This window comes from Streptomyces sp. NPDC048604, assembly GCF_043199435.1.
Classification (GTDB): Bacteria; Actinomycetota; Actinomycetes; order Streptomycetales; family Streptomycetaceae; genus Streptomyces.
This window is the reverse complement of sequence record NZ_JBICVX010000009.1, coordinates 278,477-321,604: the sequence shown is the minus strand read 5'-3', so window position 1 is coordinate 321,604 and position 43,128 is coordinate 278,477. Positions and strand designations below refer to the sequence as shown.

At 72.8% G+C, this 43,128-nt stretch carries 40 protein-coding genes and 7 tRNA genes (1 of these 47 running past the window's edge); 14 read left to right on the top strand and 33 right to left on the bottom strand.

Annotated elements, in window-relative coordinates:
- Positions 1 to 143: 143 nt before the first annotated feature.
- The 7 genes from ACGFMM_RS20910 to pgsA form a co-directional block, all read right to left on the bottom strand.
- Entirely contained in the window at positions 144 to 896 is a 753-nt protein-coding gene (locus tag ACGFMM_RS20910; RefSeq protein WP_393647854.1) for a YebC/PmpR family DNA-binding transcriptional regulator, read from the bottom strand.
- A gap of 62 nt (positions 897 to 958) precedes the next feature.
- A complete protein-coding gene (pdxT, locus tag ACGFMM_RS20905) occupies positions 959 to 1,549 on the bottom strand; it encodes a pyridoxal 5'-phosphate synthase glutaminase subunit PdxT (RefSeq protein ID WP_393647853.1) in 591 nt (196 codons plus the stop codon).
- 6 nt (positions 1,550 to 1,555) lie between these two features.
- On the bottom strand, positions 1,556 to 2,470 hold the full coding sequence (pdxS, locus tag ACGFMM_RS20900) for a pyridoxal 5'-phosphate synthase lyase subunit PdxS (protein WP_393647852.1): 915 nt from the start codon (positions 2,468 to 2,470) through the stop codon (positions 1,556 to 1,558).
- Positions 2,471 to 2,590: 120 nt separating this feature from the next.
- A complete protein-coding gene (locus ACGFMM_RS20895) occupies positions 2,591 to 3,133 on the bottom strand; it encodes a hypothetical protein (RefSeq protein ID WP_393647851.1) in 543 nt (180 codons plus the stop codon).
- A gap of 74 nt (positions 3,134 to 3,207) precedes the next feature.
- On the bottom strand, positions 3,208 to 4,368 hold the full coding sequence (locus tag ACGFMM_RS20890) for a glycosyltransferase family 4 protein (protein WP_393647850.1): 1,161 nt from the start codon (positions 4,366 to 4,368) through the stop codon (positions 3,208 to 3,210).
- Positions 4,365 to 5,282 (bottom strand): phosphatidylinositol mannoside acyltransferase, encoded by a 918-nt coding sequence (locus ACGFMM_RS20885; RefSeq protein WP_393647849.1) that lies wholly within the window; start codon positions 5,280 to 5,282, stop codon positions 4,365 to 4,367. Before ACGFMM_RS20885 ends, ACGFMM_RS20890 begins: the two co-directional genes overlap by 4 nt.
- A complete protein-coding gene (gene pgsA / locus ACGFMM_RS20880) occupies positions 5,279 to 5,941 on the bottom strand; it encodes a phosphatidylinositol phosphate synthase (RefSeq protein WP_393647848.1) in 663 nt (220 codons plus the stop codon). The genes ACGFMM_RS20885 and pgsA overlap by 4 nt, the downstream gene beginning before the upstream one ends.
- 324 nt (positions 5,942 to 6,265) lie before the next feature.
- Between pgsA and ACGFMM_RS20875 the strand changes: the two genes are divergently transcribed.
- Entirely contained in the window at positions 6,266 to 8,473 is a 2,208-nt protein-coding gene (locus tag ACGFMM_RS20875) for an elongation factor G-like protein EF-G2 (RefSeq protein ID WP_393647847.1), read from the top strand.
- A gap of 193 nt (positions 8,474 to 8,666) precedes the next feature.
- Positions 8,667 to 10,310 (top strand): hypothetical protein, encoded by a 1,644-nt coding sequence (locus ACGFMM_RS20870; protein ID WP_393647846.1) that lies wholly within the window; start codon positions 8,667 to 8,669, stop codon positions 10,308 to 10,310.
- 78 nt (positions 10,311 to 10,388) lie between these two features.
- Here the strand turns inward: ACGFMM_RS20870 and ACGFMM_RS20865 are convergent, their stop codons facing one another.
- Positions 10,389 to 10,949, bottom strand: coding sequence for an HIT family protein (locus ACGFMM_RS20865; RefSeq protein WP_393647845.1), 561 nt, complete (start codon positions 10,947 to 10,949; stop codon positions 10,389 to 10,391).
- Between the two features lie 67 nt (positions 10,950 to 11,016).
- On the opposite strand from ACGFMM_RS20865, the gene ACGFMM_RS20860 reads away from it, so the two are divergent.
- A complete protein-coding gene (locus ACGFMM_RS20860; RefSeq protein WP_393647844.1) occupies positions 11,017 to 11,691 on the top strand; it encodes a potassium channel family protein in 675 nt (224 codons plus the stop codon).
- A 22-nt stretch (positions 11,692 to 11,713) separates the two neighbouring features.
- On the opposite strand, the gene thrS is transcribed toward ACGFMM_RS20860, so the two are convergent.
- The 3 genes from thrS to ACGFMM_RS20845 form a co-directional block, all read right to left on the bottom strand.
- The gene (thrS, locus tag ACGFMM_RS20855) at positions 11,714 to 13,690 is read right to left on the bottom strand and encodes a threonine--tRNA ligase (protein WP_393647843.1); all 1,977 of its coding nucleotides are present in this window, start codon (positions 13,688 to 13,690) and stop codon (positions 11,714 to 11,716) included.
- A gap of 142 nt (positions 13,691 to 13,832) precedes the next feature.
- The gene (locus ACGFMM_RS20850; protein ID WP_393647842.1) at positions 13,833 to 15,059 is read right to left on the bottom strand and encodes a hypothetical protein; all 1,227 of its coding nucleotides are present in this window, start codon (positions 15,057 to 15,059) and stop codon (positions 13,833 to 13,835) included.
- Positions 15,059 to 15,667, bottom strand: coding sequence for a DUF4365 domain-containing protein (locus ACGFMM_RS20845; RefSeq protein WP_393647841.1), 609 nt, complete (start codon positions 15,665 to 15,667; stop codon positions 15,059 to 15,061). The genes ACGFMM_RS20850 and ACGFMM_RS20845 overlap by 1 nt, the downstream gene beginning before the upstream one ends.
- Positions 15,668 to 15,801: 134 nt before the next feature.
- Between ACGFMM_RS20845 and ACGFMM_RS20840 the strand changes: the two genes are divergently transcribed.
- The gene (locus tag ACGFMM_RS20840) at positions 15,802 to 16,527 is read left to right on the top strand and encodes a 3'-5' exonuclease (RefSeq protein ID WP_393647840.1); all 726 of its coding nucleotides are present in this window, start codon (positions 15,802 to 15,804) and stop codon (positions 16,525 to 16,527) included.
- A gap of 64 nt (positions 16,528 to 16,591) precedes the next feature.
- Here ACGFMM_RS20840 and ACGFMM_RS20835 read toward each other — a convergent pair.
- Positions 16,592 to 16,663, bottom strand: a tRNA-Val gene (locus tag ACGFMM_RS20835).
- A 63-nt stretch (positions 16,664 to 16,726) separates the two neighbouring features.
- Positions 16,727 to 17,173, bottom strand: a complete 447-nt coding sequence (locus tag ACGFMM_RS20830; RefSeq protein WP_393647839.1) for an SRPBCC family protein — start codon at positions 17,171 to 17,173, stop codon at positions 16,727 to 16,729.
- 84 nt (positions 17,174 to 17,257) lie between these two features.
- Here ACGFMM_RS20830 and ACGFMM_RS20825 point away from each other — a divergent pair, with 84 nt between their 5' ends.
- Complete coding sequence (locus tag ACGFMM_RS20825; protein WP_393647838.1) at positions 17,258 to 19,852, top strand: SCO7613 C-terminal domain-containing membrane protein; 2,595 nt, start codon at positions 17,258 to 17,260, stop codon at positions 19,850 to 19,852.
- A gap of 103 nt (positions 19,853 to 19,955) precedes the next feature.
- Here the strand turns inward: ACGFMM_RS20825 and ACGFMM_RS20820 are convergent.
- Both ACGFMM_RS20820 and ACGFMM_RS20815 read right to left on the bottom strand, forming a co-directional pair.
- Positions 19,956 to 20,030, bottom strand: a tRNA-Val gene (locus ACGFMM_RS20820).
- 51 nt (positions 20,031 to 20,081) lie between these two features.
- Positions 20,082 to 20,594: a TIGR02611 family protein gene (locus ACGFMM_RS20815; RefSeq protein WP_393647837.1), complete on the bottom strand. Its 513-nt coding sequence runs from the start codon at positions 20,592 to 20,594 to the stop codon at positions 20,082 to 20,084.
- 189 nt (positions 20,595 to 20,783) lie between these two features.
- Here ACGFMM_RS20815 and ACGFMM_RS20810 point away from each other — a divergent pair, with 189 nt between their 5' ends.
- The gene (locus tag ACGFMM_RS20810; protein ID WP_015032345.1) at positions 20,784 to 21,197 is read left to right on the top strand and encodes an SsgA family sporulation/cell division regulator; all 414 of its coding nucleotides are present in this window, start codon (positions 20,784 to 20,786) and stop codon (positions 21,195 to 21,197) included.
- 260 nt (positions 21,198 to 21,457) lie between these two features.
- A complete protein-coding gene (locus ACGFMM_RS20805; protein WP_393647836.1) occupies positions 21,458 to 22,015 on the top strand; it encodes a CGNR zinc finger domain-containing protein in 558 nt (185 codons plus the stop codon).
- A 6-nt stretch (positions 22,016 to 22,021) separates the two neighbouring features.
- Here ACGFMM_RS20805 and ACGFMM_RS20800 read toward each other — a convergent pair whose 3' ends face one another.
- Complete coding sequence (locus ACGFMM_RS20800) at positions 22,022 to 22,174, bottom strand: hypothetical protein (RefSeq protein WP_393647835.1); 153 nt, start codon at positions 22,172 to 22,174, stop codon at positions 22,022 to 22,024.
- A 121-nt stretch (positions 22,175 to 22,295) separates the two neighbouring features.
- On the bottom strand, positions 22,296 to 22,721 hold the full coding sequence (locus ACGFMM_RS20795; protein ID WP_393647834.1) for a hypothetical protein: 426 nt from the start codon (positions 22,719 to 22,721) through the stop codon (positions 22,296 to 22,298).
- Between the two features lie 172 nt (positions 22,722 to 22,893).
- Between ACGFMM_RS20795 and ACGFMM_RS20790 the strand changes: the two genes are divergently transcribed.
- Positions 22,894 to 23,415, top strand: a complete 522-nt coding sequence (locus tag ACGFMM_RS20790; RefSeq protein ID WP_393647833.1) for a DsbA family protein — start codon at positions 22,894 to 22,896, stop codon at positions 23,413 to 23,415.
- A gap of 28 nt (positions 23,416 to 23,443) precedes the next feature.
- On the opposite strand, the gene ACGFMM_RS20785 is transcribed toward ACGFMM_RS20790, so the two are convergent.
- The 3 genes from ACGFMM_RS20785 to ACGFMM_RS20775 are packed head-to-tail and all read right to left on the bottom strand — an operon-like array spanning position 23,444 to position 26,233.
- Positions 23,444 to 24,283, bottom strand: coding sequence for a GNAT family N-acetyltransferase (locus ACGFMM_RS20785; protein ID WP_393647832.1), 840 nt, complete (start codon positions 24,281 to 24,283; stop codon positions 23,444 to 23,446).
- A 55-nt stretch (positions 24,284 to 24,338) separates the two neighbouring features.
- On the bottom strand, positions 24,339 to 25,166 hold the full coding sequence (locus tag ACGFMM_RS20780) for an aminotransferase class IV (protein WP_393647876.1): 828 nt from the start codon (positions 25,164 to 25,166) through the stop codon (positions 24,339 to 24,341).
- A 5-nt stretch (positions 25,167 to 25,171) separates the two neighbouring features.
- Positions 25,172 to 26,233, bottom strand: coding sequence for a chorismate-binding protein (locus ACGFMM_RS20775; RefSeq protein ID WP_393647831.1), 1,062 nt, complete (start codon positions 26,231 to 26,233; stop codon positions 25,172 to 25,174).
- Between the two features lie 199 nt (positions 26,234 to 26,432).
- Between ACGFMM_RS20775 and ACGFMM_RS20770 the strand changes: the two genes are divergently transcribed.
- From ACGFMM_RS20770 to ACGFMM_RS20750, 5 genes are all read left to right on the top strand, one after another.
- Positions 26,433 to 26,505, top strand: a tRNA-Gly gene (locus tag ACGFMM_RS20770).
- A 38-nt stretch (positions 26,506 to 26,543) separates the two neighbouring features.
- Positions 26,544 to 26,617: transfer RNA gene (locus ACGFMM_RS20765), tRNA-Cys, on the top strand.
- Between the two features lies 1 nt (position 26,618).
- Positions 26,619 to 26,690, top strand: a tRNA-Val gene (locus ACGFMM_RS20760).
- 19 nt (positions 26,691 to 26,709) lie between these two features.
- Positions 26,710 to 26,781, top strand: a tRNA-Val gene (locus tag ACGFMM_RS20755).
- Between the two features lie 48 nt (positions 26,782 to 26,829).
- Positions 26,830 to 26,904 (top strand) — tRNA-Val (locus tag ACGFMM_RS20750).
- Between the two features lie 71 nt (positions 26,905 to 26,975).
- On the opposite strand, the gene ACGFMM_RS20745 is transcribed toward ACGFMM_RS20750, so the two are convergent.
- From ACGFMM_RS20745 to ACGFMM_RS20730, 4 genes are all read right to left on the bottom strand, one after another.
- Positions 26,976 to 27,248 (bottom strand): zf-TFIIB domain-containing protein, encoded by a 273-nt coding sequence (locus ACGFMM_RS20745; protein ID WP_393647830.1) that lies wholly within the window; start codon positions 27,246 to 27,248, stop codon positions 26,976 to 26,978.
- Positions 27,249 to 27,288: 40 nt separating this feature from the next.
- On the bottom strand, positions 27,289 to 28,272 hold the full coding sequence (locus tag ACGFMM_RS20740) for a phosphotransferase family protein (protein ID WP_393647829.1): 984 nt from the start codon (positions 28,270 to 28,272) through the stop codon (positions 27,289 to 27,291).
- A 151-nt stretch (positions 28,273 to 28,423) separates the two neighbouring features.
- Positions 28,424 to 28,591, bottom strand: a complete 168-nt coding sequence (locus tag ACGFMM_RS20735; RefSeq protein WP_393647828.1) for a hypothetical protein — start codon at positions 28,589 to 28,591, stop codon at positions 28,424 to 28,426.
- A gap of 278 nt (positions 28,592 to 28,869) precedes the next feature.
- A complete protein-coding gene (locus ACGFMM_RS20730) occupies positions 28,870 to 29,124 on the bottom strand; it encodes a hypothetical protein (protein ID WP_393647827.1) in 255 nt (84 codons plus the stop codon).
- A 199-nt stretch (positions 29,125 to 29,323) separates the two neighbouring features.
- Between ACGFMM_RS20730 and ACGFMM_RS20725 the strand changes: the two genes are divergently transcribed.
- Positions 29,324 to 30,505 (top strand): serine/threonine-protein kinase, encoded by a 1,182-nt coding sequence (locus ACGFMM_RS20725; RefSeq protein WP_393647826.1) that lies wholly within the window; start codon positions 29,324 to 29,326, stop codon positions 30,503 to 30,505.
- Positions 30,506 to 30,573: 68 nt separating this feature from the next.
- Here ACGFMM_RS20725 and ACGFMM_RS20720 read toward each other — a convergent pair whose 3' ends face one another.
- From ACGFMM_RS20720 to ACGFMM_RS20680, 9 genes are all read right to left on the bottom strand, one after another.
- Entirely contained in the window at positions 30,574 to 31,458 is an 885-nt protein-coding gene (locus tag ACGFMM_RS20720; RefSeq protein WP_393647825.1) for a geranyl diphosphate 2-C-methyltransferase, read from the bottom strand.
- Positions 31,459 to 31,475: 17 nt separating this feature from the next.
- Positions 31,476 to 32,726, bottom strand: a complete 1,251-nt coding sequence (locus tag ACGFMM_RS20715) for a family 2 encapsulin nanocompartment cargo protein terpene cyclase (protein ID WP_393647824.1) — start codon at positions 32,724 to 32,726, stop codon at positions 31,476 to 31,478.
- A 155-nt stretch (positions 32,727 to 32,881) separates the two neighbouring features.
- Positions 32,882 to 34,297: a family 2B encapsulin nanocompartment shell protein gene (locus ACGFMM_RS20710; RefSeq protein WP_393647823.1), complete on the bottom strand. Its 1,416-nt coding sequence runs from the start codon at positions 34,295 to 34,297 to the stop codon at positions 32,882 to 32,884.
- A gap of 408 nt (positions 34,298 to 34,705) precedes the next feature.
- Positions 34,706 to 35,524 (bottom strand): TrmH family RNA methyltransferase, encoded by an 819-nt coding sequence (locus tag ACGFMM_RS20705; RefSeq protein WP_393647822.1) that lies wholly within the window; start codon positions 35,522 to 35,524, stop codon positions 34,706 to 34,708.
- A 133-nt stretch (positions 35,525 to 35,657) separates the two neighbouring features.
- Entirely contained in the window at positions 35,658 to 36,890 is a 1,233-nt protein-coding gene (gene cobA, locus ACGFMM_RS20700) for a uroporphyrinogen-III C-methyltransferase (protein ID WP_393647821.1), read from the bottom strand.
- Between the two features lie 256 nt (positions 36,891 to 37,146).
- Positions 37,147 to 40,308, bottom strand: a complete 3,162-nt coding sequence (gene cobT, locus ACGFMM_RS20695; protein WP_393647820.1) for a nicotinate-nucleotide--dimethylbenzimidazole phosphoribosyltransferase — start codon at positions 40,306 to 40,308, stop codon at positions 37,147 to 37,149.
- 304 nt (positions 40,309 to 40,612) lie between these two features.
- Positions 40,613 to 41,872, bottom strand: coding sequence for a precorrin-6y C5,15-methyltransferase (decarboxylating) subunit CbiE (cbiE, locus tag ACGFMM_RS20690; protein ID WP_393647819.1), 1,260 nt, complete (start codon positions 41,870 to 41,872; stop codon positions 40,613 to 40,615).
- Between the two features lie 101 nt (positions 41,873 to 41,973).
- Positions 41,974 to 42,660 (bottom strand): GNAT family N-acetyltransferase, encoded by a 687-nt coding sequence (locus ACGFMM_RS20685; RefSeq protein ID WP_393647818.1) that lies wholly within the window; start codon positions 42,658 to 42,660, stop codon positions 41,974 to 41,976.
- A gap of 133 nt (positions 42,661 to 42,793) precedes the next feature.
- Positions 42,794 to 43,128: the 3' end of a MetQ/NlpA family ABC transporter substrate-binding protein gene (locus ACGFMM_RS20680; protein ID WP_393647817.1), read on the bottom strand. It continues 520 nt past the right edge of the window; 335 of the gene's 855 nt are visible here — the last part of the coding sequence; the start codon falls outside the window, past its right edge; it ends in the stop codon at positions 42,794 to 42,796.

The following is a 43,128-nucleotide window of genomic DNA, read 5'->3' as shown; positions in this document are numbered from 1 at the left end:
CCGGGCCCCCCCCGGGCCCCCCCCCAGTCCCCCCCCCACGCCCCCCCCCCGCACATCTTTTTGGGCTGGCTAGCGCCTGCCACTCACAACGCAGCGGCCCGAGGGGGTGTGTCCCGTCGGCCCGCTGCGTGAAGAAGCCGCGATCAGGCGTCGACCTTGGCCATGACCTCGTCGCTGACGTCGAAGTTGGCGAAGACGTTCTGCACGTCGTCGCTGTCCTCGAGCGCGTCGATCAGCTTGAACATCTTGCGCGCGCCCTCTTCGTCGAGCTCGACCTGCATGGTCGGGACGAAGCTGGAGTCGGCCGAGTCGTAGTCGATGCCGGCCTCCTGGAGCGCGGTGCGGACCGCGACCAGGTCGGTGGCCTCGCTGATGATCTCGAAGCTCTCACCGAGGTCGTTGACCTCCTCGGCGCCCGCCTCGAGGACCGCGCCGAGGACGTCGTCCTCGGACAGCTCGCCCTTGGGCAGCACGACGACGCCCTTGCGGTTGAACAGGTACGAGACCGAGCCCGGGTCGGCCATCGAGCCGCCGTTGCGGGTCATGGCGACGCGCACGTCGGAGGCGGCGCGGTTGCGGTTGTCGGTGAGGCACTCGATGAGCACCGCGACACCGTTCGGGCCGTAGCCCTCGTACATGATCGTCGCGTAGTCGACGCCGCCGGCCTCGAGGCCGCCGCCGCGCTTGACCGCGGAGTCGATGTTCTTGTTGGGAACCGAGCTCTTCTTGGCCTTCTGGATGGCGTCGAAGAGGGTCGGGTTGCCCTCGGGGTCGGCGCCGCCCGTGCGGGCCGCGACCTCGATGTTCTTGATCAGCTTCGCGAAGAGCTTGCCGCGCTTGGCGTCGATCACGGCCTTCTTGTGCTTCGTCGTAGCCCATTTAGAGTGGCCGGACATCTGCCTGTCTCCTTCGCGTAACCAATTTCTGAACGAACCCCAGAGATCTTACCGGGGTCGCCTCACCGCCCCGTGCGCACCATGTCCACGAAGAGCCCGTGGATCCGGTGGTCGCCGGTGAGCTCGGGGTGGAACGAGGTCGCGAGGACCTTGCCCTGCCGCACCGCGACGATGTGGCCCTCGTGCTCGGCGAGCACCTCGACCGTACCGCCGACGGACTCGACCCAGGGGGCGCGGATGAAGACACCCTCGACGGGGGTGTCTATTCCGGCCACGGTGACGCCGGCCTCGAAGGACTCGTTCTGCCGGCCGAAGGCGTTGCGGCGCACGATCATGTCGATGCCGCCGAAGGTCTCCTGGCCCGAGCGCGGGTCGAGGATCTTGTCGGCGAGCATGATCAGGCCGGCGCAGGTGCCGTACACGGGCAGGCCCGCGGCGATCCGCTCGCGCAGCGGCTCCATGAGGCCGAAGAGCACGGCCAGCTTGGAGATGGTGGTGGACTCGCCACCCGGGATGACCAGGCCGTCGACCTCGGCGAGCTCCTCGGGGCGCCGGACCGGCCTGGCCACGGCGTCAGCCGCGGCCAGGGCGATCAGGTGCTCCCGGACGTCGCCCTGGAGGGCCAGGACACCGATCACGGGGGTGCTGCTCATCGGTGCTTACCAGCCCCGGTTCGCGTAGCGCTCGGCCTCGGGCAGGGTGTCGCAGTTGATGCCGACCATGGCCTCGCCCAGGTTGCGGGAGGCGTCCGCGATGATCTTCGGGTCGTCGTAGAAGGTGGTGGCCTTCACGATGGCGGCGGCGCGCTTGGCCGGGTCGCCGGACTTGAAGATGCCCGAGCCGACGAAGACGCCCTCGGCGCCGAGCTGGCGCATCAGCGCGGCGTCGGCCGGGGTGGCGACGCCACCGGCGGAGAACAGCACGACCGGCAGCTTGCCGAGCTCGGAGACCTCCTTGACGAGCTCGTACGGGGCACGCAGCTCCTTGGCGGCGGCGTACAGCTCGTTGTTGTCGAAGCCGCGCAGCTTGGCGATCTCGTTCTTGATCTGGCGCAGGTGGCGGACGGCCTCGACGACGTTGCCGGTGCCGGCCTCGCCCTTGGAGCGGATCATGGCCGCGCCCTCGGCGATACGGCGCAGGGCCTCGCCCAGGTTGGTGGCGCCGCAGACGAAGGGGGTGGTGAAGGCCCACTTGTCGGAGTGGTTGATCTCGTCGGCCGGGGTGAGGACCTCGGACTCGTCGATGTAGTCGACGCCGAGCGACTGCAGGACCTGGGCCTCGACGAAGTGGCCGATGCGGGACTTGGCCATGACCGGGATCGAGACCGCGTCGATGATCTCCTCGATCATGTTCGGGTCCGACATGCGGGCCACGCCGCCGTCCTTGCGGATGTCCGCGGGGACCCGCTCCAGGGCCATGACGGCCACGGCGCCGGCGTCCTCGGCGATCTTCGCCTGCTCGGCGTTGACGACGTCCATGATCACGCCGCCCTTGAGCTGCTCGGCCATGCCGCGCTTGACGCGGGCGGTGCCGGTCTCGGGGGACTGCGGGGTGCTGGAAGGCGTGGTGGACACGGGTACCTCACTCATGACAACGGGGTTGACGAGAGTAGGAAACCGGCCACCAGGGGGCCACATCAAGGGCCAATGTGGACCCCGTGGCTCGTTTTCGCGAATTCCGAAGGCTGAGACGGGTCAGGCCGGGCGATCCGCAAGCGCGATGGGCGGTTCGTCGTCCATTTCGAAGGCCAGCGGAAACGGAGCGTGGCCTGCGAGCCGGAACCAGCGGACCTTGCGGTGCCGGCGCAGGGCACGGGCGGCGCGGACCGCGTCGTTGTGGAACCGGCGGGCCATCGGGACCCGGCGGACGGCCTGCGCCAGTTCCTCGGCGGCGGCCTCGCCGCCGGGCGCCTCGCGGACCACCTCGACCTGGCCCGCCTCGCCGAAGACCGCCCGCAGCGCCTGGCTGAGCTCACTCTCCGCGACCTCGCGCTGGTCCTCGTCGGCCTGACGGGCGGCGTGCGCGGCCTCGTACAGCACGATCGACGCCGCCGGATCCAGCACCCCGGAGGTGGCCAGCTCCTGCGCCACCGAGGCGCGGCGCAGCAACTGCGCGTCGAGCGCGGCCCGCGCGGCGTCGATCCGCGCGTGCAGCCGGTCGAGCCGCCCGGCGGTCCAGCTGAGGTACAGGCCGATGGCGACGAGCCCGACAAGAATCCAGATCAACGTTGCGGTCACGGCGGGCAAGGCTACCGGCCCGCCCGGCCCGCCCCGCGCCGCCTAGTCCCGCCGCTCGCCCGCGAGTCCCGCGCCTAGTCCCGCGCCAGGCCCCAGCGGGCGCGCAGGCCCGTGCGTTCGTCCGCGGCGACCGACGCGGCGCCGTCCGTGACCGTCTCGTAGACCGCGAGGATGTCCGCGCCGACCGTCGACCAGTCGAAGCGGCGCACATGCGCGCTGCCGCGCTTGCGCAGCTCGGTGCGGCGCTGCTCGTCGCCGAGCAGCCGGATCGCCGCCTCGGCCAGCGCGTCGGCGTTCTCGTTGGCGAACAGCTCGCCGGCCGCGCCCTGGTCCAGGACCTGCGCGAACGCGTCCAGGTCGGAGGCGAGCACCGGTGCGCCCGCCGACAGCGCCTCGACCAGGATTATCCCGAAGCTCTCGCCGCCGGTGTTGGGCGCGACGTACACGTCCACGCTCCGCAGCAGCCGCGCCTTGTCCTCGTCGCTGACCATCCCGAGGAACTCCACCCGCGAGCGCATGTCCACGGGCAGGGAGGCCACCGCCTCCTCCTCGTCGCCGCGCCCGGCCACCAGCAGCCTGGTGTCCGGCCGCTCCGTGAGGATCCGCGGCAGCGCCTTCATCAGGACCGGCAGGCCCTTCCTCGGCTCGTCGATACGGCCGATGAAGCCCAGCGTTCCGCCCTGCCACTCCTCCTTCGGCTCGGCCTGCGCGAAGAAGTCCACGTCGACGCCGTTGGGGATGACCACCGCGTCGCCGCCCAGGTGCTCGACCAGGGTGCGCCGCGCGTACTCGCTCACCGCGATCCGTGCGCTGATCTTCTCCAGCGCCGCCTGCAGGATCGCGTACGCCGCCACCATCGCCCGCGAGCGCGGGTTCGAGGTGTGGAAGGTGGCCACGATCGGGCCCTGTGCGGCCCAGCAGGCCAGCAGCCCCAGCGAGGGCGAGCCCGGCTCGTGGATGTGGATGACGTCGAAGGTGCCCTCGTGCAGCCAGCGCCGTACCCGCGCCGCCGAAAGGAAGCCGAAGTTCAGCCGGGCCACCGAGCCGTTGTACGGCACGGGCACGGCGCGCCCCGCCGAGACCACGTACGGCGGCAGCGGCGTCTCGTCGTCGGCCGGGGCGAGCACCGACACCTCGTGTCCGAGCCGGATCAGGTGCTCCGCGAGGTCCCGGATGTGGAACTGGACGCCGCCCGGTACGTCCCAGGAGTACGGGCAGACGATGCCGATCTTCACGCGTCGCTCCCCGGGGGTCGTTCCTCGAGGTCGGCGAGCCACAGTCGTTGCAGCATGTGCCAGTCTTCCGGGTGGTCCGCGATGCCGGTGGCGAAGGCGTCGGCCAGCGCCTGTGCCATGACGGACGTCTTCTCGGCCCGGTCGCCTGTCTCGGGCACCTCGACGGGCGGGTGGATCCGCCCCTTCATGACCGGCGTCTCGTCGTACCAGAGCGTCACCGGCAGCAGCAGCGCGCCGGTCTGTTGGGCGAGCATCGCCGGCCCGGCGGGCATCCGCGCCGTCTCGCCGAAGAACTTCACCTCGACGCCCGAGGCGGACAGGTCGCGGTCGGAGACCAGGCAGACCAGGCCTCCGGCGCGCAGCCGCCGCGCCAGCGTCCCGAACGCGGAGCCGCCGGTGTGCGGCAGCACCTCCATGCCCAGCGACTCGCGGTACGCGACGAACCGGTCGTACAGCGACTCCGGCTTCAGCCGCTCGGCGACCGTGGTGAACGGCACGCCGAGGGAGCGGGTCACCCACACCCCGGCCAGGTCCCAGTTCGCCAGGTGCGGCAGCGCGAGTATGACGCCGCGACCGGAGGCCAGCCCGTCCGTCAGGTGGTGCACGCCCTTGATGTCGAAGCCGCCGTCGACCCGCTCCTGGCTCCATGTGGGCAGCCGGAAGGATTCCATCCAGTACCGCATGTAGGAGCGCATCCCGGCCTTCGACAGCTCGGCCAGCCGCTCCGGCGTGGCGTCCGGGACGACCCGCGCCAGGTTGGACTCCAGCCGCAGCACGCTCTTGCCGCGCCGCTTCCACGCGGTGTCCGCGATCCTCCGGCCGAGGCCCGCCGCCACCGGCTCGGGCAACTTCTTGACCGTGGCCCAGCCGAGCCCGTACAGGGCGTCCGTCAGCCAGTCCTTCGCACCGCTCATGACGTCGCCTCGCTCCCCTGCGCGGCGGCCGCGTCGGCCTCCGCGGCCTCCCGCCGTACCGTGACCACCCGCTGCCCCAGGGTCACCGCGGAGCCCACGGCCACGATCCACAGGGCGATCGGGAGCAGCACGTCGATCCCCGGCACGCCGAATGCGTGCAGCCCCGCGAGACCGGCCGCGACCAGCGAGATCACCAGCCGCTCGGCCCGCTCGACCAAGCCGTTCACCGCGACCGGAAGCCCGATCGACTCGCCGCGCGCCTTGGTGTACGAGACGACCTGACCGCTGGCGAGGCAGAAGATGGAGACCGCGCAGAGCACGTTGTCGTCGCCGCCGCCGGCGTACCAGAGCGCGAAGCCGCCGAAGATCGCGCCGTCCGCGACCCGGTCCAGGGTCGAGTCCAGGAACGCGCCCCAGCGGCTGGAGGTCCCGGCCTGGCGGGCCATGTTCCCGTCGACCAGGTCCGAGAACACGAACAGCGTGATGACGATCGTGCCCCAGAAGAACTCGCCCCGGGGGTAGAAGACCAGCGCGCCCGCCACGACTCCGGCCGTGCCGACGAGCGTCACCGCGTCGGGGCTCACCCCCTTGCGGAGCAGAAACGCGGCGAACGGTGTGAGGACACGCGTGAAAAACGCACGCGCGTACTTGTTCAGCATGGCCTTCGAGCCTCTTCCCAAGGGGGGTGGCAGGCCGCGGCCCCAGTGGCCACCGGCTGGCCCATCGTAGCCACGCGGGTACGGGCGCAGGGCCGCGCACCCGGCACGGCGCGCGGCGTCGCTCCCGCGGCCGCCTCGCGACCGCCGCGGGGCCCCCGCGCGACCGCCGTCCGACCCTCGCGCGGCGGCCCCGGCGTACGACGTATGGACGCACCGTGACAGCAGTGCAAAGCTCGAAGGACCATCGCGGGCCGTCGCCGGAGCTGCCCCGCACTCCCCACGCCCGCGTCCCACCTCGCGTGCGAGCAGTCGGGAGGAACAGTCATGGGCGACAAAGCGAACGCACAGCCCGGAGCCGCCGGCAGGGCGCCTACGGCCGACCGGCCTTCGGCGGTACGGAACGTGGTGCTGGTCGGCCACAGCGGTTCGGGAAAAACAACCCTCGTCGAGGCCCTCGCGCTGGCCGCCGGAGCGGTCAACCGGGCCGGCCGGGTCGAGGACGGCGGCACGATCTCCGACTACGACGAGATCGAGCACCGCCAGCACCGGTCCGTACAGCTCTCCCTCGTCCCCCTGGAATGGGGCGGGTACAAGATAAATCTCCTCGACACCCCCGGGTACGCCGACTTCGTCGGGGAGCTGAGGGCCGGTCTGCGCGCCGCGGACGCGGCCCTCTTCGTCGTCTCGGCGGCCCAGGAGGCCGACGCCGTGCCCGCCGCCACCCGCATGGTGTGGGAGGAGTGCGCGGCCGTCGGCATGCCCCGCGCCATCGTCGTCACCCACCTGGACACCGCCCGCACCGGATACGACCGGCTCACCGAGGTCTGCGGAGAACTCTTCGGCGGCGACGACCCCGACGCCGTCCTGCCTCTCTACCTGCCCGTGCACGGCCCCGAGGCCCCCGACGGGCACGCCCCCGCCACCGGCCTGGTCGGCCTGCTGACCCGGAGGATCTACGACTACTCCGCCGGCGAACGCGCGGAGAACCCGCCCGACGACACCCAGCGCCCCGTCCTGGAGGAGGCCCGCAACCGGCTCATCGAGGGGATCATCGCCGAGAGCGAGGACGAGACCCTGATGGACCGCTACCTCGGCGGCGAGGACATCGACCTCAAGACCCTCGTCGACGACCTGGAGAAGGCCGTCGCCCGCGGCACCTTCCACCCCGTGCTCGCCGCCGCCCCCGCCACCGACGGCGGCCGCCAGGGCCTCGGCACCGTCGAACTCCTGGAACTGATCACCGGCGGCTTCCCCAGCCCGCTGGAACGCGAGGCCCCCGCCGTCACCACCCCCGGCGGAGCGCCCCGGCCGCCGCTGGCCTGCGACCCCGACGGCCCGCTCGTCGCCGAGGTGGTCAAGACCGCCTCCGACCCGTACGTCGGCCGGATCTCGATGGTCCGGGTGTTCTCCGGCACCCTGCGCCCCGACGAGACCGTGCACGTCTCCGGCCACGGGCTCACCGACCGCGGCCACGAGGACCACGACGTGGACGAACGCGTCGGCGCGCTCACCTCCCCCTTCGGCAAACAGCAGCGCATGCTCGCGCACTGCATCGCCGGCGACCTCGCCTGCGTCGCCAAACTCGGCCGCGCCGAGACCAGCGACACCCTCTCCGCCAAGGACGACCCGCTCCTGATGGAACCGTGGCGGATGCCCGACCCGCTGCTGCCCATGGCCGTCCAGGCGCACAGCAAGGCCGACGAGGACCGGCTCTCCCAGGGCCTGGCCCGACTGGTCGCCGAGGACCCCACGATGCGCCTGGAGCAGAACCCGGACACCCACCAGGTCGTCCTGTGGTGTCTGGGCGAGGCGCACCGCGACGTCGTCCTGGAACGGCTGCGCACCCGGTACGGCGTCCAGGTCGACACCGTCCCGTACAAGGTGTCGCTGCGGGAGACCTTCGCCTCGCCGTCCGCGGGCCGCGGCCGCCACGTCAAACAGTCAGGCGGGCACGGCCAGTACGCCATCTGCGAGATCGACGTCGAACCGCTGCCGGCCGGCAGCGGCATCGAGTTCGTCGACAAGGTCGTCGGCGGCGCCGTCCCGCGCAACTTCATCCCCTCCGTGGAGAAGGGCGTACGCGCCCAGGCCGCGCGCGGCGTCGCCGCCGGATACCCGCTGGTCGACGTGCGGATCACACTGAAGGACGGCAAGGCCCACTCGGTGGACTCCTCCGACGCGGCCTTCCAGACCGCCGGCGCGCTCGCCCTGCGCGAGGCCGCCGCCGACGCGTCCATCCACCTCCTGGAGCCGGTCGCCGAGGTGCAGGTGATGGTGCCGGACGAGTACGTCGGCCCGGTCATGAGCGACCTGTCCGGCCGGCGCGGCCGGGTCGTCGGCACGGAACAGGCCGGTCCGGGCCGGACGGTGGTACGGGCCGAGGTCCCCGAGATCGAGATCGGCCGGTACGCGGTCGACCTGCGCTCCATCTCGCACGGCACCGGCAGTTTCGACCGCAGCTACGCCCGGCACGAACCGATGCCGCCGCAACTCGCGGGCAAGGTGCGCGAACAGGCCGACGCCACCGCGTGATCGAGCCGGCGTCGCCGGATGCCGCCGTCTCCCGCCCGCCGGGAACGGCGGCATCCGGCCGTCACCTGACGTGACCGCCGAGTCCCCGATACGCTGGGGTGCCCAGCTCAGCAGGTGTGCGGGGCGCGGGAGTTGGGAAACAGGCCGGGAACAGGCCGCAGAAGGACCACGCGGGCACGCGGCGATGGGGGCGATGACGAAGGTGTACGGACCCGGGGCACAGGTCCCCCTCCAGGGGTCGGACGGGCAGACGGCGGCGACGTTCGCGCTCGCCTCCGCCGCGTACCGCGACGGCCCGATGGACAAGATCCTCGAGGCGAACAGCGACTGGCACAAGTCCACCGTCAAGAAGGGCAAGTGGTACGACCTCTTCCGCCCCGACTTCGGCGAGGCGTTCTCCCGGGCCGTCCAGGTCCGCATGCTCGGCGGCGCCCGCAAGGCGCTCATCCAGTCCTTCGGCACCGAACCCCAGCCCGTGGTCGAGCACTGCCTCGCCGCCACCAACATCCGCCGCCGCCGCGACATCAGACTCACCCTCGTCACCGTGCTCTTCGGCGTGCTGTTCCTGCCCGGCCTGCTGCTCTGGCTCGGCGTGATCCAGCTCCGCCGCAGCCTCGCGGGCGCCGCCGACAAACGCTCCGGCGCGCTGGGCACCGCGCTGCTCTTCGGCATGGGCCTGCTCGCCCTGATCTTCCTGATCAAGCTGCCGGTCGACAGCGTCCTCGGCATCTATCTACGGGCCATGGTGATCGCCCCGCCGCTCGGCTGGGTGCTCGCCAAGCGGATCTGCGAGTCCACCGCCGTCGACCTGCGCGAACGCTGGAACGGACTGCTCAGCGGCGGCGGCGTCGCCGCGAAGATCCCCGAGGCGGTCCCCCAGCACCCCGGCGAGGAGGCCGCCGAGGAGCTCCGCCAGAACCTGGAGAAGCTCAGCGCCGAGCAGCAGTCCAACGTCGTCTTCTACGCCGGCCCCAAGGGGATACTCGGCATGGGCACCCGCTGGGGCAGCTGGACCCTCGCCGAGGACCTGGTCGCCCAGGAGGGCAAGGAGATCCACGACTTCCGCGCCTGGGACGTGATCCGGCCGATCCACGACCAGCTCAAGCTCCTGGAGCGCGGCTCGCTCAAGACCGGTTTCCCCACCCCGGTCGTGAAGCACTGGATCGTCTCCCCCATCGGCGAGGGCGCCGCCGAGGTCGCCCGCCCGGAGGGCGACAGCATCGTCTCCTTCCAGGTCCGGCCGCACGAGATACAGCGCATCTGCAACGACCAGCAGTTCGGCAGCGGCAACCGGCACTACCTCGGCGTCCAGTTCACGCTCTGGGACGGCCAGCTCGTGCTCACCATGATGATCACCGTGACGTCGCTGCTGCACACCCTGCGCGTCGAGGTCACCGGGCACGCCCTCGGCCCGGTCCACTCGCTCTTCACCGCCAAGCCGGCCGCGAAGACCAGGGAGGTCTCCAAGACCGTCCGGTTCTGGGAGACCCGGGAGATCAAGCTGCCGCTGGTGGACACCGACGAGGTGGTCCGGCTCGCCGTCCGCGCACCGCTGACCTGGTTCCCGCCGGTCCTGGACTTCCTCGGCGGGAAGCTGGTGCTGCCCGAGCCGTTCGGCCTGCGGCACGCCTGGGCCGACAAGCCCTGGCGGCACCGCTTCATGGCCGACGACGCGATCCGCGCCGCCACCCCGGTCATGCGGGCCGTGCACACCGCCGTCATCAAGGTCCTCGACGACCACGGCGTGAACACCGAGCGCTTCGCCAACCGCTCGCTCATCCTCAGCGGTCTGATCCAGGACCCCGGCCCGAAGAAGGCCGACGTCTACGACGCCTGACCGTACGGACGACGCCTCACCGTACGCGGGAAGGCCGGGCCCGCAGCTGCGGGCCCGGCCTTCCGCCGTCCGTACCGGCTAGTCCGTCGGCCAGGCGTCCGCCAGCATCTTCCGCGTGTCCGCGAGCAGCTGCGGCAGCACCTTCGTGTGACCGACCACCGGCATGAAGTTCGTGTCGCCGCCCCACCGGGGCACCACGTGCTGGTGCAGGTGGGCCGCGATGCCCGCGCCGGCCGCCGCGCCCTGGTTCATGCCGATGTTGAACCCGTGCGCGCCCGACGCCGTCCGCAGCGCCACCATCGCCCGCTTCGTCAGCTCGGCCAGCTCCACGGTCTCGCCGGTGTCGAGCTGCGTGTAGTCGGCGACGTGCCGGTACGGCACCACCATCAGGTGCCCGCCGTTGTACGGGTACAGGTTCAGCACCGCGTACACGTGCCGGCCGCGCGCCACGACGAGGCCTTCCTCGTCCGACATGGACGGGATCGAGCAGAACGGGCAGCCGTCCCCGGCCTCCGGGCCGCTCGGCTTGTTCTCCCCCTGGATGTACGCCATCCGGTGAGGCGTCCACAGGCGCTGGAACGCGTCCTGCGTCCCCACTCCGTTCTGGTGCTCCGGCTCAAACGTCATGCTGTGCAGCATATTGCTTCGCCCGTTCGGAGCGTGTCGCCGGGGCGGCGGATCCGGCCCCGCCGGAGATGCTGATCGGATGGACGCACGGTCGGAGAAGCAGGAGCGCTGGGACCGCCGCATGGAAACACCGCTCATGGTGTCGTCCCTGCTGTATCTCGCCGGGTACGCGGTCAGGGTACTGGCCCCCCACCTCGCTCAGGTCTGGCTGGACCTGTGCCTGGCGGTCACGCTCTCGGCCTGGGCGGTCTTCGTCGTCGACTACGCGGTGCGGTTCCGGCTCAGCGGACTCGGCCCGCTGCGCTTCGTCCGCTCGCACTTCCTGGGCACGGTGGTCGTGCTGCTGCCACTGCTGCGGCCCCTGGAGATGGTGAAGATCTACGAACGGGTCCAGCGCCGCCGCGACCAACCGCGCCTCACCCTCTACGCCCGGGTCATGGCCTACTCGAGTCTCACGGTCGCGCTGCTCGGCTTCGCGGGCGCGCTCGCCGTCTACCAGCGCGAGCGGGGGGCGCCGGGCGCCACGATCCGTACGTTCGGCGACTCGGTCTGGTGGGCCGCCGAGACGCTGACGACCGTGGGATACGGGGACGTGACCCCGGTGACCCCGGTCGGCAGGACCATCGCCGTGGGCCTGATGGCGTGCGGGATCGCGCTGCTCGGGGCGGTGACGGGCTCCTTCTCGTCCTGGCTGATCCAGACGTTCACGAGGGAGGACGAGAAGAGGCCCCCGGGGGATTTCCCGGGGGCCTAGCCCCGCGTGTGCGGGGAACGCGTCACACCTGGACGCGCTTCTCGACCACGTCGACGAGCTTCGCCAGCGCCTGATCACGGGGAACGCCGTTCTCCTGCGAGCCGTCGCGGTAGCGGAAGGAGACGGTGCCCGCGGCCATGTCGTCGTCGCCGACGATGATCATGAACGGGACCTTCTGGCGCTGCTGGTTCCGGATCTTCTTCTGCATACGGTCCGAGGAGGCGTCCACATCGACCCGCAGCCCGAGCTTCTTCGCCTCGGCGGCGAAGCCCTGCAGGTACTCCACGTGCGCGTCGCCGATCGGGATGCCGACCGCCTGGACGGGGGCCAGCCACGGCGGCATGGCGCCCGCGTAGTGCTCAAGGAGAACCGCGAAGAACCGCTCGATCGAACCGAACAGCGCGCGGTGGATCATGACCGGGCGCTGCTTGGTGCCGTCCGGGGCGGTGTACTCGAGGTTGAAGCGCTCCGGCAGGTTGAAGTCGAGCTGCACGGTCGACATCTGCCAGGTGCGGCCGATGGCGTCGCGCGCCTGCACGGAGATCTTCGGGCCGTAGAACGCCGCGCCGCCCGGGTCGGGGGTCAGCGGGAGGCCCTGCTTCTCGGCGACCTGCTGGAGGACCGCGGTGGCCTCCTCCCAGACCTCGTCCGAGCCGACGAACTTCTCCGGGTCCTTGGTGGACAGCTCCAGGTAGAAGTCGCTCAGACCGTAGTCGCGCAGCAGGTCCAGGACGAAGGTGAGGGTCCGGTCCAGCTCCTCCGCCATCTGCTCACGGGTGCAGTAGATGTGCGCGTCGTCCTGGGTGAAGCCGCGGGCGCGGGTCAGGCCGTGCACGACGCCGGACTTCTCGTACCGGTACACGGTGCCGAACTCGAACAGGCGCAGCGGCAGCTCACGGTAGGAACGCCCGCGCGCGTCGAAGATCAGGTTGTGCATCGGGCAGTTCATGGGCTTGAGGTAGTAGTCGGTACCGCCGTCGAGCTGCATGGGGGGGTACATGCCCTCCGCGTACCAGTCCAGGTGGCCGCTCTTCTCGAAGAGGGCACCCTTGGTCGCGTGCGGCGAGTAGACGAACTCGTAGCCGTGCTCCTCGTGCTTCTTGCGCGAGTAGTCCTCCATGACCCGGCGGATGATGCCGCCCTTGGGGTGGAAGACGGCCAGGCCGGAGCCGATCTCGTCCGGGATGGAGAAGAGGTCGAGCTCGTTGCCCAGCTTGCGGTGGTCGCGCTTCTCGGCCTCGGCGAGGAAGTCGAGGTGGGCCTTCAGCTCCTCCTTCGACGGCCAGGCGGTGCCGTAGATGCGCTGGAGCATCGGGTTCTTCTCGCTGCCGCGCCAGTACGCGGCTGCGTTGCGCATCAGCTTGAACGCCGGGATGTTCCGGGTGGTCGGCAGGTGCGGACCGCGGCAGAGGTCCTTCCAGCACAGGTCCCCGGTCTTGGCGTCCAGGTTGTCGTAGATGCTCAGCTCGCCGCCGCCGACCTCGACGTTCGCACCGTCGTCGGTCGACGCCGCGCCCTTGATGCCGATGAGCTCCAGCTTGTACGGCTCGTCGGCAAGCTCCTCGCGGGCCTCCTCGTCGGAGACGACGCGGCGGGAGAAGCGCTGGCCGCGCTTCTGGATCTCCTGCATCTTCTTCTCGATGGCCTTGAGATCCTCGGGGGTGAACGGCTTCTCGACGTCGAAGTCGTAGTAGAAGCCGTCCCGGACCGGCGGGCCGATGCCCAGCTTGGCCTCGGGGAAGAGCTCCTGCACGGCCTGGGCCATGACGTGCGCGGTCGAGTGGCGCAGGATGTTCAGGCCGTCCTCGGAGGAGATCTCGACGCCCTCGACGGCGTCGCCCTCGGCGAGCTCGTACGCGAGGTCCTTCAGCTCGCCGCCGACGCGGGCGGCGATGACGGACCGGTCGTCGGCGAACAGGGCGCCGGCCGTGGTGCCCGCGCTCACCGCCCGTTCCTCGGATCCTGAGGCGTTGTGGACGGTCACACGGACTTCAGACACAGGTGCTCCATACATCGGGGCGCAGGCAGACACGAGGTGCCGGCGCCGGCGGTCCGCGGCAGAGACGAGGTGCCGCGTCGTCGCCGATCGTACCGAGCCGGGGGCCCCGCCCGCGAAACGGTTTCCCCCAACGTGCCTCCGGTCAGTCGCCCCCGCAGGCCTCCTCGAAGAAGTCGAGGTTCTCGTGCAGGGACTTCATCAGCCGGTCCCGCTCGGCGTCGTCCACCTGCACCGGGACGACGCCCGAGGCGTCGGTCAGCCGCCGGAAGCCGCCGCGGCGCTCCAGCCGGCCGACGACCCGGATGGGCAGGCCCACCAGATGGGCGTGGACGGCGGTCCGGTACGACTCCTCGTCGAGCGAGACCCGGACGTGCGGGACCTCCGCCCCGGCCAGCACGCGCAGCCGTACGGTGCCCTCGCCGCGGGCCCCGGCGCGGCGCATCCGCACCACCGCGCCGGTGATCCGCACCGGTACGGACGGCTCGTCGCTCATGTACCGCGCGCCCGCCTCCCGCAGGGCCGGCAGGTCGCCGGGCGAGAACTCCACCGGCTCCGGCCGCGCCGCGCAGCCCTCCGGCGCGCCCGCCGCCGGCGCCCAGGACAGCGCGATCCTGGCTCCCTCCGCGCCGCGCACCAGCGCCACCAGCGCCTCGGTGAGCTCCCGGCTCACGCCCGCCTGGACGGCGGTGTCGAAGGCCTCCATGCCGCCGGTGGCCCGCTGGTAGTCCACGGCCTCCCGGGCCGCGTACAGCGCGTGGTAGAGCCGTACGGCGAGAGGCCGGCCCGCGTCCACAGGCACGAACGCGGTGAGCCCGCGCCCGCCCGGAGCCGCGCCGACCACCACGGGCTCCAGGGACGCCTGGGCCTGCCGCCGGTGCCGGCCGCCGTAGTAACCGGCGCGGCCGCGCACCGCCAGCGCGCCGGCCAGGAGCAGCTGCCGGGCGGCGGAGCGCAGCTGCTCCTGCGCGGTCCAGGTCAGCGCCCCGGACGGGCCCTGCGGCACGTCACGGGTCCAGCGGATCTCGTCGCTGGGCAGTCCGAGCCCCACCAGCACCTCCCGCGCGGACGGGGTGCCGCTTCGGGCCAGCGCGGTGAGCGCCTCGCTCAGCAGGTCCTCGCAGTCGGGGAACGCCCGGCTCTCGGGCACCAGCAGGCTGGTGCGGTGCCCGCCGGGCCCGGGTGGGGTCCAGCGGGCGTACCGGCCCGCGGCCCCGCCGCGCCGCCGCCAGCCGTGCCGGTCCAGGAGCGCTCCGAGGACCAGTGGGTCCACACGGGCGGGGTCCGGCAGCCCCGGGTCGCCGTCCGAGGCCGGAGGGTGGGGCCTGAAGGGGACGGAACCACCCTCGGGTTCGTCGATCGGCCAGTGCATCAGGGTCTCCCTCCCGCCCCGACCCGGGTCATGATCTCGCACAGAGCCCGGTCGTCGAAGATCCGCGCGGTCGGTATCCGCACGGTGGTCCGGCGCCGCCCCGTGACGGGGTGGCCGGCCAGATTGATCCAGTAACAGCAGTGCCTGAGGTCGAGCCGGTCGTGTCCGGCCCGCAGCCAGTCCTCCTGGCTGCGGGGCGCGATCATCACCACCAGGATCTTGTGCACCGAGACCGGGGTCCGCGCCAGCTTGGCCAGGTGCTCGTTGTCGAGGGTGAACGAGAACGCCGGCGGCGCCGCGCCCGGTGTGTGCGGTGCGAGCTGGTAGGTGCACTTGAGCTGCACCTTGATGGTCACTTCGTCGTCAATGGCGTGGCCGGGAGCACTGTGGCTCACGTGCCAGTCGATGCCGTTGTCCGGAAACGGCTGCGACAGCGAACAGCCCGCCGCCGCCGCGACCGCGTGCAGATAGCCCACCTGGAGGGTCTCCATGCAGGCGGTGGTGGCGAGCGAACCCCGCAGCGGCGCGTCCCGCTGCGGGGGCAGCAGCCCGCCGCCCGTGCCTGCGGTGCGGGACGGCCCCCCGGGTTCGGGCTGCGGGATGGCCATGAGTGAATTCCCTTCCCCGTCATCTGTGTTGTGACCGTCCGGCGTACGGCGCAAACGGCCCGGGTATCACCGGTTCGGGCAGCGGGACAAGCCCATCTGCCGCCATCTGCCGCCAAGGTGCGAGGAGTTCGGGGATGACGCACTGGTACGAGGGCCCCCTGGCCGCATTCGACACGGAGACCACAGGAGTTGACGTCGAGCAGGACCGGATCGTGTCCGCCGCCCTCGTCGTCCAGGACACCGCGGGCGGCCGCCCGCGCATCACCCGATGGCTCGTCAATCCCGGTATCCCGGTGCCCCGGGCGGCGACGGAGGTGCACGGGCTGACGGACGAACACCTCCAGCGCAACGGCCGCTGGCCGGCTCCGGTGATGGAGGAGGTGGCCCGGGCGCTTACCGAGCAGTCGGCGGCGGGCCGTCCGCTGGTGGTGATGAACGCGCCCTTCGATCTGACGATCCTGGACCGGGAGCTGCGCCGGCACCGGGCCTCGTCGCTGGCCCGCTACATGGAGAACGTGCCGCTGTGCGTGCTCGATCCGCGGGTCCTGGACAAACATCTGGACCGGTACCGCAAGGGCCGGCGCACGCTGACGGACCTGTGCGCGGAATACGGGGTGGAGCTGACCGGGGCGCACGAGGCGGCGGCGGACGCGGTCGCGGCACTGGACGTCGTACGGGCGGTGGCGCGGCGGTTCGCGTCCCGGCTCGACCGGCTGACGCCGGCGGAGCTGCACATCCGTCAGGCGGTGTGGCACGCGGCGCAGGCCCGGGGCCTGCAGGCGTGGTTCACGCGGAACGGGACGCCGGAGGCGGTCGATCCGGCGTGGCCCTTGCGGCCGGAGATCGCGGCGGCGGCATGACGGGCGGCGCCGCGTCCGGGAACGAAGAAGGCCGGTCCGTCGATGACGGACCGGCCTTTCCCGGTGGGCGATACTGGGATCGAACCAGTGACCCCTTCGGTGTGAACGAAGTGCTCTCCCGCTGAGCTAATCGCCCGGGAACGGGTTGAACCATACAGGCCCTGCGGCCCTCGGTTCAAACCGATGGCGGGCGCGCTGCTCAACCGGACCGCAGGTGGGCGGCGAGACCGCGCCGTCCGCCGCGCATCATCAGCGCGTGGTTGAACCGGAAGACCGGCCGGCCCGGCACCGCGAGCAGGCGCATCAGCCGGCTGCGGACCTCGACCTCCTGCTCGAACTCCGCCCGCGTCCCACCGTCGTGCTCGGTGAGCGTCCAGCGGGCCCAGCCGTCGAGGTCGCCGCTCATGCCGATCTCCAGGATCCCCGCCTCGGGGTCGCGGCGCCGGGCGACGGCGGTGACGACGAGCTCGTACGGCAGGAAGGAGCGGAAGCGCGCGGTGCCGGTGGAATCGTCGACCGCGGTGACCTCGCGGACCTGCGGCCACCAGCGCGGGTACTCCTCGGCGCGTTCCAGCACGGCGAACACGGCGTCCGGCGGGGCGGCGAGCTGCCAGACGCTGCGGAAGCGGTAGCGGCACCAGTCCATGACCCCAGTGTGTACGTACTCAGGCGCGGAATTGAGTACCCCGACGCATTCCCGGGAGGGGTGCGCCGGGCCACACTCCGCCTCATGGAGAATGTTCTGCCGCCCGCCGACGAGCTGGTGCTCGTCGACCGCGAGCTGGCCCAACTCGATGCCCGACGGTCCCAGTTGCTGGCCCGGCGGGCCTGGCTGCTGCAGGTGCTGCGGGCCGCCGCGGTCCCACAGGCCCCGGCCTACGGCACCCCGGCGGCCGGCTGGGCCGTGCCGCCCAAGCCCGTCGCGGACACCACGCCGCCCAGCGCCCAGAACGTGCTGCTCACCCTCGGCGGGGTGTTGCTGACGATCGCCGCGATCGCGTTCACCCTGGTCAGCTGGGGTTCGATGGGCATCGGCGGCCGGGCCGCGGTGCTCGCCGTGGTGACCGGAGCGGCGCTGGCCGCGCCGGTCGTCCTGCTGCGCCGCGGCCTGGTGTCGACGGCGGAGTCGGTGGGCGCGCTGGGCCTGGTCCTGATGGTCCTCGACGCGTACGCGCTGCACCGCGTGGCCCTCGCCGGCACGGACGGCGTGGCCTACACGGCGGGCGCCTCGGCGGTCCTGGCCGGGGCGTGGGCGGCGTACGGGACGGCGCTCGGCGGCCGGCTCCGGATCCCGCTGCCGGTCGCGGTGGTCGCGGCCCAACTGCCGCTGCCGCTGGCCGCGGTGGCGGCGGACGCGGGCGCGTACCCCCTGGGCTGGGCGATGCTGGCGACGGCGGCCGCGGACGCGGCGCTGCTGCTGTGGGTGAAGCTGCAGTCGGTGCGGATCACGGCGGCCGTGGGGCTGTGCGTGACGGGCTCCTGGGCGCTGCTGACCGGCGGCTGGTTCTCGCTGACGGACCCGGTCCCGGCGGTGGCCCTGCTGCTCGCGGGCGGTGCGCTGGCGCTGTACACGGGGTGGCGCACGCCCGCCGTGACGGTGTTCGGCGCCGTGGTCGCGGCGCTCACGGCGGTCGCCGCGGTGGGCGGCGTGCTGCGGTCGGCGCTGCCGGAGTCCTGGATCGTGCCGGGGTACGTGGCCTGCGGGCTCGCCCTCGCGGCGGTGCTGCGCACGAAGCTGCCCCGGCCGGTGCGGCAGGGCGCGCTCGGGACGGGCGCGGGGGTGCTGGGCCTGGGCGTGCTGTGGGCGCTGCCGCCGGCGGCGGCGCTGCTCCTGGACTCGGCGGTCCGTACGACGCCGGTGTGGTCGGGCCCGGCGACGCCGGTGTTCCCGGAGTACCCGGCGACGGCGTCGCTGGTCCTGCTCGCGGCGACGGCGGCACTGGCCCCGCTGCGGCACACCTGGTCCCGTTGTACGGCGGTGCTGCTGGCGTGGGCGACGGTCCTGTCGCTGCCGGTGTCCCTGGACCTGGGCCACGCGCTGCGCCTGACGGTCCTGCTCCTGACGGCGGTCGCCGCGGGCGCGCTGGCCTGCCGTGCGCAGTGGTTCACCCGCGGCCTGCCCGCCCCTGCCCCCGACCGGCACGACCGGGCCGCTGCCGACGCCCCGGCGGGCGCCGACCACTCGGGGGACCCGCAGGGCGAGGGTGAGGGCTCGAGCGAGGGCTCGGGCGAGACCCTGGCGGAGGGCTTCGGGCCCGCCGCCGGCGCGGCTCCCGCCGGCACCTTCGGGGCGCCGGTCTGGCCCGGCTGGGCCGGGGCCCGGGTTCCGGTGGCCGTTCGCGAGCCGGTGGCTCCCGGTGTGGCGCTGGCCTGGTGCGGGTTCGGGGCCGCGGTGGCGTCCGCGGTCGGAGCGGTGCTGAGCGGCCTCGACACCCGGGCGGGGACGTTCACCGTGCTCGGGGTGCTGCTCGCGCTGTTCGCGGGGGTCGCCGCCTTCGGTGAGCGCCGGGTGCGCGCCGCGGCGGCCTGTCTGGCCGTCGCCGCCGCGGGCGGGCTGGTGCTCGCCGGGGCGCGGGCCGCGCAGCTCGAGGACCACCGCACGGCGGTCTGGCTGCTGGTGGTGCCCACCGCCGCCGTCGGCGTCGGCGCGCGGCTGCGCCGCCACCCGCTGGCGCTGCCGGTGGAGCTGTCGGGCGCGGCCGTCGCGCTGCTCGCGATCGGTCTGGCGGCGGGCCGGCCGGCCTCCCTGGCGCTCGTCCTGGCGCTGTGCGGCGTGCTCGCCGCGGCCGTGGCGGCGGTGCGGCCGGAGGGCCGGCGCACGGCGGGCTGGACCGCCGCGGTGCTCTTCGTCCTGGCGACCTGGGTGCGCCTCGCCGCCTCGGACGTGACGACCCCGGAGGCGTACACGCTGCCGGTGACGCTGCCCGCGCTGGCCGTCGGCGTGCTGCGGCGGCACAGGGATCCGGAGGCGTCGTCGTGGACGGCGTACGGGCCCGGGCTCGCCGCGACGCTGGTACCGAGCCTGATAGCGGTCTGGAGCGACCCGTACTGGGGCCGTCCGCTGCTGCTCGGCCTCGCCGCGCTGGCGGTGACACTGCTCGGCGCCCGGCACCGGCTGCAGGCTCCGCTGGTCCTGGGCGGCACGGCGCTGGCCCTGGTCGCGCTGCACGAGCTCGCGCCGTACGTGGTGCAGGTGGTCGGCGCGCTGCCCCGCTGGCTGCCGCCGGCGCTCGCGGGTCTGCTGCTCCTCGCCGTCGGAGCGACGTACGAGCAGCGGCTGCGCGACGCCCGCCGGCTGCGCGAGAAGCTGGGCCGGATGCACTGACAGGCCGGTCCGGGCCGGTCCCGGCAACGGGACGGGCCCGGACCGGGCCCGGCAAACGCCGAGGGCCCGGAGACTGATGCAGTCTCCGGGCCCTCGGTCCGGGTGGTGGGCGATACTGGGTTCGAACCAGTGACCTCTTCGGTGTGAACGAAGCGCTCTCCCACTGAGCTAATCGCCCGGGCGCACCGCAAACATTACCCCATGTCAGCGGGCTCCTTTGACCAGTTCCTCACTGGTCGATCCTCCACGGCATCACGAAGCCGAACTTCCAGAGGTAGATCCCGAGCAGCACCGCGATGATCACCAGGCCGATGGTGGTGAGGATGATGTTCCGCCGCCGCACCTTCGGGTCCAGCGCCTTCTGCGCCGCCTCGGTGACCTTGCGCTTGGTCCAGCGCAGCACGAGCTGCGCCCAGACGAACTCGGTCGCCCAGATCGCCATGCCGCCGAAGATCACCAGCCAGCCGGGGCCGGGCAGCGGCAGCATGATCACGCCGGCCCCCACCACGGCCAGACCGACGACGAACACGCCGACCTGCCAGCTCATGTGCAGCGTCCGCCGCGCCTTGATGAACTCCGGCGCCCGGGACCCGAGGGGCTTCTCCGCGGTCTCCGCGGCCTTCGCCTCCTCCACGGCCTCCGAGGTCTGGGCGGTCTCGGCCGTCTCGGCGGTCTCCACTGTCTCCCCCGTCTCAGCGGGCTCGGCGGCCCCCGCGCGCCGCTCGTCACTCTCCGCATTCATGGCCCCAACTTACCGGACCGCGTCGGATCACCGGAATGGAGTCATGTCCGCAGGACATACACCGCCGTCCGGGCGACCTGAACGATCACAAAACAGACAGAGGGGTTTACAACGGCACCGTAGGTGGCATGTCGATTTCGCCGACGTGCGAATCCCCGAGCGCACACTGAGCGAAAGGCCCTGGCGCTTATGAACACCACGGTCAGCTGCGAGCTGCACCTGCGCCTCGTTGTGTCGAGCGAGTCCTCACTGCCTGTACCGGCGGGCCTGCGGTATGACACGGCCGATCCCTATGCCGTGCACGCCACCTTCCACACCGGAGCCGAAGAGACGGTCGAGTGGGTCTTCGCCCGCGATCTTCTCGCCGAGGGGCTGCACCGGCCCACCGGTACCGGCGACGTCCGTGTCTGGCCGTCCCGCAGCCACGGTCAGGGCGTCGTCTGCATCGCGCTGAGCTCTCCCGAGGGCGAGGCCCTGCTCGAAGCCCCCGCACGCGCCCTGGAGTCGTTCCTGAAGCGGACCGACGCCGCGGTGCCGCCGGGCACCGAACACCGCCATTTCGACCTCGACACGGAGCTCTCCCACATCCTGGCCGACAGCTGAGCCGCTGAGAGCCGGGCCGAGAGCCGCAGGCGCCGTCCGACTCGGGGAGACGGCGTCGCGCGGACAACCGCATACGGCAGGGATCGGCGCCCGCACCGCGCATCGACGTGGTGCGGGCGCCGACGTCCCCGCCCGGGCGCCCCTGTGCGTACCGCATGCTTTCGGCCCCGTTCCCGCCCACTCCGGGCAGGACGGACGCGAGCCGCTAGAGTCAGCGGAATTCGGCGGGCGCCCGCCCGCAGCCGGCCAGGGAGCGGAACGTGCTGATCCCCCACGACACCAGGATCGCCCTCGACACCGTCGTCGATCTGATGAACACCGCGGCGGAGGGCGAGCGGGGCGACGTACTGGTGGACCTCGCGGGGCTGGGCGCGTTCGTGCGGCAGCACGACATCAGCGACGTCGGCGAGCTCGGTGACGCGGACCTCGCGGCCGTGCGCGAGGTGCGCAGCCGGTTCGCCGCCGTGTTCACCGCGCCCGACTCGCGGGTGGCGGCGGCGCTGATCAACCAGCTGGTGGCGGCCGCGGGCACGACGCCGCAGCTCACCGACCACGACGGCTACGACTGGCACGTGCACTACTTCGCGCCGGGCGCCTCCGTCGCCGACCACCTGGCCGCGGACTGCGGCATGGCGCTCGCGTTCATCGTCGTCAACGGGGAGCAGGAGCGGCTGCGCCGCTGCGAGGCCCCGGACTGCGGCCGCGCGTTCGTCGACCTGTCCCGGAACCGCTCGCGCCGCTACTGCGACAGCCGGACCTGCGGCAACCGTCTGCACGTGGCCGCGTACCGGGCGCGCCGCAAGGAAGCGGCCGGCTGACCGCCGTCACAGCAGGAAGAGGTCGTGCACGGAGGCCATCAGCAGTAGGCAGCCGATCACCGCGAGGAAGATCATCAGCGGCGGCTGGGAGAGCGCGAACAGACAGCCGCGCGGCTCCTCTGTGGGGGCGGGGGCTCGATCCCGCGAGGTTTCCTGCATCTCGGGGCGATGATGGCGCACGGCCGCCCCGGGAGATCAAGCAACACGCTCCACGACCGCGGCAGTTCACCGGATCCCGTGGATCCGCGTGCCCGGGTCCACGGGGGCGGCGGGTGCGGGATCAGATGTTGTGCTTCTTCAGGATCGCCTCGATGTCGCTGAAGTCGTCCGCCGGGGCGCCGGCCTCGGGCTTCGGGGCCGTACCCCGCCGGCTCTGACCGAGCGCGGGCGCGGACGCGGACGGCTCGGCCGCCCGCTTCTTCTCGCCGGCCGGCTTGCCCTCCTTGCCGCCGCGGCGGCGTTCGACGGTGCGGGCGGTCATGAACAGCACCCAGGCGAAGCCGAGGACGGCGAAGCCGACCCAGGCGGTGGGGCTGAAGGCGGTGTCGGCGAGCCACTGCACGGCCCCGGTCATCACCAGGCCGAGCGGCACCAGCGCGTACGCGGCGATCCTCGTCGCGGCGAGGAACCGCTTGCGGTACGCCGTGATCGCGGCGATGCCCAGGCCGGCCGCAGCCACCGCGGAACAGACTGTCTCGGCAAGCATCCGGTCCTCCTGGCAGGGCACTGGGCGATACGTCCCTTCCATCCTGCACCGCCGCCGCCGTCCGGGGCCACGGCGCGGGCGGCCCCGGGGCGGATCTCCGGGAGATCTCCGGGGCGGCCTCCTCCCCAGGTCCCGGTTGGGAGGGGCGAGCGCGGGCTGGAAGACTGGCCCCATGAGCGACTCCACCACCGGCAACACCGACTCCCCCGTCGTCCTGGAGGCCTGGTTCGACCTCCAGTGCCCCGACTGCACGAGCGCCCTCGACGACGTGCACGCGCTGCGCGCGAAGTACGGCGAGCGGCTGGACGTGCGGCTGCGGCACTTCCCGCTGCAGAAGAACAAGCACGCGTACGCGGCCGCGCAGGCCGCGGAGGAGGCCGCCGAGCAGGGGCAGGGCTGGCCGTACGCGGAGGCGCTGCTGGCCAGGACCTCGGACCTGGCCGACCGGGGCGAGCCGGTGCTGCTCGACGTGGCCCGCGAACTCGGCCTGGACGCCGAGGAGTTCGACACCGCGCTGATCGACGGCCGGCATCTGCTGGTGGTGGACGCCGACCAGGCGGAGGGCCAGGCCATCAAGGTCACGGGCACCCCGACGTACGTGATCGGCGGCGAGCGGCTGGACGGCGGCAAGAGCCAGGAGGGCCTGCGCGCCCGCATCGAGGAGATCGCGGACCGTCTGCTCGCGCAGAGCTGAGCCGGGGCCGCGCCGGCGCAAGGCCGCGCTACAGCAGCACCTTGCTGCTGTTGATGTGCGTGGTGCGGTAGCCGAGCGAGTCGTACAGGGCGAGGGCCGGCGTGTTGTCGGCGAAGACGTGGAGGCCGAGGAGCCGGGTGCCGGACTCGGCGACGGTGCGTTCGGCGAGGAGCATCAGGGCGCGGCCGTAGCCGTGGCCCCGGTGTCCGGGGACAACCTCGACGTCGTACACGTACCCGCCGAGCACGCCCGGCGCCAGCTTGCGCCGTCCGGTCCAGACGTGGCCGACGACGGCCCCGTCGCGCAGGACCACCTGCACGGCCACGCCGTGGCTGGCGAGCCCCTCGGGGAGCAGCTCGCGGTGGCTCGCCTCGGCCTTGGCGCGGGCCTGGTCGGCGGGGACGCCGCGCGCGGTCCAGCTCTCGGCGAAGGCCTGCCGGGCGGCCGTCTCCCACGGCGCGTACTCGTCCTCGGTCATCGCGCGGGCCTCTACGCCCTCCGGCAGGGCCGGCGGCGGCGCGCTGAGCTCCTTGAGCATGTTGCGGCTGACCTCGGCGTAGCCGAGCATCCCGGCCAGCCGCTGCGCGATCTGGGCCTCGACCGGCACGGAGACGTGCACCTGGGTGCAGCCCCAGCCGCGCAGCACCTCCTCCGCCGCGAGCGCGGCGACGGTGCCGCGGCCGCGCCGCCGGTCCGCCTCGTCGATCCGCAGGGACTCGATCACGCCTGCCCTCGGACCGAACGCCGGGTCGGTGGCGAGCCGGACGGCGCCGACCGGCCGGCTGTTCACGCACACCTCGTAGGCGCGGGACCGGGAGGCGTCGGCGGCCGTCTGGAGCGGCCCTGTCGGCCGCAGGGTGGTGGTCATCACCGGTGTTGTACCGGTCCTGCGGCCGGACGTCACCTGGTTTGCCGGGAAACGCCTACGGACGGGGATCGGCGTCGGCCGCGGCCCGCTCCTCGAACACGCGCATGGCCTTGGCGGTCACCGGGCCGGGCGCTCCGGCCGGCTCGCGGCCGTCGACCCGGTGCACGGCCTGGACGTCGCGCAGGGTGGAGGTCAGGAAGATCTCGTCGGCGTGCTCCAGGACGTCCATCGGCAGGTCGGTCTCCTCCGCGCCGGTCCACTCGATCGCGAGCGCCCGGGTGATGCCGGGGAGGCAGCCCGAGGCGACCGGAGGGGTGTGGATGCGGCCGTCGAGGACGACGAACACGTTGGAGCCGGTGCCCTCGCAGAGCCGGTCCCGGGTGTTCGGGAACAGCGCCTCGGACGCGCCCGCGGCGTGCGCCCGTGCGAGGGCGACGACGTTCTCCGCGTACGAGGTGGTCTTCAGACCCACCAGCGCGCTGCGCTCGTTGCGGGTCCACGGGACGGTGATCACCGCGGTGCTGTCCGCGCGGCGCGCGGTCGCGCCGAGGGCCACGACCAGGCCGGGCCCGGAGTCGCCGCGCTCGGAGCCGAGCGGCGAGACGCCGCCGGTGTACGTGATGCGGAGCCGGCCGAGCTCCGTCGGGTTGGCCTCCAGGACGGCGGCGCAGGCCCGGCGGATCTCGTCGTGGTCGGGGTCGGGCAGGCCGAGGCCCCGGGCGGAGCGGGTGAGCCGCTCCAGGTGGAGGGTGAGCGCGAAGGTCCCGCCGCGCACGGCCTTGACCGTCTCGAAGACCCCGTCGCCCACCGTCAGCCCGTGGTCCAGAACCGAGAACCGGGCGTCGGCCTCGTCATGCAGGGCACCGTTGACCCACAGCTTCATCGCGTTCAAAGAGAAATGGCCCTTTCGCTCGCCTCGTACGCGCCCGACGCTACCGCGAGCAGCCGGGAGGCCTTCAGTTCGGTCTCGTCCCACTCACGCTCGGGCTCGGAACCCCAGGTGATGCCCGCGCCGGTGCCGAAGCGCACCGCGGGCCCGCCGGGCGCGTCCCGGTCGAGCCAGAAGGTGCGTATGCCGACGGCGAGCTCGGCGGTGTCCGCGTCGGCGTCGACCCAGCCGACGCCTCCGCAGTACGGGCCGCGGGGCGCGGTCTCCAGGGACTCGATGATCCGCAGGGCGCTGGACTTGGGCGCGCCGGTCACGGAGCCGGGCGGGAAGGCCGCGGCCAGGACGTCGCTCCAGCCGGCGTCCTCGCGCAGCAGTCCGCCGACGGTGGAGACCAGGTGGACGAGGCCGGGGTGCTCCTCGACGGCGCAGAGCTCGGGGACGGTGACGGTGCCGGTCTCGCAGACGCGTCCGAGGTCGTTGCGGACCAGGTCGACGATCATCACGTTCTCGGCGTGGTCCTTGGGGAGCAGGTCGGCGGCGGTGCGGCCGGTGCCCTTGATGGGGCCGGAGGAAATCCGCGCGCCCTCGCGGCGCAGGAACAGTTCGGGCGAGGCGGTGGCGATCTCCACGCCGTGCCCCGGGAGGCGGATCGTTCCGGCGTACGGGGCGGGGTTGCCGCGGGCGAGCAGCGCGGTGAGCGCGTCGACGTCGGCGGCATCCGGGTCGGGCAGCGGCGCGGAGAGCACCCGGCAGAGGTTCGCCTGGTAGACCTCGCCGCGCGCGATGTGCTCGCGGACCCGGCGGACGCCTTCGGTGTAGGCGGTCCGGTCGAGGGAGGAGGTCCAGGCGTCGGGCGCCGGTCCGCGCCAGGCGCCCGGGACGGGCGCGGGGACCGGGGCGGGGCGGACGTCGGCGAAGCGGGCGCAGGTGAGCCCGCCTTCGAAGTCGGCCGCGACGGCCCAGAAGCCGGAGGAGTCGAGCGCCTCGGGATCGTGGGTGACGTCCCGGAGGTCGGTCGCGACGAGGCCGCCGAAGCGGGCCAGAGGAGCGAGGTCGTGCACGGCTCGAGTCTAGGCGGGGGCCGGCCCGGGGGCGTGCGGAGCGACCGGGAGCCCACCCGGAGTGAGCGTGCGGCCTGCGCGGATCGGCTGCGGCTCGGCCACAGGTCAGCACGCTGCGGAAACGCGTTTTTGTACTGGCCCGAGAATCCGCTAGAGTTCAACACGTCGCCGGGACGCGCAAGCGGAACGGAAACGACAAGCGGACGTGGCTCAGTTGGTAGAGCATCACCTTGCCAAGGTGAGGGTCGCGAGTTCGAATCTCGTCGTCCGCTCGATGTGGGGGATCATCCCGAACCCCTGATTCACTCCTGGTGGAGTGGCCGAGAGGCGAGGCAACGGCCTGCAAAGCCGTCTACACGGGTTCAAATCCCGTCTCCACCTCCAAGGACGATTAGCTCAGCGGGAGAGCGCTTCCCTGACACGGAAGAGGTCACTGGTTCAATCCCAGTATCGTCCACTGACCCGCAAGGGTCCCCGCGCGATTAGCTCAGCGGGAGAGCGCTTCCCTGACACGGAAGAGGTCACTGGTTCAATCCCAGTATCGCGCACGCAGCACCACGCACCACCCGCTTCACCTGCGGTTTCATACCGTCCCCGCGCGATTAGCTCAGCGGGAGAGCGCTTCCCTGACACGGAAGAGGTCACTGGTTCAATCCCAGTATCGCGCACCATCACCGGAGCCCCCGGCCGTCTTGTGCGGCCGGGGGCTCCGTCGTTCGTTCAGGTCAGGAGTTCGTTCACGTCAGGACGAGAACAGCATCCGGCCGAAGCCGCGCTGGTGGTGGTGCCCGCCGTGGTGGTGGCCGTGGCTGCCGTGGTGCGGGGCGCCCCAGGCGGGAGCGGCCGGCGGGGCGGCGGGCGGCGGAGCCTGCTGGCCCCACTGCGACTCGAGACGGGTCAGGGCCTCCAGCTCGCCGTAGTCCAGGAAGATCCCCCGGCAGCCGCTGCACTGCTCGATCTGGACGCCGCTGCGGTTGTACGTGTGCATCGGGGCATGGCACTTGGGACACTGCATGCTCGGCTCAACTCCTCGCCGTTCGGATGATGTGCTCACCCTACGATGACGCAGGTTCGCCCAAGTCGGTTCGGACGGAGGCGATTCGGGCGCAGGCGTCGAGCATCAGCTGCTCCACCTCGTCGAGCGGACGGTCCTCCGCGGCGCTCTTCACCAGGGCCAGGGCCGCGGTCTGCACGGTCAGGGCCCGTGCCGGGACGTCGAGTTGCGGCCAGGGATCGCCGTCGGCAGGGACCGCGGGGCCGCCGGCCGCGCGATACGCGGCGAGGAAGGCCGACCAGATGTCCGGGGGCAGGATCCCGGCGGCGTACCAGGCGGCGGGGCGCGCCAGGTCCCAGGCCGGGTCGCCCAGGCCCAGGTCGTCCACGTCGATCAGCAGCCAGGGGCCGTCGGGTGCGGGGTGGCGGACGAGCTGGCCGAGGTGCAGGTCGCCGTGGCACAGGACGTCCGCGCGCGGCCCGGCCGCCTCGTCGCGGGCCCAGGGCGGCAGCCCGGCCCAGGCCCGCAGGACGGGCGCGGCGACCGGCTGCGGGGGCCCGGCCAGGAGCCGGGCGACGGCCCGGGCCGCCTTGGCGGGGCCGCGGTGCGGGGGCAGGGGGCCGGCGGGCGGCGGGGTGCGGTGGAGCAGGGCGAGGAGGCGTGCGGTCTCGGCCCAGGGGGCGGCGTCCGGGTCGGCCGGGTCGACGGGGACTCCGTACGGCCAGGCGCTGACCCGGCGGCCCTCGACCTCGGCGTCCGGCAGCGGGAGCGGCGGCAGGAGGATGCCGCGCAGCGCGGGGTCGGCGGCCACGGCGACCCGGGCGGCGTGCCCGTCGGGGTCGGCGTCCGGTGCGTGGGCCTTGGCGACGACCGCGCCGTGCCGGACGACGGTGCCGTCGGCCCGGTCGGCCAGCACGTCCGTCCCCCCGTCGGCGCCTACGGGACTCCCGCAGGCCGTGCAGCCGCCGCGCTGCGCGGGAAGATGGGCGACCCCGCGTGCGAGCCGCCGGAGTTCGCTCACGAGCACGGTGCTGTCTTCGGCCATGAGGAGGAGCGTACGGGGGCCGGACAGCGCGATGGCCGGTCAGCTCCCCAGCTGACCGGCCAAACGCTGTCGTCCGCCGCACCCCCGTCCCCACGGGGTTGGTGGTCGGATGTCCCCGACCCGGGCCGCTCTCCCGGGTCCGGGGCGCCGCTCAGCGCCCCAGCATCACGCCCACGGACGACGCCTGTGTGACCACCGCGTCCCAGCCGCCGAAGACGACGACGAGCAGGGCCGCGAGCGGGAGGACCATGGCGGTCGCCACCAGCGGGTGGCGGCGCCCTTCGGTGCGGGCCACCGTGCGGGGTGCCGTGTGCGCCATGGTTCCTCTCCTGTCATGTCGACAGCGGCGGGTGTCTGACCTCGGGGGACGAGTGCACCACCCGCCGCTTGTCTTCAACAGTAGGGACGCGGGCCGTCCGCGGCGTCATGCCGTCGTACCGGCTTGCGGGCCTCCCGGAGGATGAGCGCACCCCTCACGGCGTACTCCCCAGGGTGGAGACGTCGCCTCCGGTCTGCGGGTCTTCCCGGAGGGAACCGTCCCCGAGCGCCCGGCGCGCACTCCCGCGCGCGCCCCCGGTGCGGCGTCGTCCGCGCAGGTCAGGCGGCGCTCTGCGCGCCCGCTCCCTCGCCGTCGGCGACGCGGGGCACGGGCTGCTCCACCAGGGCGAGCACCCGGTTCGCCATGAAGCGGGCGGTGCGGACCACCGTCCCGTTCCTCGTGACTTCGCTCACTTCGACCACCCCTCTGCGGACCGCCGTCTCCACCCTGCGACCTGCCCGGCTTGCCACTACTTCGTATGTGCGCGTCGTGTCCCCCGCGTCCACGACGATCTCCACCCGGTCACCCTTCATCGATCCAATCCCCCTTCTGCGACGGGCCATTGGGAACGTGCAGGAGTCGGGGACCGGCGCACGGCCGCCCCCTGACCACCCCTCAATTCTCGCACCGGGCACTGACAATCGATCGGGCCGAGAGGGCGCGGCCTATGAGCGCACCGGGGCGACGGTACGTAAGCTGTGCCACGTCAGAACGGACGACCAGGGGACGGACATGGCGATGATGCGGCTCCGGCGCGAGGATCCGCGGATCGTCGGGTCGTTCCGGCTCCACCGCCGCCTCGGCGCGGGCGGGATGGGCGTCGTCTATCTCGGTTCGGACCGGCGCGGTCAGCGCGTCGCGCTGAAGGTGATCCGGCCGGATCTCGCGGAGGACCAGGAGTTCCGCTCGCGGTTCGCCCGCGAGGTGTCCGCCGCGCGGCGGATCCGGGGCGGCTGTACCGCCCGGCTGGTCGCGGCCGACCTCGACGCGGACCGCCCCTGGTTCGCGACCCAGTACGTGCCCGGGCCGTCGCTGCACGACCGGGTGGCCGAGGAGGGCCCGCTGCGGGCCGCGGACGTCGCGGCGATCGGCGCGGCGCTCTCCGAGGGCCTGGTCGCGGTCCACGAGGCCGGTGTGGTGCACCGGGACCTGAAGCCGTCGAACATCCTGCTCTCCCCCAAGGGCCCGCGGATCATCGACTTCGGCATCGCCTGGGCGACCGGCGCGAGCACGCTGACGCACGTGGGGACCGCGGTCGGCTCCCCCGGCTTCCTCGCGCCCGAGCAGGTGCGCGGTGCGGCGGTCACCCCGGGGACGGACGTGTTCTCGCTCGGGGCCACGCTGGCGTACGCGGCGATGGGCGACTCGCCCTTCGGACACGGCAGTTCGGAGGTCATGCTCTACCGCGTCGTGCACGAGGAGCCGCAGCTGCACGGCGTCCCGGACGCGCTGGCGCCGCTGGTGCGGGCGTGCCTCGCGAAGGACCCGGAGGAGCGGCCGAGCACGCTGCAGCTGTCGATGCGGCTGAAGGAGATCGCGGCGCGGGAGGCGCAGGGCCTGCCGGAGGCGCGTCCTCCGGCGCAGCGGGAGCGGACCGAGCAGGCGCGTACGGTCCGGCCCACCGAGCGGTACACGGAGCGGGCGACGCTCGGCACGAACGGCGGGGCCGCCGGCGCGGCCCGGAAGGGTCCCTCCTCCCGGGCGGGCGGGGCGCGTACGGGCGGCGGCGGACGGCCGCAGGGGGCCAGGACCGGCAGCGGCCGCCCGACGGGCTCGCGGCCCGGCGGGCGCACGACGTCGACGGGCCGGCGTCCGGCCAACCCGCGGCTGCTGCGGCAGCGGCTGGTGGTGTTCGTGGTGGTGACGCTGGTGGTGGCGCTGGGCATCACGGCGCTGCAGGCCCTGCAGGGCTGAGGCCGCCGCACGCATGCGCCCGCCCGCCGGGCGCGGAAGCCTGGCGGGCGGGGTTCCGGCAGAGTGCGTCAGACGCGGTCGGCCGCGATGAGCAGGTACTGGAAGGAGCCGTCCTTGTACGACTCGATGAACGCCTCCTCGATGCCGGTGACCAACGACGACGTGGCGCGCAACTCCCAGTAGGGCAGGGTCGCCTCGGTCAGGTCGACGACCGCGTTCGGAACCAGGCGGTTGTCGGCCATGGCGCGCAGGTACTCGCGGCGGGAGTGGATGTTGCACTCGAAGTGGGCGTTGATCTGGGAGACCCACTTCGACGGCTGGCCGTATTTCGGGTTCCAGCAGCCGGTGATGGTGACGTAGCGCCCGCCGGTCGCGAGGACCCGGGAGTGCTCGGCCATCAGATCGTGCAGGTCGACGTACATGCTGGACTCGTTGTTCCACGAGCCGGCCATCTGTCCGGTCTCGAAGGGGGTGTCGAGCATGTTGCAGACGCGGGCGCGCACACGGTTATCGATGTCGAGCTCCCCGGCGCGCCGGTTCGCGAAGTCGGCCTGCTTGGCGGAGAGGGTGACTCCCTCGACCTTGCAGCCGAAGCGCTGGTGGGCCATGACCATGGAGCCGCCGCGACCGCAGCCGGCGTCCATGAGCGTGTCGTCGGGGCCGATCGGGCCGAGGTGGTCGAGGAGGACCTCGGCCTGGGCCGACTCGAGCCGGTGCAGTTCGGCGATCAGCTTCTTCTCGTACTCGCTGTCCTCGGGGGTGCCGAGGGCGGCGTGGTCCACGGCGCCGATGCCGTAGTGGTGGTGGTAGAGCCCGTCGACGTCGCCGAGGCGCAGGTTCACCGGCCTGGCCTCGTTGTTCCAATAGCGGGCGATGTCACCCTGGTAGGGCGTCGCGGGCGAGGGGACGAACGTCGAGGTGGCGTCGGCGGTGGTGAACTCGGTGCTGGTCACAGATGAAGATTCCGTTCTTACCAGAAACTAGGCAGGCTGTAGCGGTACGTGTTGGTCTGGTGCCAGTAGTGGTTGCCGTCGACCCAGGCGGCAACGCCCTTGAGGAAGCGCAGCACCGTCGGGACGGGGCAGGCTGCGGCCAGTTCGGCGGCCTCTGCCTCGAAGGTGCGCATGAGGTCGTTGTGGACCTCGACAGCCTTCAGATAGGCGTCCTTCTCTGAGACGCCCTCGCGTTCGGCGATCACTACCGGCAGGTTCAGGTGCAGGCCGGGGCTCTTCTGCTCCTTGGTATAGGAGTAGAGGTCGTTGACGACGGTGGTCGCGTTCCCGGCCAGGGCGATCACCCGCTGCATGGCGGGCGACGCGTGCAGGTCCGCCGGCAGTTCGTAGCCGCCGACGGTGTCGGTGATGGTGGGACAGGGGCGGAAGTTGTTGAACTGGCGCATCGCCAGGTACTCCCACACCTCGGGTACGTGCTCGGTCTCGGCCCACGCGGCCTCGGCGAGGTACCCCATGTGCAGCCTGGCCATGTCGTGCCGGAAGCGGTCGGCCTGGGACGGCGTGGCCAGCTGGACGAAGTACTCCATGGCGGAGCGGTAGGCCCGCCGCGGGGCGTCGGAGTGCAGCGACTCCGCCCAGCCCGGCGCGTACTCCGCCGTCGTGTGCACCGGGTCGAGCGCCGTGTGGGCGAGCAGCAGCCGGCTGCCGAGCCCGATCGGCGAGCCGCCGTGGTCCTCGCAGTAGCAGTCGTCGACTGCGTTCTCGGCGACCATCAGCCGCGTGGCGACCATCAGATGGTCGACGGTCGGAGCGTCCGGGTGGCAGGCGACCATGTAGCGCCCGACGGAGAAGCCGTCGAACTGGTCCTCCCACTCCGGCGGGAACGCCTGGACCTCGTCGACCGCCCAGGCCTTGATCCGGAGGCTGACCTCCTCGACCCGCACGGGGTCGGGCTCGGCGACCGGATGGTGGTACAGACCCGGGATGGGGGTGCCCTCCGGCGCGGCGGCGCGGGGCGTCGCGGCGTCCGGGTGCCGGGCCAGCGAGAGGCTCGCGGTGCCCAGGCCGCTGGGCCCGCGCGGGATCCATCCCGGCTCCGGGTCGACGGGTACGGGGATGTCGGCGACGCCCGCGGGCACGGCCCCCGTCCCGGCCCCTCCCGCACCGGCGGGCGGGAACGGGAGGGAGGGCGGCCCGGGCAGCGGCGGCAGGGTGACGGGCGGGGCGGGCAGGCTCGACTGCCCGGGGGAAAGCCCGGAGTCGGGCATCCGTGGCTCCTTGCTGGGATGAAATGGGTCACGGCCCGAGCGGCTCGGGCCGGCGCGGCCTTCGCCCGCACGGGCCCGAGGGCTCCAGCTAGGGCCTGTCCGGCGGATCAGGGTCGGACAGGCCGCGGACCCGGCCATGATTCGCCGGGCAGGCCCTAGTCGCGCCTGCGGGCGATCTGCACGTTCTCCAGCACGCCGAGCGCGTCGGGCACGAGGATCGCAGCGGAGTAGTAGGTGGTGACCAGGTACGACATGATCGCCTGCTCGCTGATGCCCATGAATCGCACCGAGAGGCCCGGCTCGTACTCCTCGGGCAGCCCGGTCTGGTGCAGACCGATGACGCCCTGGTTGTCCTCGCCGGTACGCATGGCGATGATCGAGCTGGTCTGCTCCTTGCTGATCGGGATCTTGTTGCAGGGCAGGATCGGGACGCCGCGCCAGGCCGGGACCGACTGTCCGCCGAGGTCGACATGGTCCGGGTAGAGGCCGCGGGCATTGAACCCGCGCCCGATCGCCGCGATGGTCCTGGGGTGGGCGAGGAAGAACTTGGTGCCGCGCCGGCGGCAGAGCAGCTCGTCGAGGTCGTCCGGGGTGGGCGGGCCGGAGTGGGTCTGGATGCGCTGCTTGAAGTCGGCGTTGTGCAGCAGACCGAACTCGCGGTTGTTGACCAGTTCGTGCTCCTGGCGCTCGCGCAGCGCCTCGATCGTGAGCCGGAGCTGTTCCTCGGTCTGGTTCATCGGGCCGTTGTAGAGATCGGCGACCCGGGTGTGGACCTTGAGCACGGTCTGGGCGACCGAGAGCTCGTACTCGCGCGGCTTGAGCTCGTAGTCGACGAAGGCACCGGGGAGTTCGTGCTCGCCCACGTGGCCGGCCGACATGGCGATCTCGGCCTCGCCGTGGCGGTTCTGCCGCTGCTCGGGGAGGGAGCTGAACCCGTGGATGTGCTCCTGGAGGCTGGGTGCCGCGCAGAGTACGGTGTCGAAGTCCGCGCGGGAGAGGGAGAGCAGAATGCCCGCCGTCTCGGCGGTCGCGGTGTAGTCCCACCTGGCGTCGGCGTCCAGGAGGGCGTTCTCACCGAACCGGTCGCCGTCGGCGAGGACCGCGACGGCGACCTCGTCGCCGTACTTGCCGACCGAGGTCTGGCTGATGCGGCCGTGGGCGACGAGGTGGATCCGGTCGGCGGACGCACCGCGCTCGACGAGGACCTCGCCCGCACGGAAGTCGCGCTGGACGCACCGGTCGGCCAGCGTCCGCAGCACCTCCTCGTCCTCGAAACCGCGCAGCAGGGCGAGTTCGCCGAGTTCCCGGGGGATGACCCGGACGGTGGCGCCGTCCTGGACGAACTCGATGACTCCGTCCCCGACGGTGTAGCTCAGCCGGCGGTTCACCCGGTAGGCGCCGCCCTTGGTCTCCACCCAGGGGAGCATCCGCAGCAGCCACCGGGAGGTGATCTCCTGCATCTGCGGGGCGGACTTGGTGGTGGTCGCGAGGTTCCGGGCAGCCGCGGTACTGAGGCTGGACTGCGGCCGGGGGGCTTCCAGTTGAGTGTCCGGCCCGGTCTCAACGGTCATGGCGCGAGGGCTCCTTGAGAAAAGAGGGAAGAACGACATATTCCCTGGGAATCCATCCAGATCCTCGGGAACAGTAGCCGTCGGCGATCCCGGCTCGCGCCACGAGACCGGGGCCATTACCTCTAAACAGTGATCTTGCGAAGTCCGGGGTTTAGCCGCGCGAACAACGACATTCGAGCCATCGCTCCACGCGTGCGCCCGGCGCACACCACGATGGCTCACGCCCGTACGACTCGGGCCCGCACGAACCGGGATGACGTTTCATCAGCTCCACGGACGCACGGCGCGGCAGGGACGCGCGCACCCGCGCCTGCCGGTCGAGTGCCGCAGGCATCGCGGAACGAAGGATTCCGGCCACGGGCGGAGGCCCCGCGCGCCGCGCTCGCCCCGCCTCGCCCGGGGCTGTCGTCAGTCCTGCGGGCGGCCCGTGGCCACCGCGTAGAAGGCGACCGCGGCGGCCGCGCCCACGTTGAGGGAGTCCACGCCGTGGGCCATCGGGATCCGGACCCACTCGTCGGCGGCCATCAGCGCCTGCCGGGACAGGCCCTCGCCCTCCGCGCCCAGCATCAGCGCGACCCGCTCCAGCTTGTGCGGGGCGGCCTCGTCGATGGACGCGGCGCGCTCGGCCGGGGTGAGGGCGAGCAGCTTGAAGCCCGCCTCGCGGACCGCCTCCAGGCCCTTGGGCCAGGTGTCGAGGCGGGCGTACGGGACGGAGAACACCGCGCCCATGGAGACCTTCACGGAGCGCCGGTACAGCGGGTCCGCGCAGTCCGGGGAGAGCAGCACCGCGTCCATGCCGAGCGCGGCGGCGCTGCGGAAGATCGCGCCGATGTTGGTGTGGTCGTTGACCGACTCCATGACGACGACCCGCCGGGCGGTGAGGAGCAGTTCCTCCGCGGTCGGCAGCGGCTTGCGCTGCATGGAGGCGAGCGCGCCGCGGTGCACGTGGTAGCCGGTGACCTGCTCGGCGAGGTCCGGCTGCACCGCGTACACGGGAGCCGGGACCTCGTCGATGACATCGCGCATGACGTCGACCCACTTCGCGGACAGCAGCATCGACCGCATCTCGTACCCGGCCTGCTTGGCCCGCCGGATCACCTTCTCGCCCTCGGCGATGAACAGGCCCTCGGCGGGCTCGCGCCGGCGGCGCAGCTCGACGTCGGTGAGGCCGGTGTAGTCACGCAGGCGGGGGTCGTCGGGGTCGTCGACGGTGATGAGATCTGCCACGGGTCGATACTGCCTTGTCCGGGGGGTGGTGCCAACGTGTGCGGCGGGGCGGGTTACCCCTGGTTACATGCGGGGTGACGCATGCGGTGATGTGGAGGGTGACGCGTGCGGTCATGCGGGGTGACGCATGAGGTCACTTGACCAGCTTGCCGGGGCCCTCGCCCACGACGTCGCCGATCACGATGACCGCGGGCGGGCGGACGTCCTCGGCCTTCACGGTCTCCGCGACCGTGGCGAGCGTGGCGTCGACCCGGCGCTGGGTGGCCGTCGTGCCCTCCTGGACCAGGGCCAGCGGGGTCTCGGGGGCCTTGCCGTGGGCGACCAGCGCCTCGGCGATCTTCCCGATCTTGTCGACGCCCATGAGGATCACGAGGGTGCCGGTGAGCTTGGCGAGGGACTCCCAGTCGACCAACGAGCGCGGGTCGTCGGGCGCGACATGACCGCTGACCACCGTGAACTCGTGCGCCACGCCCCGGTGGGTGACCGGGATCCCGGCCGCGCCGGGCACCGAGATCGAGCTGGAGATGCCCGGGACGACGGTGCAGGCGATGCCCTCGGCGGCCAGGGCCTGGGCCTCCTCCATGCCGCGGCCGAAGACGAACGGGTCGCCGCCCTTGAGACGGACCACGGACTTCCCGGCCTTCGCGTGCTCGATCAGCGCGTTGTTGATGGCCTCCTGGGCCATGAACCTGCCGTACGGGATCTTCGCCGCGTCGATCACCTCGACGTGCGGGGGCAGTTCGCTCAGCAGGTCGCGCGGGCCGAGGCGGTCCGCGATGACGACGTCCGCCTCGGCGAGGAGGCGGCGGCCGCGGACCGTGATCAGGTCCGGGTCGCCGGGGCCGCCGCCGACGAGGGCGACGAAGGGAGTACGGGAGCGGTGCGCGGGCGCGGCGAGGGAGCCGTCGCGCAGGCCCTCGACGATCGCGTCCCGCACGGCGGCGGAGCGACGCGGGTCGTGGCCGGTGAGGACGGCGACGGTCACGCCCTCACTGTGGCCGGTCGCCGGGGTCCACGCGGTGGCCGCCTCGGCGTCGTCGGAACGGACGCACCAGGTGCGGGTGCGCTCCGCCTCGGCGGAGACGGCGGCGTTGGCGGCGGGGTCGCCGGTGGCGACGAGGGCGTACCAGGTGTCGGCGAGGTCGCCGTCCTGGTAACGGCGCTTCGTCCAAGTGATCTCGCCGGCCTCGGCCATGGCCTCGACGGAGGGCGTCGCGGAGGGGGAGATCAGGGTGACGTCCGCGCCGGCGGCGACGAGGGCCGGGAGGCGGCGCTGCGCGACCTGTCCGCCGCCGATGACGACGACGCGACGCCCGGCGAGACGGAGTCCGACGGGGTAGGCGGGGTGCGACACGGTCTCGGTCATGGCGTGGCGGCTCCTAGCGGCGTGGCGGTGCGGTGCGGGCCGCTGCGGCGGTGAAGCGGCTGGTGGGGCGGGGTGCGGGGCCCTGCGCCCACGATATCGGTGACCAGCGGTACAGACGCTGTGACCCTGGTCCCCCTCGGCGGCCTCCGCCCCCACCACCTCCGTGTGGGCAATCGTCCCTCCCCCAGACTCCGTCCGGGGGGACCCCCAGGGCGGAGTCTGGGGGAGGAACGACTGCCCACAACGGAGCGACCGGCTACTTTTCCGTCACGCCCGCTGAGTCGAACGTCGCCACCTCGTGCATCGCCCGCGCCGCACTCTGCACCACAGGCAGCGCCAGCAGCGCGCCGGTGCCTTCGCCGAGGCGGAGGTCGAGGTCGACCAGGGGGCGCAGGCCCAGCTTGTTGAGGGCCGCCACGTGGCCGGGTTCGGCGCTGCGGTGGCCGGCGATGCAGGCCGCCAGGGCCTCGGGGGCGATGGCACGGGCGACCAGCGCCGCCGCGCCCGTGGAGACGCCGTCCAGGATCACCGGCGTCCGCAGCGACGCGCCGCCGAGGATCAGGCCGACCAGCGCCGCGTGCTCCAGGCCGCCGACCGCCGCGAGCACGCCGATCGGGTCCGCCGGGTCCGGCTTGTGGAGTTCCAGGGCGCGCCGGACCACGTCCACCTTCCGCGCGTGCATCTCGTCGTTGATGCCCGTGCCGCGACCGGTGACCTCGGTCGGATCGACCCCGGTGTACACCGAGATCAGCGCCGCCGACGCCGTCGTGTTCGCGATGCCCATCTCGCCGGTCAGGAGGGCCTTGTTGCCCGCCGCCACGAGGTCGCGGGCCGTCTCGATGCCCACCTCGATCGCCGACAGGACCTCTTCGCGGGTCATGGCGAGACCCGTGGTGAAGTCGCCCGTACCGGCTCGGACCTTGCGGGGCAGGAGGCCCGGAGTTGCGGGGAGGTCCGACGCCACGCCCACGTCGATGACGCAGACCTCGGCGCCGACCTGGTTGGCGAACGCGTTGCAGACCGCTCCCCCGCCGAGGAAGTTGGCGACCATCTGGCCGGTCACCTCCTGCGGCCACGCCGTGACGCCCTGGGCGTGCACACCGTGGTCGCCGGCGAAGATCGCGACGGCGGCCGGCTCCGGGATCGGCGGCGGGCACATCCGGGAGAGGCCGGAGAGCTGCGCGGAGATGATCTCCAGCATGCCCAGCGCCCCCGCGGGCTTGGTCATGCGCTTCTGGCGCTCCCACGCCTCGCCGAGCGCCTTCGCGTCCAGCGGGCGGATGTTGGAGACGGTCTCCTGGAGCAGGTCGTGCGGCTCCTCGCCGGGCAGCGCCCGGCGGCCGTACGTCTCCTCGTGGACGACCCAGGACAGCGGGCGCCGCTTGGACCAGCCCGCCTGCATCAGCTCGGGCTCCTCCGGGAACTCGTCGACGTACCCGACGCACAGGTACGCGACGACCTCCAGGTGCTCGGGCAGGCCGAGCGAGCGGACCATCTCGCGCTCGTCGAAGAAACTGACCCAGCCGACGCCGAGGCCCTCGGCGCGGGCGGCGAGCCACAGGTTCTCGACGGCGAGCGCCGAGGAGTACGGGGCCATCTGCGGCTGGGTGTGACGGCCCAGGGTGTGCCGGCCGCCCCGGGTCGGGTCGGCGGTGACGACGATGTTCACCGGGGTGTCGAGGATCGCCTCGATCTTCAGTTCCTTGAACTGCTTCGCCCGGCCCTTGGGCAGCGACTTGGCGTACGCCTCGCGCTGCCGGGTGGCGAGTTCGTGCATCGTCCGGCGGGTCTCCGCGGAACGGATGACGACGAAGTCCCACGGCTGGGAGTGGCCCACGCTGGGCGCGGTGTGCGCCGCTTCGAGGACGCGGAGGAGGACCTCGTGCGGGATCGGGTCGCTGCGGAAGCCGTTGCGGATGTCGCGGCGTTCGCGCATCACGCGCAGCACCGCCTCGCGCTCGGCCTCGTCGTAGCCGGGCGCCGCCGCGGTGGCGACCGCTTCCTGCACGGGCTCCTGCGGCTCCTCGGCCGACTCGGCCACGGCGACGGCCTCGGAGACGGGCTCGGCGGCGTCGTCCTCGGTGACGGCGACGGGCTCGACCGTCTCCACGATCTCGACCGTCTCCACGATCTCCGGCGCCTCGATGATCTCGGGGGCCTCGACCTGCTCGGCGACCGGCTCGGCGGCCGGTTCGGCGACCTGCTCGGCCGGTACGGCGGCCTCCGCCTCGGGGGCGGCCTGGGGCTCGGCGACGATCACCGGCTCCGGCGCGGCGGCCTGCTCGGCGACGGGCTCCGCCACGGGCTCCGGCTCGGCGACGACGACGGGCTCCGCCACGATCACCGGCTCCGGGGCCGCCTGGGCCTCGGCGACCGGCTCCGCCACGGGCTCGGCCGCCTGAGGCTCCGCCACGACCGGCTCGGCCACAACGGGCTCGGCAGCGACCGGCTCCACAGCGACCGCCACGGGCTCGGGCTCGGCCACGACCGGCTCGACGACCACGGGCTCGGCCACAACAGGCTCCACAGCGACCGCCACCGGCTCCACCGGCTCCGCCGGAAGCGGCGTCTCTCCCGTGCGCTCCGGCTCCGCCGGGGTCGGGGCGAGGTGCGGGGTCGTCGGGACCTGGCCCTCGACCTGTACGAACCGGGCCGCGGGCACGGGCTCGCCGGCCTGCTGCGGCACGACCGTTTCTGCGGCCACGGGCACCGGCGCGGCCGGAACGGGCTGCGGCTCCTGTACGGCGACGGCCTCCGGCGTCCACGGGACCGCGCCCTGGGGCACCTCGCCGAGGCGCGGGCCGGGCAGCGGGGCCGCGTCGTCCCGCGCCACGTCGAGGTACTCGGGGCCGGAGGTCTGCGGGCCCTGGATCCGGGCCGGCATCGGCGCGGGGACCGCCTGCGGGGCCCCGGCGGGGCCGCGGTCGGACAGGGAGCGGACCACGCCGCCGGTGCTGTCCGGGGCGGGCGGGCCCATGTGGAGGGGACGGCGCGCGGGCGGCGGCGTCGGCGCGGCGACGGGCACGGCCGCCCGTACGGCGCCGAGGTCGAGCGAGCCGGAGTCGCGGCCCGCGGCCTCGTGCGCGCCCATGGCGCCGTACGCGGCCTGCGGGTCGAGCGGCAGCGGGTCGGTGAGCGGGTCCGGCAGCGGGTCGGTGAGGGGATCCGGCAGCGGGTCCGTCAGCGGGTCGCCCATCATCGGCGCGGCCATGGCGACCGGCGGCGCGGGCACGATGCCCGGCTGGTGCTCGCTCCATGCGCCCTGTGCGCCCGGCATGAGGAGGATCTCGTCGTCCTCGGCCGCGCTCCCGGAGGGGTCCAGGAAGGTGTACGCGCCCGGTGCGGGGATGCCCGGCTGCTCCACCATGCCTGCGTTCTCCGGCAGCCCCTCGCCCGGGACCTGGCCGGTGTCCGTCATGCGTACCCCTCGCCCATCGGTTGTGCTCCTTCAGACCTTCGCCCGTCAACAAGAACGAGCAAGCGCGCCGCGCGGCACGAAGGCGCGCGAACACCAAGCATTCTCGCGGCCTTCCGCCATCGTGGCAGGGAGATCCGCCACGGTGCGCTGTGGACTGCGCCACGTCGCGCGTCCCCCTGTTGAGCCGTATCACAGGAGCGACCCAATCGGACCACCTTTTCCGGACATTGGTGAATCAAACGCCGGAAGCCTGGGTTTCGGTACAACGGTCGGTCAGCCTACCTGGCGTACGGTGCGCCCGGGGTCACGGGGCGCGTCCGATACGGCGTCCGGACAGCAGGAACACCACCGAGCGCTCGCGCTCCGACCAGTCATCCGGGTCGAGTTCGACGGCCTGCAGCAGGACGCTTTCGACGGCGTACCCGCCGTCGGCGAGGGCCTTGCCGATGGCCTCGGCGTCGTCGCGGGTGGAGGCGTGGGCGACGATGCGCTCGGGGCGGCGGTCGGTACAGGCGGCGACGACCGCGGCGCCGCCCGCTCCGACGCGTACGACGTCGGGTTCGGGCAGCCGTTCCAGTACCTGCGGGGCGCGGCCGGCCACGGCCTGGAGCTGGACGTGGTGGCGGCGGGCGGCGGCCTCGACGCGGGCGCAGGCGGCCGGGTCGGCGTCGACGGCGATGACGGCCGCGCCGAACCGGGCGGCCTCCACGGCAAGCGCTCCGGAGCCGCTGCCGATGTCCCAGACGAGGTCGCCGACGCGGGGGGCGAGGCGGGCGAGCTGGGCGGCGCGCAGGGCCGGGGACTGTCCGGCGCCGGTCCCGCCCGCGGACGGGACCGTGCCCGCGTCGTCCTCGCCGTGCCGGTCCGCGTCCGTCTCGTCGGCGTACTCGGCGTCCGGGAGGACCCAGTCGCGTACGGCGGGGGTGTCGTGGCCCATCAGCCAGCCGGGGCCGGCCGGGGCGCCGCCGCCGATGACGATGACGACGTTGGGGTCGCGCCAGACGTGGTCGGCGGCCTTGTCGGAGGTGAGGACGGTGACCTGTTCCCGTTCGGTGCCGAGTTCCTCGCAGATGACGAAGGTGCGGTGCACGCCGTCGAGGAGCAGGGCCAGTTCGGCGGGTCCGGCGCCGGGCGAGGTGAGGACGGCGACCTTGGGGTGGGCGCGGCAGACGTTGACGGCGCGGCGCAGGGTGCGCTGGTGGGCGACGACGACGCGGGCGTCGTCCCAGGGCATGCCGGCCCGAGCGAAGGCGGCGGCGACGGAGGAGACGGCGGGGACGACCTCGACCTCGAGACCGTGCTCGGGGGCGCGCAGGGTGCGGACGACGCCGAAGAAGCCGGGGTCGCCGTCGGCGAGGACGACGGCGCTGCCGCGGTGCTGGGCGATGCGGCGGGCGGCGAGGTCGACGCTGCCGAGGCGGATGCGCTCGGCGCCGGACGGCACCTCGGGCAGGGCGAGGTGGTGCGCGGCACCGGCCACCAGCGTCGCGGCCGAGAGCGCGGACCGGGCCGCGGCGGTGAGGGGAGATCCGTCCCAGCCGATCACCGTGACACGGTCGGCCATCGTCGCGTGTCTCCTGAGGTCGTGGCTGGTCGGGGCAGGGTGAGGGTACCTGGGATCGGCTCCGTCCTGCGATGCGGCGGACCTGACCGGTACGGCTCCCGTCAGCTCCAGTCGGCGAAGGACGAGTACCCGGCGTCGGCCATCTGGTCGGCGACGCCCTCGAGGTCCTCGGGGAGCAGGCTCCAGACGATCAGGTCGGTCCTGAGCTCGGTCCACTCGCCGGTCTCGGTCTGGTGGCGCACGAGCCAGGCGTTGCGCAGGACGCCCTCGCTGATGCAGCCGATCTTCTGGGCGACCTGCTGGGAGGCGGTGTTGTCGGCGGCGGTGCGCAGTTCCAGGCGTTCGAAGCCGCGGTCGCGGAACAGCCACTGGGCGACGGCGAGGACGGACTCGGTGGCGTAGCCCTCGCCGCGGGCCCAGGGGGCGGTGACGTAGGAGACCTCGGTAGCGCCGGTGCGCCAGTTGGTGTGGTGCAGGTGGATGGTGCCGACCAGACGCTGCGTCAGGAACTCGGTGACGGCGAGGACGATCCCGCGTCCTTCGGTTCTCTCCGCAGGAGCGATCCTGCGCACCCAGTCCTCGGCGTCGGAGCGGGTGTACGGATGCGGAACGGAGGTCCAGGCGGTGACGAGTTCGTCGTTCATCATCTCCGTGAACGCGGGGATGTCGGCCTCTTCGTACGGGCGCATCACCAGCCGGTCCGTGCTGATGGAGATGTCCGGAAACGTGGTAGTCATGCGCAGCTCCATGCCGAAGAACCGTCGGAAGAGACCGTGAACGCACAGCATGCAGCATGGGCTGACGGTGTGCATGGCCGGGTGGGTCGCGGCGAAGGCCCCGCGCACCGGACGGGATGCGCGGGGCCTTCGTCACAAGGACACTACTGCGCGGGCCGTCTGACGGCACGTCGCATGCCGCGGGCTACTTCACGGCGCCGAAGGCCGGGACGACGGAGCCGGTGTAGGTGTCCTCGATGTACTTCTTCACCTCGGGGGAGTTGAGGAGCTCGACGAGCTTGGTCACCCGGGCGTCCTTCTCGTTGCCCTTCTTGACGGCGAGGAAGTTGGCGTACGGGTTGCCCTCCGCCTTCTCCAGTGCGAGCGCGTCGGTGGCGGGCTTGAGGTCGGCCTCGATGGCGTAGTTGCCGTTGATCACCGCGGCGTCGACGTCGTTCAGGGCGCGGGGCACGGTGGCGGCCTCCAGCTCCTTGAACTCCAGGCCCTTCTTGTCGGTGATGTCGGAGAGCTTGGCGTCGG

Coding starts and splice junctions, on each gene's coding strand:
- ACGFMM_RS20910 (WP_393647854.1), bottom strand. CDS start 896: ATGTCCGGCCACTCTAAATGGGCTACGACGAAGCACAAGAAGGCCGTG.
- pdxT (WP_393647853.1), bottom strand. CDS start 1,549: ATGAGCAGCACCCCCGTGATCGGTGTCCTGGCCCTCCAGGGCGACGTC.
- ACGFMM_RS20885 (WP_393647849.1), bottom strand. CDS start 5,282: ATGAGCGGTGCGAAGGACTGGCTGACGGACGCCCTGTACGGGCTCGGC.
- pgsA (WP_393647848.1), bottom strand. CDS start 5,941: ATGCTGAACAAGTACGCGCGTGCGTTTTTCACGCGTGTCCTCACACCG.
- ACGFMM_RS20875 (WP_393647847.1), top strand. CDS start 6,266: ATGGGCGACAAAGCGAACGCACAGCCCGGAGCCGCCGGCAGGGCGCCT.
- ACGFMM_RS20870 (WP_393647846.1), top strand. CDS start 8,667: ATGACGAAGGTGTACGGACCCGGGGCACAGGTCCCCCTCCAGGGGTCG.
- ACGFMM_RS20865 (WP_393647845.1), bottom strand. CDS start 10,949: ATGCTGCACAGCATGACGTTTGAGCCGGAGCACCAGAACGGAGTGGGG.
- ACGFMM_RS20860 (WP_393647844.1), top strand. CDS start 11,017: ATGGACGCACGGTCGGAGAAGCAGGAGCGCTGGGACCGCCGCATGGAA.
- ACGFMM_RS20850 (WP_393647842.1), bottom strand. CDS start 15,059: ATGCACTGGCCGATCGACGAACCCGAGGGTGGTTCCGTCCCCTTCAGG.
- ACGFMM_RS20845 (WP_393647841.1), bottom strand. CDS start 15,667: ATGGCCATCCCGCAGCCCGAACCCGGGGGGCCGTCCCGCACCGCAGGC.
- ACGFMM_RS20840 (WP_393647840.1), top strand. CDS start 15,802: ATGACGCACTGGTACGAGGGCCCCCTGGCCGCATTCGACACGGAGACC.
- ACGFMM_RS20830 (WP_393647839.1), bottom strand. CDS start 17,173: ATGGACTGGTGCCGCTACCGCTTCCGCAGCGTCTGGCAGCTCGCCGCC.
- ACGFMM_RS20825 (WP_393647838.1), top strand. CDS start 17,258: ATGGAGAATGTTCTGCCGCCCGCCGACGAGCTGGTGCTCGTCGACCGC.
- ACGFMM_RS20815 (WP_393647837.1), bottom strand. CDS start 20,594: ATGAATGCGGAGAGTGACGAGCGGCGCGCGGGGGCCGCCGAGCCCGCT.
- ACGFMM_RS20810 (WP_015032345.1), top strand. CDS start 20,784: ATGAACACCACGGTCAGCTGCGAGCTGCACCTGCGCCTCGTTGTGTCG.
- ACGFMM_RS20800 (WP_393647835.1), bottom strand. CDS start 22,174: ATGCAGGAAACCTCGCGGGATCGAGCCCCCGCCCCCACAGAGGAGCCG.
- ACGFMM_RS20795 (WP_393647834.1), bottom strand. CDS start 22,721: ATGCTTGCCGAGACAGTCTGTTCCGCGGTGGCTGCGGCCGGCCTGGGC.
- ACGFMM_RS20790 (WP_393647833.1), top strand. CDS start 22,894: ATGAGCGACTCCACCACCGGCAACACCGACTCCCCCGTCGTCCTGGAG.
- ACGFMM_RS20785 (WP_393647832.1), bottom strand. CDS start 24,283: ATGACCACCACCCTGCGGCCGACAGGGCCGCTCCAGACGGCCGCCGAC.
- ACGFMM_RS20780 (WP_393647876.1), bottom strand. CDS start 25,166: ATGAAGCTGTGGGTCAACGGTGCCCTGCATGACGAGGCCGACGCCCGG.
- ACGFMM_RS20745 (WP_393647830.1), bottom strand. CDS start 27,248: ATGCAGTGTCCCAAGTGCCATGCCCCGATGCACACGTACAACCGCAGC.
- ACGFMM_RS20740 (WP_393647829.1), bottom strand. CDS start 28,272: ATGGCCGAAGACAGCACCGTGCTCGTGAGCGAACTCCGGCGGCTCGCA.
- ACGFMM_RS20735 (WP_393647828.1), bottom strand. CDS start 28,591: ATGGCGCACACGGCACCCCGCACGGTGGCCCGCACCGAAGGGCGCCGC.
- ACGFMM_RS20730 (WP_393647827.1), bottom strand. CDS start 29,124: ATGAAGGGTGACCGGGTGGAGATCGTCGTGGACGCGGGGGACACGACG.
- ACGFMM_RS20725 (WP_393647826.1), top strand. CDS start 29,324: ATGGCGATGATGCGGCTCCGGCGCGAGGATCCGCGGATCGTCGGGTCG.
- ACGFMM_RS20715 (WP_393647824.1), bottom strand. CDS start 32,726: ATGCCCGACTCCGGGCTTTCCCCCGGGCAGTCGAGCCTGCCCGCCCCG.
- ACGFMM_RS20710 (WP_393647823.1), bottom strand. CDS start 34,297: ATGACCGTTGAGACCGGGCCGGACACTCAACTGGAAGCCCCCCGGCCG.
- cobA (WP_393647821.1), bottom strand. CDS start 36,890: ATGACCGAGACCGTGTCGCACCCCGCCTACCCCGTCGGACTCCGTCTC.
- cobT (WP_393647820.1), bottom strand. CDS start 40,308: ATGACGGACACCGGCCAGGTCCCGGGCGAGGGGCTGCCGGAGAACGCA.
- cbiE (WP_393647819.1), bottom strand. CDS start 41,872: ATGGCCGACCGTGTCACGGTGATCGGCTGGGACGGATCTCCCCTCACC.
- ACGFMM_RS20685 (WP_393647818.1), bottom strand. CDS start 42,660: ATGCTGTGCGTTCACGGTCTCTTCCGACGGTTCTTCGGCATGGAGCTG.